Genomic DNA, 56,475 nt, shown 5'->3' on the forward strand with positions numbered 1-56,475 from the left:
TTGTTTGTTTCTTCTTTCCTTCGTCCTCTGCTCCCATTTTGTCCCCCCCCCCACGTCACTCTACTTCACTGTGCAGCGGGCTGCTTGTCCTGGGTCAGGCGCCGACCGCGAACCGCACGAAACGCACTATCTCGGTGTTGCCGGCCTTGAGCGCGTCACCGACGGACTTCTTGTCCTCCCACACGGCAGCCTGGTCGACCAGGACGACGTCCTTGAAGAAGCCACCGACGCGACCCTCGACGATCCGCGGGAGGGCACCCTCGGGCTTGCCCTCCTCCTTCGCGGTGGCCTCGGCGATCCGCCGCTCGTTCTCGACGACATCCGCCGGCACCTCGTCGCGGGTGACCCATTGGGGCGACATGGCGGCGATCTGCATCGCGACCTGGTGCGCGAGCGCCTCGTCGCCCTGGTACTCGACCAGGACGCCGACCTGCGGAGGCAGATCCGCGGCACGGCGGTGCAGGTACAGGTGGGTGGCGCCGTCGAAGTTGGCCGCATTGACCACGGAGAGGTTCTCTCCGATCTTGGCACCCAACTCCTGGACCGCGTCCAGGACCTTGGCGCCCGATGCGAGGGACGCATCGTTGGTGGAGGCGACGTCCGTGGCACCGGAGGTGAGGACAGCGGAGAGGATGTCGTCGGCGAGGGAGACGAACTCGGCGTTCTTGGCGACGAAATCGGTCTCGGAGGCGAACTGGATGAGTGCCCCGTCGCGGCCTGCGACGATGCCGTTGGTGGCCTCGCGGTCTGCCCGCTTGGCGGCCTTCGCCAGGCCGGAGATGCGCAGCAACTCGATGGCCTTCTCGAAGTCGCCCTCGGCCTCGGTGAGGGCCCTCTTCGCGTCCATCATCCCCGCGCCGGTGGCGTCGCGGAGCTTCTTCACGTCAGCGGCAGCAATTGCCATGAGTGGTGTTTCCCGTCTTGTTGGTGTGGATCAGTTGGCGGCGGTGGTGTCGTCAGAGGCGGGAGCCTCGGCGTCGACGGCAGGGGCCTCGGACTCGACGACGGGGGCAGCCTCAGCCTCAACGGCCGGGGCCTCCTCGACTGCGGGGGCGGCGACCTCGGCCTCGGCGACGGGGGCCTCGGCCTCGACCGGGGCCTCCGCCTCGACGACGGGGGCCTCCGCCGGGGTGGCCTCGGCGCCGAGGAGCTCCAGCTCCCAGTCAGGCATCGGCTCTGCGGCGACCTGCTCGCCACTGCGGCCGGCGGAGCGCTCGATGAGGCCCTCGGCGACGGCGTCGGCGATGATGCGGGTCAGCAGCGCGACGGAACGGATGGCGTCGTCGTTGCCCGGCACCGCGAAGTCCACCTCATCGGGATCGCAGTTGGTGTCCAGGATGCCCACCACAGGGATGTGCAGCTTGCGGGCCTCGTCGACGGCGAGGTGCTCCTTCTTGGTGTCCACGATCCAGACCGCCTGCGGGGTCTTGGCCATGTCGCGGATGCCGCCGAGGGTCTTGTCCAGCTTGATCTTCTCGCGCTCGAGCTGCAGGAGCTCCTTCTTCGTGAGCCCGGAGCCGGGGACGTCGGCGAAGTCCATGCCCTCCAGCTCCTTCAGGCGCTGGATGCGCTTGGTGACCGTGTGGAAGTTGGTGAGCATGCCGCCCAGCCAGCGCTGGTTCACGTACGGCATGCCGACGCGGGTGGCCTGCTCGGCGATGGCCTCCTGGGCCTGCTTCTTGGTGCCGACGAAGAGCACCTGGCCGCCGCGGGCCACGGTGGACTTGACGAAGTGGTACGCCTTGTCGATGTAGCTCAGCGAGAGCTGGAGGTCGATGATGTAGATGCCGTTGCGCTCGGTGAAGATGAATCGCTTCATCTTGGGGTTCCAACGACGGGTCTGGTGCCCGAAGTGAACGCCCGACTCGAGCAGCTGGCGGGTGGAGACGACGGCCATGGCCGGTCCTTTCGCGGCAGGGCTCCGCCCCGCCTGACTTCGGTGGGCCGAGGCCCACGGTGGTTACGATGACCCCAGCGGGGCCAATGCCTGATGCGCCCGGCGCCGCACCCGCTCCGGAGATCGGGACCACGCGGCCACCGGCGGTCCCCCGCGCGGCGCATGCGATGTCAACCCAGAGGTTGCAGGGTCATCTTAGACGGGTGCGTCCAACCGCGACAAACGCACCTGTCCACAGCCGGCAGCGCCGGCGGGAGATCGGGGCGACCGCTGACGAACAAGAAGACATGCGCCCACTTCTGGTCTCCTTCGCCCTGTTCGCCGTGCTGCTCACCTGCGTCTCCCCCGCGGCCGCTGCTGCCGGCCTGCTCCTGGAGCCTCCGGTTCAGGGACGCCTCGTCCGCGGCTTCGACGCGCCCGCATCGCCCTACGCTGCCGGTCATCGCGGGGTGGACCTGGCAGGCACGGCTGGGACGGCTGTGAGGGCCGCGGCGGCTGGGCGCGTGCACTTCTCGGGCTTCGTGGCCGGCCGCGGCACGGTCTCCATCGACCATGGGAACGGCTGGCGGACCACGTACCAACCGGTCTCCCCAGGGGTGGGCGAGGGCGAGGTGGTCGCCGCCGGGGACCGCATCGGCACGCTCGCCTCCGGGCATTGCGACGGGGAATCGTGCCTGCACTGGGGACTGACCGACGGCGAACGCTACCTCGACCCTCTGCTCTACCTCGAGACTGCGGTGGTCAGGCTGCTGCCCGCCGGTTCGGAGCCCAGGCCGATGCCGGAGCTCCCCGCGGCCCGTGCCAGCACCGTCGGGACCCTGCCCGTGGACGGGCCCGTGTCGTCTCCGTTCGGGATGCGCCGCCATCCCGTCACGGGCGTGGTCAAGCTGCACGACGGCGTGGACCTGGCCGCCTCCTGCGGCACCCCTGTCAACGCCCCCAGCGGCGGCGTGGTGGTGGACGCGTCCTTCCACGTGGCCTACGGCTACCGGGTCAGGATCGATCACGGAGGAGGGCTGACCATGTCGTACACCCACCTGCCGGGGCTGGAGGTGCGTGAGGGCCAGCAGGTGGCCGCCGGGGCGCGCATCGGGCGCGTCGGCAACACCGGACTCTCCACCGGGTGTCACCTGCACTGGATGGCGTGGCTGAACGGCAGCCTGACCGATCCGCTTACATTGCGCTCCGGCTCCGGTGGGTGACCGGCTCACCGGCCCGCCATGAGTCAGGCGCGCGGATGCGCCTGACGGAAGGCGTCGCGGAGGCGCTCGGAGGTGACATGTGTGTAGATCTGGGTGGTGGCCACCGACGCGTGGCCCAGCATCTCCTGCACGCTGCGCAGGTCAGCTCCGCCCTCGATGAGGTGGGTGGCCATCGCGTGGCGGAGCCCGTGGGGTCCCACGTCCATCCCTGGGCCGGCGGCCGAGGTGAGGTCATGGACCACCCTGCGGGCCACCCGCGGATCCAGCGCCCCGCCCCTTGCGCCCAGGAACACGGTCTCCGGGCTGCCCACCCGTGCCAGCTGCGGACGCAGGTCGAGCCAGGAGTCGATCGCGCGGAGGGCGGGCAGCCCCACCGGCACTGTGCGCTGCTTGCCGCCCTTGCCCAGCACGCTCAGGGATTGACGCTCCCGGTCGACGTCGCGCAGCAACAGGCCGCACGCCTCCGAGACGCGCAGGCCGCTGGAGTAGAGGACCTCCACCAGCGCGAGATCCCTTCTCGCGAGCGGAGAATCCTCCCCGCCTACGCGCGCCTCCGCCCCGAGGATGCCCGCCTCCACGGCACCCACAGGCAGCACGGTCGGCAGCAGCTGCCTCCGCTTCGGCGCTCGGAGCCGCGCGGCGGGATTCATCGCCACGGGCACCTCGCGCTGCGCCCAGGCGAAGAAACCCCGCGCGCACGCCACCCGGCGCTGCACTGTGGCGGTCGCGGCCCCATCGTCGGTCATCCGGGCGAGCCACCCACGGAGCCGCCCGAGGGTGACGCGGCCCACCTCGACGTCGACGAAGCGGGCCAGATCGGCCAGATCGGTGCGGTAGGCGCGCACCGTGTGGGGCGACAGGCCACGCTCGGCGCGAAGGTGCGCCGAGTACTCGTCCAGCAGGGCGGACCACCCCGGGGGAAGCTCCATACCTGTCAGTGTCGCGCACCGCGCACGCGGGGGCGCAGCACGACACCCGTGCGGCATACTGGGCACCCGAAAGAGCGTGGACGAGCACTGCTGGAGGACACATGGCGCAGGACGATCTCACCCAGGGCGGCTCCGTCCGCCCGATGACCAGGTGGGGAACCCCCGTCATGCACGCCAGAACCGAGCCGGTGACCGAGTTCGGCGAGGAGCTGCACACGCTCATCCGTGACATGTTCGCCACCATGCGCGCCTCGGAGGGCGTGGGCCTGGCCGCCACCCAGGTGGGAGTGGGGCTCGCCGTGTTCATCTACGAATGCCCAGACGGCGACGACCGGCTCCAGACCGGCGTCGTGTGCAACCCGGTGGTCACCATGCCCGAGGGAAGCGACCGCCAGCTGGACGCAGCGGACGAGGGCTGCCTCTCGTTCCCAGGCGGCTACGCCATGCTGGCGCGGCCGGACAAGGCCCGTTGCGTCGGTCAGGACCCGTGGGGCAACGAGATCGTCGTGGAGGGCACGGGTCTGCTCGCCCGCTGTCTCCAGCACGAGACCGATCACCTCAACGGAACGGTCTTCGGCGATCGCCTCTCCGCGCGCTCCCGCAGGCAGCTGGACCGCAAGGTGGCCGAGTTGGCCTGGCGCTATCCGGATGACTGGCCGATCTCCCCGAAGGCCGCCCACGCCACTCCTGTCGGAGAGACTGAGCCCCCGCGGACCTGAGCTCTTCCCCTTCACCGGGACTGGACGCCCGGGCGCAGTCCGTAGGCCAGGATCGCGGCGGCCGCGGCCACGTTCAACGAGTCCACGCCCTGGGCCATGGGAATGGTCACGTGGTGATCCGCGGCGGCCTGCCACGCGTCGCTCAGGCCGCGGCCCTCGGTGCCGAGCAGGAGGGCCACCCTCTCGGGCGTCTCGAACTCGGCCAGGTCCACAGCAGCGGTCGACAGCGTCGAGGCGACGAGCGAGAAGCCGGCCTCGCGGAGGCCGATGAGGTCCGCATCGGAGTCCATCCGGCGCCACGGCAGCGCGAGCGACGCTCCCATCGAGGCCTTGATCGCCCGCCGGTAGAGCGGGTCGGCACTGCCTGGGGAGACGATGACCGCGTCCCAGCCGAGCCCGGCCGCCACCCTGATGATTGCGCCGATGTTGGCGTGATCGACGATCTCCTCGCACACGATGACGCGCCGGGACCCGGCGATCTGCTCCCATGACGCCTCCGCCGGGCGGTCGAAGGAGCCGAGCGCTCCCCTGTGGACGTGGAAGCCGCTGATCCTCTCGATGAGCGCCTCCGTCGACACGTAGACCGGCACCTCTGGCCAGCGCTCCAACAGCGGCTCCACGCCCGGCAACCATCTCGGCTGCACCAGGAGTGACCGGGGGCGGCACCCGGCAGCGAAGGCCCGCTCGATGATCTTGACGCCCTCGGCGATGAATCGCCTCTCATCGGAGCGCCTCAACTGGGCGTCACGGAGGCCCGCGAAGTCCAAGAGCCGTTCGTCGGCGGGGTCGGTCACGTCGATCAGCACGGCCCGACGATACCGCCCGACCCCGGGGAGGCCGATCGGGATAGCCTTGTGCGCCATGGACCCGTTCGTGCTGCTCGACGACGCCCGTCGGGGCAGCGCGACCCTCCTCACCGGACTCCGTCGGGTGGACCCGGTCACGCTGGAGAGCCTCGACGAGACGCTGCGCCACGGCTGGGCGGAAGGGCTGCACGCCTTCGCCTGGCTCCCCTACGACCTGGGCGAGGCACACGCCGGGCTCCAGGACACCGCGCCGGGCGCTGTCTACTGGTTCCAGGATCGGGCGGCCGCGGACCCCGTCGACGTGCTGCCCGACGATGGCCACGCATGGCTGGCCGATGTTGCCCACGACGTGGACCGCGCACACTTCGGCCTGGCGGTGGCTGACCTCCAGGAGGCCATCGCCGCCGGCACCAGCTATCAGATCAACTACACGCATCGGGTCACCGGACGCCTCGTCGGCGACCCGATGGCCCTCTACGCCAGGCTGCGCCGGCGGCAGCCGGCCGCGTACGGGGCACTGGCGCGCCTTCCCGCGCCGGCGGCGCCCTGGACGCTCAGCCTCTCCCCCGAGTTGTTCATCCGCGTGGCCGATGGTTCGGCGGTGGCCAGGCCGATGAAGGGCACGGCGCCGGCCTGGACGGACCCCGTCGCCCTGCGCGAGGACCCCAAGAACCGGGCAGAGAACCTGATGATCGTCGACCTCCTCCGCAACGACCTCAGCCGCGTCGCGGTGCCCGGAACAGTGGCGGTGTCAAGGTTGTTCGAGGTGGAGCGGGTCGGTGACCTGTGGCAGATGACCAGCACGGTCAGCGGCCACCTGGTCCCCGGCACGACGCCGGCGGACCTCCTCGCCGCCACCTTCCCCTGCGGGTCGATCACCGGGGCGCCCAAGCTGGCCAGCATGCGCCTCATCCGCGGCGCGGAACTGGACGGTCGCGGGCTCTACACCGGCAGCCTCGGCCTGATCGATCCTGCCGCCGACGAACTGGGCTGGGCCATGAACCTCAGCATCGCCATCCGCACCCTGGAGGTCGACGGCGAGGGCAGGGTGCGGCTCGGCATCGGCTCCGGGGTGGTCGCGGACAGCACCCCTGACGGCGAGTGGGCCGAGTGCCTCGCGAAGGCCGCCTTCGCCACCGGCCTGAGACCCACCGTGACATTGAAGGAGACCCTGCGCGTGGTCGATGGCGTCGCGCCGCTCGGCACCAGGCATCAGGCACGGCTGACCGCCTCGGCCCGCGAGCTGGGCTTCGGCCCCGTCGAGGCGGTGGTGGAGGCGGCCGTCCGCGACACTCCAACCGGTGCCTGGCGGGTGGCCATCGACGTGGCCCCCACGGGCGCGGCGTCGGTGACCCGGACCCCCCTGGAGCCCCCACTGGCCCAGGCGCGAATCGTGCTGGCCGACGCGCCGTGGGTCCCCGGGCCGCTGGCCAGGCACAAGACCTCGGCGCGCGGACTCTACGACGACGCCGTGCGTGCGGCCTCCGCGGCTGGGGCCTTCGACACCATCGGTTTCGACGCCCATGGCCGCATCTTGGAAGGGGGACGCACATCGGTGTTCGCTCTCCTCGACGGCCGTTGGGTCACCCCGCCGCTCGACCTGGGAATTCTCGACGGCGTCCAACGCTCGGCGGTCCTCTCCGACCCCGCGCTGCTCGGAGCAGGGTCTGTGGCGGAGTACCCCGTGACGGTGGCGGAACTCCGCCGGGCCGACGCCATCACCGTCACCAACGCCGTGCGCGGGGTCCTGGCGGCCCGTCTGGAGGAGAGTCAGTGAAACTGAAGGTCGACCCCATCCTCGTGATCATCCTCGGCACCTTGGCCCTCGGCCTGCTGCTGCCGGTGAGCGGGCGTCCCGCCGAGATCCTGGACCTGGTCACCCGGGTGGGCGTCTTCGTGCTCTTCTTCGGCTACGGCGCGCGGCTGTCCGCTGCCGAGACCCGATCGGGGTTGAAGAACTGGAGGCTGCACCTGGCCATCCTCAGCACCACGTTCGTCGTCTTTCCGCTGTTGGCGGTCCCCGTGCTGGCCATCCCCGACGCCGTGTTGTCGGCCCCCATCCGGGTTGGGCTGATCTTCCTATGCCTGGTGCCCTCGACTGTGCAGTCGTCGATCACCTTCACCTCGCTGGCCGGCGGCAACGTGGCCGCCGCCATGGTCTCGGCGACGGCCTCGAACGTCCTGGGGGTGGTGATCACCCCGCTGCTGGCCATCGTGTTCATCCCCACAGCCAGCGGCGGATCGATCGGCTTCGAGCAGGTGTGGGGCGTGGTGGTGCAACTCTTGCTGCCCTTCGTGCTGGGGCAGCTGTCGCGGGTGGTGACGGCCGGATTCATGGCCCGGCACAAGGCGCGCCTCAAGTTCCTGGACCAGGCGGTGATCATGCTGATCGTCTACGGCGCCTTCTCCGAACTGCGCGTCTCCGGCGTCTGGCAGCAGCTGGCGCTCACCGAACTCCTGCTGCTGGTTCCCCTTGCGCTGGCACTCCTAGCCCTGATGTTCTCCTACACGTGGGCGCTGGGCGGGTGGCTCGGCTTCCCGCGCGAGGACCGGATCGCGCTCATGTTCTGCGGCACCAAGAAGTCGCTGGCCACGGGCGTGCCCATGGCCAGCGTGCTGTTCCCCGGCGCCACCGTCGGTGTGCTGGTGATCCCGCTCATGCTGTACCACCAGGCGCAACTGCTGGCCAGCTCGGTGCTGGCCACGAGGCTACGCGAGGCTCAGGACTGAGGCCCCCACGGGCTGGACTGCTCCTCGCCGGCCTGCTGGGGTGAGGAGGACGGCTGGGGTGAGGAGGACGAGTTACCGTCCCCGATGGACAGCGGTTCCTCACCGGAGGGCGCCAACGATCTGGGCGTGGTGCTGATGTGCGCCCGCCTCGACGCGGCGCGCCCCGCATCAAGGGCCTGCGCATCGGCGATCGCCTGCTCGACGGTGGCGTTGGAACGCTGACGATCACGCACGGCCTGTTCCTCGATCTCCGCCTGCACGTCCACCATCTCGGGTGCCTCGAACTTCTGCGCGGCCTGAGACACGTAGTCGCGGACCCCGCCAGTCTCGGCCACCTGGCCCAGGCCCTTGAGGGCATCGTTGAGCTCGCTGGGGATGACCCACACCTTGTTCGAATCGCCCTTGGCGAGCTTCGGCAGCATCTGCATGTACTGGTAGGCCAGCAGCGCCTGATCGGGTTCTGCGGCGTGAATGGCGTTGAACACCTTGGTGATGGCCTGCGCCTCACCCTCGGCGTGCAGCATCTGCGCCTGCCTGTCGGCCTGGGCACGCAGCACAGCGGCCTCACGGTCGCCCTGTGCGCGCAGGATCGCCGCCTCCCTGTCGCCACCCGCAGACAGGATCTGAGACTGACGCTGCCCTTCGGCGATGAGGATGGAGGCCCTCTTGTCGCGCTCGGCGCGGGCGCCCTTCTCCATCGCGTCACGGATGGTGGGCGGCGGCTCGATGGCGCGCAGCTCCACCCGGTTGACCTTGATGCCCCACTTGCCGGTGGCCTCGTCGAGCACGGCACGGAGCCGCTGGTTGATCTCCTCGCGTGAGGTCAGCGCGGCCTCGAGGTCCATGCCGCCGATGATGTTGCGCAGCGTGGTCATGGTGAGCTGTTCGATCGCGGCGCGGTAGTTCTGCGCCTCGTAGGCGGCGCGCACCGGATCGACGATCTGGAAGTAGATGACCGAGTCGATGGAGACCATCAGGTTGTCCTCGGTGATGACGCCCTGCGGCGGGAACGGCACCACCTCCTCGCGCATGTCCAGCACGTAGCGGACCTGGTCGAAGAACGGGACGACGAGGTGAGGGCCCGGCTCAAGCGCCTTGCGGAACTTGCCCAGCCGTTCGACCAGCGCAACCTTCTGCTGCCGGATGATCTTGAGCGTGGCCGCCAGCGTCATGACGATGAGGATGACGAGTGCGATGAGTACCCAGAGAGTGATGTCGGGCATGGTTTTTCTCCTAGGAGGTTAGCTACCGAGCTGACGATGGGTGGGATAGACGATGAGCGTGATGCCGTCGAGGCCGAACACCTCGACGTCCTCGTCGGCGCCGATCACGACGTTCGGGTCGAAGGAGCGCGCCTCCCAGATCTGACCCTCGACCTTCACCTCGCCCCGGCTGCCGGTGATCTCCCCCTGCGAGCGTCCAGATGCCCCCACCAGCTTGTCCAGCGAGGAACGGTAGCCGGGGGCCCGCCGGACGCGTTCGAGGAGGGTGGGGCGCAGCACGAACAGGGTGAGGACGGCTGTGGTGAGCGCGACGAGGACCTGCAGCCAGACGAGACCGGGAAAGATCAGTGCGGTGACGCCGCCCATCACCGCCCCCGAGGCGAGCATGAGGAGGGTGAGGTCCATGGTGAGGAGCTCGGCCGCGGCGAGGAGGGCGGCCAGAATGCCCCAGCCTGCCCACAGGTTGGTCCGGATCCATTCCAGCCACTCGTTCACATGCGGCTCCTCGCGCTCCAGCGTCCGCCGTCGTGGGTGACGCGCAGCGGCATGTCGAAGGTGCGGCTGAGGTTTTCGTCGGTGAGCGTGGAGCTGATCGGCCCGTCGGCCACGATGCGCCCGTCGCGCATCAGGAGGCAGTGCGTGACACCCTGCGGGATCTCCTCCACGTGGTGGGTGACCAGCACCGTCGCCGGGGAGTCGGGGTCCACGCAGAGGGCGGACAAGGTGTCCACCAGCGCCTCCCGCCCGGCGAGATCCAGGCCGCCAGCGGGCTCGTCCAGCAGCAGCAGCTCGGGGTCCGTCATCAGCGCCCGCGCGATCTGCACCCGCTTGCGCTCGCCCTCGCTGAGGGTGCCGAACGTGCGCTCACGAAGGTGGGCGACGCGCATCGACGACAGCAGGTGGTCCGCCTGGGCCACGTCGTACTCGTCGTACTCCTCGCGCCACCGGCCGACGATGGCGTAGGCGGCCGAGAGCACCACGTCGCTGACCCGCTCGTCGGCGGGGATCCGGTCCGCGAGCGCGGAGGACGTGAGCCCGATGCGGGGCCGAAGCTCGAACACGTCGACGGTGCCCACCACCTCCCCGAGGATGCCGACGATGCCATCGCTGGGGTACATCTGGGCCGACAGGAGCTGGAGCAGCGTGGTCTTCCCGGCGCCGTTGGGGCCGATGACCACCCAGCGCTGCGCCTCGCCGATCACGAGGCTCACATCGTCGAGGAGGGTGGCCCCGCCACGCTTGATCGTCACGCCCGCTAGTTCTGCCACCGCTGCCATGCCACCCAACCTACCGGACGCCACCAGCGGGTGACTGCAGGCCGGGCGGACGATGAAACGCGCTGGGTGGTGGGGGTGCGGGCCGGGCCGGGTTGGTCGGGCATGTGCGAAGGGGCAGGCGCTTGCACCACCCCCGGAGTCACGGACGGGACCGGCCCGCACCACCCACCACGTGCTGTCGGGCCTCCCCGCGACCGCTCAGGCTCCGGTGGAGTGCAGCCCGCCGTCGACGTGGATCATCTCGCCTGTGGTGGCGGGGAACCAGTCGCTCAGCAGCGCCACGACGGCCTTCGCAGAGGGGACGGCGTCCGAGGTGTCCCAGGGCAGGGGGGAGCGCGTCGACCAGGTGTCGTTGAAGGACGATGCTCCCGGGATGGCCTTCTTCGCCACGGTGTCCAGGGGGCCTGCGGCCACCAGGTTGCAGCGGATGCCGTCCGGGCCGAGGTACCGGGCCAGGTAACGCGAGGTGGACTCCAGCGCCGCCTTGGCCACGCCCATCCAGTCGTAGGTGGGCCAGCTGATCCGGGCGTCGAAGGTGAGGCCCACCACGCTGGCGCCGCGGTTGAGCAGCGGCTTGCAGGCCATGGTCAGCGACTGCAGCGAGTATGCGGAGATGTGCAGGGCGGCTCCGACCGTCTCCCAGTCCGTGGTGAGAAACGCGCCCCCCAGGGCCTTCTCCGGGTGGGCGTAGGCGATCGAGTGCACGATGCCGTCCAGGCCGCCGTCGAAGTGCTCGGCCAACACGCCCGGAAGCGCAGCGAGGTGCTCGGGGTCCGTGACGTCCAGCTCAATCAGCGGCGGCACCGGGTCCAGCTTGGAGATGGCCCGCTGGGCCGGGCCGATGGCGCGACCGGCCGCCGAGACCACGATCGTGGCGCCCTCGCGCTGCGCGATCTCTGCGACCGCGTACGCGATCGAGGTCCGCATGGTCACGCCGGTGACCAGGATGTTCTTGCCTTCAAGGAGACCCATCGTCAGGTCCTTTCTCAGTGACCCATGCCGAGGCCGCCGTCAACGGGGATGACGGCGCCGGAGATGTAGCCGGCGTGCTCGCCGGCCAGGAAAAGAGCGGCCTGGGCTACGTCGTCGACGCTGCCGAGGCGCCCCGCGGGGATCCGCTTGGTGTAATCCGCGATGGTGCCCTCGGGCAGGACGGCGGTCATGTCGGTCTCGATGAACCCCGGCGCGATCACGTTGGTGGTCACGTTGCGGGACCCGATCTCCCGGGTCAGGCTGCGGGCCATCCCGACGAGAGCCGCCTTCGACGAGGAGTAATTGATCTGCCCTGGCGAACCGAGGAGGCCCACCACGGACGAGATGAGGATGATCCGGCCGAAGCGGGACCGCATCATGGGGCGGCTGGCGCGGCGCACCACACGGAAGGTGCCGGTGAGGTTGGTGTCGATGACCGACTGCCAATCCTCGTCCGACATGCGCATGAGCAAGGTGTCCTTGGTCACCCCTGCGTTGGCCACCAGGATCTCCACCGGGCCGAGTTCGGCCTCGACGGTGGTGAACGCCTGGTCCACCTGTCCCTGATCCGTGATGTCGCACGGGACGCCGAGGACGCCTTCCGGTACGCCGCCTGAGCGGTAGGTGGCGGCGACGCGGTAGCCGGCGTCGCGGAACGCCTCCGCCATCGCGCGCCCGATGCCCTTGGATCCACCGGTGACGAGGACCACTCTAGATTCTGAAACCACGGGAGCAACCTACCGCACGCCCCCCGTTTCGAGGGGGTCTCCCGCGGCCCGGACTATGCTGGCGGGCATGGCCAAGGGAGACGACTCGACGCTGATCACCAGCGCCGGTCGCGGACGCACCCTTGAAGTGGAGGAACGCCAGCGGCGTTATCTCATCACCATGGCGGTGCGCACCGCCTGCTTCCTGTTGTTTCTGGTGGTGCCGGGCTGGTGGAAGGTGGTGGCGCTGGGCGCGGCCGCCCTTCTACCTGCCTTCGCGGTGTTGTTCGCCAACAGCGCGGATCATCGCCCCCCTCCGGTGGTGGCGGCAGACGACGACAGGGGTGAGGTCCGGGGCGCCATCACGGGCGGGGACGTGGTGCCGGGCACCGTCGAGGAGGATCATTGAGCAGGCAGGTCAAGCGGTGGATCGCCATGGGCGTCTTCGCCGCGGTGCTGGCCACCGTGTTCGTCATGCTCGGACAGTGGCAGCTGCGGCGGCTCGACGAGCGACGCGAGAACAACGCCGTCGTCGAGGCCCATCGTGCGCTGCCTGTGGTGTCCTACGACGAGGTGATGACCGGCGTCATCGACGACGCGGATCAGTGGTACCGGGTCTCGGCCACCGGCACCTACACGGGCGAGCAGTTCCAGGTGCGCTACCGCTCCCTCGACGGCGCCTACGGCAGCGAGGCTGTCGCGGTGCTGGACACCGCCCAGGGCGATTCCCTGCTGATCAACCGCGGCTTTCTGGTGCGGCAGCCCGGGTATCCGGACGGGGCGCTGCCTGCCCCGCCCGAGGGTGAGGTCACCGTCACCGGCTTCGTGCGCCGCAACGACCGGGGCGACGAGGGTGCGATGACCCCGCACGAGAACCAGATCCGGCTGATCAGCTCTGAGGCACTCGGCACGGCGCTCGGGAGGGACCTGGTCAACGGCTACGTGGCGCTGCTTGAGTCCACTCCGCCCGAGACGGACGTCCTGCGGTCTCTGGGTGAACCGGACCTGGATGAGGGACCGCATCTGAGCTACGCGCTGCAGTGGTTCGCGTTCACGCTGATCGGGGTGGTCGGGATGGTGGTGTTGGTGCGGGCGGACCTCCGCGACCGCAGGGAGGCACGCGGACAGACGCCGCAGCAGACAGCGACGCAACCTCTCGAGTCGCAGCGCACACCTCCATCGACTGCGGCCCCTCGGGGGCACGAGACGCCCCCTCAGTGAGCGGTCTCGACTGGCTGCGCTGCCCACATTGCGCGCTCCCGTTGGCTCGCACCGACCAGACCCTCCGCTGCCCGGCCGGGCATTCCTTCGACATTGCACGCCAGGGCTACGTCAACCTGCTGGGCCGCGCCGCGCCGCGCAACGCCGACACCCCGTCCATGCTCGAGGCGCGAGCACGGTTCCTCGGCGCCGGCCACTACGCCCCGCTGGCGGAGGCGGTGGCAGCCCAAGTCTCGGGCGCAGCCCGCATCGCAGAGGTAGGCGCCGGGACCGGCTACTACCTCAGCCGGGCGCTGGACGCGAACCCTTCCGCTGAGGGCCTGGCCACCGACGTCTCCGCGGCGGCAGCCCGACGCGCCGCCAAGGCGCACCCCCGGGCGTCGTCGATCGTGGCCGACACCTGGGCGGGGCTCCCCCTCCGCGACGGCGCGGTCGACGCCCTCCTCTGCGTGTTCGCCCCTCGCAACCCGGCCGAGTTCACCCGTGTCCTCGCCCCCGGCGGCCGGCTCGTCGTGGCTGTGCCGACTCCCGCCCACCTCGGCGAGGTGCGCGCAGAGTACGGCCTGCTCGGGGTGGCCGACGACAAGGCCGACGCCGTCCTGGCCTCGCTGCCCGGCTGGAGCCTGGAGGCTCTCGACACCCTCGTCCAGCCACTCCACCTGGCGCCCGAGGAGGTGGCGGACCTCATCGCGATGGGCCCTAATGCGTTCCACGGCCGACACGGCGTCACCGTCGCGGCGTCGACCACCCTCGCAGTGAGCATCCTGACTCTGACGCACCCTTCGTGAACTGAGTTGGCCCTAGGGTGGGCCCATGACCGCGACACGCTGGGGTTTCGGGCTCGGCACTCTCGGCCGCGACATGCTTGCGGCGCTGGTGTCGCTGTACCTCATGTTCTACCTCACCGACGTGCTGGACGTCTCTGGCGCGCAACTCGCCGCCGTCACCGCCATCCTGGTGGCGATGCGTGTCTTCGACGCCGTCAATGATCCCATCATGGGGGTGGTGGTGGACAACACACGCAGCCGGTGGGGGAAGTTCAAGCCGTGGATCCTCGTGGGTGCGGTGCTGTGGGGGGCGGCAAGTCTGCTGATGTTCGCGGACCTGGGCGTCGACGGGTGGGGCTACGTGGTGCTGTTCACCGCGGTCTACCTCGTCTACGAGGTGGCCTACACCATCAACGACATCTCCTACTGGTCGATGCTGCCGTCTCTGACGCAGGATCAGAAGGAGCGAGAGAAGATCGGGGTGGTGGCCCGCATCTGCGCCAACATCGGCCTCTTCGCGATCGTGGTGGCGCTGGTTCCGATCACGGCGTGGCTGACGGGCGTCTTCGGCGATGCCCGGACGGCGTGGTTCGTGCTTGCGGCCGGGCTGGTGGTTCTCATGTTGCTGTTCCAGTCCGTGACCCTGGTATTCACGCGAGAACGTGTGGCGGGCCACCGGGAGACCACGCCGCTGCGCGAGCTGTTCTCCGTGATCGCCCGCAACGACCAGCTCCTGTGGGTGACGTTGGCGATGGTGGCGTTCATGGCCGGCTACCTCACCACCGCGTCGTTCGGGCTGTACTACTTCAAGTACTACTTCCTCGATGAGGGCGCCTACGCGATCTTCGCCGCCATCCTGGGCATCTCCCAGATTGCGGCCCTTGCCCTGTTCCCCCTGGCGTCCAAGGTGCTGACTCGGTCGCAGATCCACCTGCTCGCCACGGCGCTGTGCGCCGCGGGCTACCTCGTGTTCCTGGTGTCCGGCAGATCCCTCCTGGTGGTGGGTGTCGCGGGGGTGCTGCTGTTTGCGGGGCAAGGAGCCATCCAGCTGCTGATGGTGATGTTCATCGCGGACTCGGTCGAGTACGGCGAGTGGAAGCTGGGCCGTCGCAACGAGTCCGTCACCTTCTCGCTGCAGCCGTTCATCTACAAGCTCAGCAACGCCATCGCCAGCGGCGTGGTGGGCGTGACGCTGATCTGGTCCGGCATCGACGTGGCGACAACCCCAGATGACGTCACCGAGGAAGGGCTCGGCATCCTGCGCATGTCCATGCTGGGCCTCCCCCTGGCGCTCATCCTCGTCAGCTACCTTGTCCTCCGCGCACGGTACAAGCTGAACGAGGAATTTTACGCCACCGTCGTCAAGGACCTGGCCGAGAGGAACGCACGTGTCGAACAAGCTGTTGACTAAGAGCCACACCGTCCGCCAGCTGTACAAGCATCCCGTCGGACGCGACGTCATCGACAAGCTGCTGCTCCAGACCGCGCTGCCCCGCCGTCTCGTCTACACCGTGGAGTGGATGCAGCTGAAGTGGATCGAGCGGCTGCTGCAGCCCCTCACCGGCCCCGGGATGTTGGACGTGATCCTGGACCTGGTCAACTCGGAACGCGACCGTCCCCTGGATGGCCGCGCCCCGCACCCCACTCCCTGGTGGCGCGAGGCCGTGTTCTACCAGGTCTATCCGCGCTCCTTCGCTGACGCCTCGGGCGACGGCGTGGGCGACATCCAGGGCGTGATCGGGAAGCTGGACTACCTCCAGGAACTGGGGGTGGACTGCGTCTGGCTCTCCCCTATCTTCAAGTCCCCCAACGAGGACATGGGCTACGACGTCAGCGACTACCGCGACATCAACGACGAGATGGGCACCCTGGACGACGTCGACGAGCTGATCGCGGCCTGCCATGACCGCGGGATGCGGCTCATCCTCGACCTCGTCGTCAACCACACCTCGGCGGAGCACGAGTGGTTCCAGGAGGCGGTGGCGGACCCCACGGGCCGCTACGGCGGCTACTACTTCATGGTGGAGGGAGACCCGGACACCCCGCCGAACAACTGGACGTCCTTCTTCTCCGGCCCCGGCTGGACCTGGGTGCCCGAGGCCGAGCGGTGGGTGCTGCACCTCTTCGCCGACGGGCAGGTGGACCTCAACTGGGACAACGAGGACGTCCGCGACGAGGTGGCCGACATCGTCCGGTACTGGATGCAGCGCGGCATCGACGGCTTCCGGCTGGACGTCATCAATTACATCTCGAAGAAGCCCGGTCTGCCGAACGGGCACCCGTTCATCGGCAAGCTGCTCGAGTTCGTCGGAGTGGAACACTACTTCTACGGCCCGCGGCTGCACGAGTTCCTGCGCGGCCTGCGTCGCGACGGGTTCACGCGCCGCGAGCAGCCCGTCTCGAGCCCCCGTCGACGCCGCCCGGACGGCACCCTCGACGAGCCGCTCCCCCCGGACATGATCGGGGTGATGGTGGGAGAGACCCCCGGCATCGGAATGGAGCTGGGGCGACTGTTGAGCGGATACGGTCGCGGGGAACTGGATCTGATCTTCAACTTCGACGTGCTCGACAACCCGGGCCACGTGCGGTGGGACTCCTACAGGTACCAGCTCTACTACCTCAAACGGTTCTACCGCGCCTACGACTCGCACCTGGCACCCAGCGACTGGATCGCGGTGTTCCTGGACAACCACGACAATCCCAGGATGCTCAGCAAGTTCGGCATGGGCCTGGAGAAGGACCCGGCGGTGCGCAGCGCGATCGGCAAGATGCTGGCCACCATCCAGCTCACCATGCGCGGCGCCCCGTTCCTGTTCCAGGGGCAGGAGTTGGCGGCCATCAACCAGTCGTTCGCAGGCGTCGAGGAGCTCCGCGACGTGGAGTCGATCAACCGCCACCAGGCGCTCATCGACGGCGGGATGGCGCCCGAGACGGCATGGGCACAGATCCTGGCAGGGTCGCGGGACCACTCCCGGGTGCCGATCCGGTGGAGTCCCGACGGCGGCTTCACCGAGGGCACCGCGTGGCTGATGGGCACCGACACCGAGCCGGGGTTCTCCGCCGAGGAGCAGGTTGCGGACCCCGACTCGGTGTTCTCGTGGCACAAGGCGCTCATCCGGCTGCGGCGGAACCACCGCGCCCTGACCATCGGGGCGTTGAAGTGGGTGCACCCGCACCACAAGTTCTACTTCGCCTACTACCGCAAGCTGGCCGGTGAGGTGTTCCTGATCGAATGCAACACCTCGGCCAAGCAGCGACCGCGGCCGCATGTGGGCGGGACGATCGTGCCGGTGATGGGGGGCCCCCGCCGCCCCGTGATGGAGCCGTGGGAGGCGACCGTCAGCCGCGTGTTCTGAGCGGCGCTCCTCCGGGGCGTACCGCTAGACCTCGCTAGGCCAGGTCGATCAGCTCGGCGTACTCGTCGCTCCAGAGGTCTTCGACGCCGTCGGGCATCACCAGCACCCGGTCCGGCTCCAGTGCCTCGACCGCTCCCGGATCGTGGGTGACCAGGATCACGGCACCCGCGTAGGTGCGGATCGCGTTGAGCACCTCGCCGCGGGAGGCCGGGTCCAGGTTGTTCGTGGGCTCGTCGAGCAGCAGGACGTTGGCGGCCGACACCACCAGCATCGCGAGCGCCAGGCGCGTCTTCTCGCCGCCGGAGAGCACGCCCGCGGGCTTCTGCACGTCGTCCCCGGTGAACAGGAACGAGCCGAGGACCTTGCGCACCTCGGTGTCGTTGAGGTTGGGCGAGGCGGACTTCATGTTGTCCAACACGCTGCGCTTCACGTCCAGGGTCTCGTGCTCCTGCGCGTAGTAGCCGAGCTTCGCGCCGTGCCCCAGTTCGACCCGCCCGGCGGACGGGTCCTCCATCTTGGCCAGAAGGCGCAGCATGGTGGTCTTGCCTGCGCCGTTGAGGCCCAGGATCACCACCTTGGATCCCTTGTCGATGGCCAGATCGACGGCGGTGAACACCTCCAGGGATCCGTAGGACTTGCTGAGGTCATGGCCGCGGAGCGGGGTCCTGCCGCACGGGGCGGGCTCCGGGAAGCGGATCTTGGCGACGGCGTCGACCCGACGCTCGCCCTCGACGCCCGCCATGAGCTTCTCGGCGCGCTTGGCCATGTTCTGCGCGGCGACGGCCTTGGTGGCCTTGGCGCGCATCTTGTCCGCCTGAAGCATCAGCTGGGAGGCCTTGCGCTCGGCGTTGGCGAGCTCACGCTTGCGTCGCTTCTCGTCGGTCTCGCGCTGGAGGAGGTACCGCTTCCAGTTCATGGAGTAGATGTCCAGCTCGGCACGGTTGGCGTCGAGGTGGTACACCTTGTTGACCACGGCGTTCAGCAGTTCGGTGTCGTGGGAGATCACGATCAGACCGCCGGGGAAGGCCTGCAGGTAGCTGCGCAGCCAGACCACGGAATCCGCGTCGAGGTGGTTGGTGGGCTCGTCCAGAAGCAGCGTCTCGGCGTCCGAGAAGAGGATCCGCGCCAACTCGATGCGGCGGCGTTGGCCACCGGAGAGGGTCTTCAGCGGCTGACCCAACACCCGGTCCGCCAGGCCCAGGTTGGCCGCGATGCGCGCGGCATCGGCCTCGGCGGCGTAGCCGCCTGCCGCCACCAGATCTGCCTCGGCGCGCGAATAGGCGGCCATGGCCTCCTCGCGCACGGAATCGCTGTGGCTCCCCATGCCCTCTTCAGCCCGGCGCATCCGCTGGATCACCTGGTCCAGCCCGCGGGCGCCCAGAATACGGTCGCGGGCGATCTGTTCCGGGTCCCCGGACCGCGGGTCCTGCGGCAGGTAACCCAGCTGACCGGCGCGCGTCACGGTGCCCGCGGCCGGCAGCGACTCGCCGGCCAGGATGCGGGTGAGGGTGGTCTTCCCGGCGCCGTTGCGGCCCACCAGGCCGATCCGGTCTCCCCCGATCACCTGGAAGGACACCGGCGACAGCAGCAGCCTGGCGCCCGCGCGCACCTCGATGTCCTTGACCTGTAGCACCTTGACAGTCTCCCTGCCAGGCGCGCGCAGGGCAAACCGAGGATGGTCAGCGGCGCCTACGGCTGGCCAGGAGCGCATCGGCGATGAACAACGCCACCGCCGCCCACACCAGGGTGAACCCGGCCCAGCGCGCGGCCGGCATCGGTTCATCGAAGACGAGCCAGCCCACCAGGAACTGCCCGATGGGGGCCAGGTACTGCAGGATCGCGATGGTGATCATGGAGATGCGCCGGGCCGCGGCGGCGAACAGCAGCAGCGGGATCGCCGTGACGATGCCGGTGGTGGCGAGCAGCGCTCCGTAGCCACCGGTCGCGGTCGATCCCCCGGTCGCCGCGAGGTAGGTCAGGTAGGCCGCTGCCACCGGGGCGACGGCGGCGGTCTCGATCGCCAGGCCCGGCAGGGCACCCACAGAGCGTCCTGCGAGCTTCTTCACCAGCGAATAGAGCCCGAACGAGCCCGCGAGAGTCAGGGCGATCCAGGGAACCTGCCCGTACCCCACCACCATCACTGCGACGGAGGCCACCCCGAACGCCATGGCCACCCACTGAAGGCGTCGCAGCCGTTCCCCCAACACGAGGATGCCGAGCCCCGCCACCGCGAGTGGGTTGATGAAGTAGCCGAGAGCCGTCTCCAGGGTCCGCTCAGTCATGACCGCGAAGACATAGGTGGTCCAGTTGACGACGATGAGGCCGCCCGCCAGGGCGAGCGCCGCGACCGTGCGCCTGTCCGCCAGCGCGGCGCGCAGCAGCCCCCACTGCCGCAGCAGCGCGATGAGGAGCAGGCAGAACCCCAGCGACCACAGCGCCCGGTGCGCCACCACCTCGAGCGCGCCGGAGCGGCCGAAGAACTGGAAGTACAGCGGAAACAGGCCCCACAGGATGTAGGCCGCCAGCCCGTAGCCCAGTCCGGCCCTGTTGTCGCGCACCGGCCGAGCCTATCGCGGGCTGCCCGGCCGGACCCCGGCAGTCGACGCCTGGCGGCTAGAGCATCCCGATGAACCCGATGATCTCCCGCTCCCAGTGCTCGGCGTGCGAGTCGTTGACGCCGTGTGGGCCGCCGTGGATGACCACGAGCTCGGAGTCCGGCACGAACTCGGCCATCCGACGGCTCGACTTGTCGATGGGAACGTTGATGTCTCCGTCGCCGTGGATGACGAGCGTTGGCACGTCGATGGCGCGGCAGTCGTCCCGCAGGTCGGTTGCCCAGATCAGGATCGTCTGCGCCGCGGCATGGGGGCTGGACTGGTGGGCTATCTTCAGTGCCGCCTGACGGGTGTCCTCATCGACCTGGAGGCCGCCGTCGGCGGTGCTGTAGAACCAGGTGATGAACTGGTCGAGGAAACCGTCGCGGTCCGTTGCGCACTGGTCGGACATCCCCTGGAAGCCGTCCATGGGCATAGCGCCGCCCGGGTTGTCGTCGGAGATGCACAGCGCGGGTGTGATGGAGCCGGAGAAGATCGCGGCGGCGATGCGCTCGGAGCCGTGCCTGCTGAAGTAGCGCGCCACCTCGCCGCCACCCATGGAGAAGCCGAGGAGCACGGCGCCCTGCAGATCCAGGTCCTGGATGAGCGCCTCGAGGTCGTCGGCGAGGACGTCGTAGTCGACGTCGCCGGCGGGCTTGTCGGACTGTCCGAACCCCCGCCTGTCGTAGGTGATCACGCGGTGACCGGCCTCGACGAAGGCCGGGAGGTTGCGTGCGAACGCCTCCCCCGAGAGGGGCCAGCCGTGGACGAGGACCAGGGGTCGGCCCCGGCCGCCCGTGTCGGTGTAGTGGAGCGTCACGTCATCTGCGGTCGTGAACGTGGGCATCGTCGCCTCCTGGTCTCAGTGATCCTTGATCTGAGGCTAGCCCGCGGGAGGGTCGCCGTCAGAGGTTATAGCCGATTGCGCGCAGCTGCTCGCGGCCGTCCTCCGTGATCGCCTCGAGCGACCATGGCGGCAGCCACACCCAGTTGATGGTCACCGACGACACGAGGCCGTCGAGCACGTACTTGGTGTCGTACTCGATCTTGTCGGTGAGGGGGCAGGTGGGCGAGGTGAGCGTCATGTCGATCGTCGCGTTGCCGTACTCGTCGACCTGGACGCCGTAGACGAGGCCCAGGTCGACGACGTTGACCATCAGCTCGGGATCGACGACGTCCTTCATCGCCTCGAGGACCTCGTCCTCGGTGGCCGCGGCCGACGCGGGGGCGGCGGGCTGGGACAGGTCCACGTCGGGGAGCTGGTCCTTGACCAGATCGCTGGGCCGCTGTTCTGGGGTGTACATGGTTCTCCTTGAGGTCGAGGGGGTTTCGACACGATGATCCGGGCTCGAGCCGGATCGTCGGCTCAACCAGCGGGGTGGGCGGTGGCTTGCAGGGTGGCGTCCCGGACCGCGGACCAGCCGAGGAGCGCGCACTTGACGCGTGCGGGGAACTTGGAGACTCCGGCGAACGCGATGGCGTCTTCGAAGATGTCTTCGTCGGGCTCGATGCGGCCTTGACTCTGCATCATCTCCAGGAACTTGTCGTGCAGGTCCAGGGCGTGACTGGCGGGCTTGCCGATCAGCAGGTCCGTCATCACCGAGGTGGAGGCCTGCGAGATCGAGCAGCCTTCGGCGTGGTAGGAGATGTCGGTGATCGTGTCGCCGTCGACGTGCACACGCAGGGTGAGCTCGTCGCCGCACGACGGGTTCACGTGGTGCACCTCCACCTCGTACGGCTCGCGCAGCCCTGAGTGATGCTTCTCGCGGTAGTGGTCGAGGATGATCGTCTGGTACAGCTCGTCGATGTTCACGTCAGCCTCCGAATCGTGGCGCGAAGTAGTTGCGGGTGAACACCAGGGCGTCGGCCAGCGCGTCGATCTCGGCGGGTGTGGTGTAGAGGTACGACGACGCCCGCGTTGAACTCTGGTGGCCGAGCCGCTTGTGAAGGGGGCGCGCGCAGTGATGGCCGCCGCGGATCGCGACCCCGCGGGAGTCCAGGACCTGCATCACGTCGTGGGGGTGCACCCCGGCGATGTTGAACGACACGGCGCTGCCGCGGTCCACCGCCTCGCCCGGACCGAGCAGCACGAGGCCGTCGATGCTGGTCAGCTTCGCCAGGGCGTACTCGGTGAGCTGCTGCTCATGCGCGGCCACCCGGTCCATGCCGACGCCCATGAGGTAGTCGACGGCGGCGCCGAGCCCCACGGCCTGGGCGATCGGCGGGGTGCCGGCCTCGAAGCGGTGCGGCGGCGGGGCGTAGGTGGAGTGGCTCATCTCGACGACCTCGATCATCTCCCCGCCACCCATGTAGGGGGGCAGGTCGGCGAGGAGGTCGTAGCGGCCCCAGAGGACACCGATGCCGGTGGGTCCGCACAACTTGTGTCCTGTGAACGCCACCAGATCCGCCCCCAGCACCGCGACGTCGGTGGCCTGGTGCGGGACGCCCTGAGAGGCGTCCACCACCATGACGGCGCCGACGGCGTGGGCCTGGGCCGCGATCTGCGCGATCGGGTTGCGGGTGCCGAGCACGTTGGACACCCACGTCAGAGACACCACCTTCGTGCGCTCGTTGATGAGCCCGTCCCGTTCGGCGGCCTCAAGGTCGAGGCGGCCCTCGTCGGTGACGTCGAACCACCGCAGAGTGGCACCGGAACGCTGGCAGGCGAGCTGCCACGGCACGATGTTGGAGTGGTGCTCCATCACGGAGACGACCACCTCGTCGCCCGGCTTCAGCCGGGATCCCAATGTGTGCGCGGCCAGGTTGAGGGCCTCCGAGGCGTTCTTCGTGAAGACGATTTCCTCGGTCCGCCCCGCCCCGATGAACCCCGCCACCTTGGACCGGGCACCCTCGAACGCCTCCGTCGCCTCAGCGCCGAGAAGGTGCATGGCGCGGGCCACGTTCGCGTTGTGCTGCAGGTAGTGCTCGGCGATCGCGTCCACCACCTGCCGCGGCTTCTGGGAGGTGTTGGCCGAGTCGAGGTAGACCAGCGGCCACTCCCCCACCCCGCGCTGCAGGATCGGGAAGTCCGCGCGGATCTCCTCGACGTCCAATGCGTCAGTCATCAGCGATCAGCTCTCCAGCGGGGGACGTGGGTTTCGACGCAGCAGCGGGCGCTACGCGCCGCGGCTGGCTCAACCTGCGCGGGGGCGTCATCATGCGTTCGCGGACGCCTTCACGTAGGCCTCATAGCCGGTGGCCTCGAGGTCATCGGCCAGCTCCTTGCCGCCCTCGGCGACGATGCGGCCGTCGACGAACACGTGCACGAACGTGGGCTCGATGTAGCGCAGGATGCGGGTGTAGTGCGTGATGAGGATCACCGCGCGGTCACCCTGCTCGGAGTAGCGGTTGACGCCCTCGGCGACGATCTTCAGCGCGTCGATGTCGAGGCCGGAGTCGGTCTCGTCGAGGATCGCGGCCTTCGGGTTGAGCAGCTCCAGCTGGGTGATCTCGTGGCGCTTCTTCTCGCCGCCGGAGAAGCCCTCGTTCACGGAGCGCGCCGAGAACGTCTTGTCGAGCTGCATCCGGCCGAGCGCGGCCTCGACCTCCTTGACCCAGGTGCGGACCTTCGGCGCGGCGCCGTCGAGCGCGGTCTTGGCCGTGCGGAGGAAGTTGGCGACGGAGACGCCGGGCACCTCGACGGGGTACTGCATGGCGAGGAACAGACCCGCTCGGGCGCGCTCATCAACCTTCAGCTCGGTGAGCTCCACGCCGTCGAGGGTGACGGAACCCTGCGTGATGACGTACTTGGGGTGGCCCGCGATGGCGTAGGCCAGCGTGGACTTGCCGGAGCCGTTGGGGCCCATGATGGCGTGGATCTCGCCCGGCTTCACGGTGAGGTTGACGCCCTTGAGGATGGGCTTGTTGCCCTCCTCGGTGATGACGTCGACGTGCAGGTCGGAGATGACAAGAGTGGACATGGGTGCTGGTTCTCCTGAGTGAATCGAGTTGGGGGTCCGCGGGGGGCTCGCCCCCGTGCGTCAGTAGGTGGTGGCGGGGGCGTCGACGTCGATCTGGACGTCGCCTCCCTCGATGCGGCACGCGAACACCCGAACGGGTGCGGTGGCGGGCAGGTTGAGCGGGCGGCCGGTGGCGAGGTCGAACGTGGAGCCGTGCAGATAGCACTCGATGGTGCCGCCGACGACGTCGCCCTCGCTGAGCGCGACCTTGCCGTGGCTGCACTGATCCTCGATGGCGTAGACCTCGGTGCCGTGGAGGACGAGGGCCACGGTCAGCTCGTCGTCGACGTCCACCGCGAGCGGCTTGGCCTGATCGAGCTGAACGACCTGGGCGACGGTGACGAAGCTCACTCGTGCTCCTTCGTCGCAGTGCTCCCGTGGACCAGCTCCAGCTCCCGCTCCACCTGGGCCAGCAGGCGCTGCTCGATGGCGGGAACACCGATCCGGCGGATGATGTCGTTGAAGAAGCCGTGCACGATGAGGCGCCGCGCCTCGTCCTCAGTGATGCCGCGGCTCATCAGGTAGAACAGCTGATTGTCGTCGAAGCGACCCGTGGTCGACGAGTGGCCGGCGCCGGCGATCTCGCCGGTCTCGATCTCGAGGTTGGGCACCGAGTCCGCCTGGCAGCCGTCGGTCAGCACCAGGTTCTTGTTGGACTCGTAGGTCTCGATCTGCTTGGCGACCTTGCGGATCAGGACATCGCCGATCCACACCGAGTGCGCGCCCTTGCCCTGCAGCGCGCCGCGGTAGTCCACGTTGCTCTTGGTGTGCGGCTCGTTGTGGTCGACGAACATGCGGTGCTCGACGTGCTGGCCGCCGTTGACGAAGTACAGGCCGAACTGCTCCACGGAGCCGCCTGGGCCGGCGAAGCTGGCGCGCTCCGCGATGCGGATGGCCTTGCCACCCAGGGAGGTGTGGATGGTGCGGACGTGCGCGTCGCGGCCCACCTGGACGGAGATCTGGGCGCCGTGCACCGTGTCCTCGGCCCAGTCGTTGACGTAGACGAGGTTGATCTCGGCGCCGTCTGCGACGCGGAAGTCGTACTTGGCGGCGTACTGGGCGGAGCCCTCGAAGTGCAGCACGAGGGTGGCGCGGGAATGCCGCCCGAAGTCCGCGATGAACGACTCGGCGGCGGGGCCGCCGCTGCCGGTGGCGGTGAACACGATGGGCTCGGCGATGACGGCCTCGGCGGGCACGTTCAGGTAGACCGCCTCGCCGGTGCGCTGCGCGGCGATAGCTGCGATCCGGTCGACGGGGGGCTCAATGGCGCGTGCCCGCGCCTCAGCCGCCGGGATTGCGCGCATCTCGACGCCGTCGGGAAGCTCGCCCGCCCAGTCGAGGCCGCCCAGCGCGTCGCCCTCGGCCAGGAGCGGACGGAGAGCCTTGAGTGGTGAGAAGCGCCAGATCTCCTCGCGGCCGGTGGGCATGGGGTGCTTGGCCACGTCGAAGCTGGGCTCCGGGTGGAGGTGCGACTCGATGGTCTCGATGGCCCCGGCGACGTTGGCGGCGCCGTCGAGGATGGGCATGGTTGCAGTAGTCAATGCAGCGTTCACTTTCTGAAAAGGTGGGGGTGCGGTCTGCGGGCGGGGGTCAGCCGACCGCGCCTTCCATCTGCAGTTCGATGAGCCGGTTGAGCTCCAGCGCGTACTCCATGGGCAGCTCGCGGGCGATGGGCTCGACGAAGCCGCGCACGATCATGGCCATCGCCTCGTCCTCGCCCATGCCGCGGCTCATCAGGTAGAACAGCTGATCCTCCGACACCTTGGACACGGTGGCTTCGTGGGCCATCGAGACGTCGTCCTCGCGGACGTCGACGTAGGGGTAGGTGTCCGAGCGCGAGATGTTGTCCACCAGCAGCGCGTCGCACTTCACCGACGACGCCGAGTGTGAAGCGCCCGGCTCCACCTTGACCAGCCCTCGGTAGGAGGAACGGCCGCCGCCTCGGGCCACGGACTTGGAGATGATCGAGCTCGACGTGTGCGGGGCGCAGTGGACCATCTTCGAGCCGGCGTCCTGGTGCTGCCCGGCGCCTGCGAAGGCGATCGACAGCGTCTCGCCGCGGGAGTGCTCACCCATCAGGTAGACCGCCGGGTACTTCATGGTCACCTTGGAGCCGATGTTGCCGTCGATCCACTCCATCGTGGCGCCCTCTTCGCAGATGGCGCGCTTGGTCACCAGGTTGTAGACGTTGGTGGACCAGTTCTGAATGGTGGTGTAGCGGCAGCGCGCGTTCTTCTTCACGATGATCTCCACCACGGCGGAGTGCAGCGAATCAGAGGAGTAGATCGGCGCGGTGCAGCCCTCGACGTAGTGCACGTAGGCGCCCTCGTCGACGATGATCAGGGTCCGCTCGAACTGGCCCATGTTCTCGGTGTTGATCCGGAAGTAGGCCTGGAGCGGAATGGTGACGTGGACGCCCTTGGGCACGTAGATGAACGAGCCGCCGGACCACACCGCCGTGTTGAGGGAGGCGAACTTGTTGTCGCCCACGGGGATCACGGTGCCGAAGTACTCCTGGAACATCTCCGGGTACTCCTTCAGCGCGGTGTCAGTGTCCAGGAAGATGACCCCCTGGCGCTCGAGCTCCTCGTTGATCTTGTGGTAGACCACCTCGGACTCGTACTGGGCCGCGACACCGGAAACCAGGCGGGCCTTCTCCGCCTCAGGGATGCCCAGTCGGTCGTAGGTGTTCTTGATGTCGTCCGGAAGGTCCTCCCAGGTCTGGGCCTGCTTCTCGGTGGAGCGGACGAAGTACTTGATGTTGTCGAAGTCGATGCCGCTGAGGTCTGCGCCCCACGTGGGCATGGGCTTCTTCTCGAAGAGCTTGAGACCCTTGAGGCGGAGGTCACGCATCCACTCGGGCTCGTTCTTCAGCCCCGAGATGTTGGTCACGACGCCCTCGTTGAGGCCGCGCTTGGCCGTGGAGCCGGCGGAGTCGCTGTCGTGCCACCCCCACTGGTAGTTGGACAGTGCCTCGATGTGTTCGTCCTGCGTGGAACCCAATCCGGGGGCCAACGGTGCGGTCTGAGTCATATGAGTTGCCGTCACTTTCTTCTCGGGATTTGAGGGGTGGGCAGGCGGTGGGGCACGTTGGTGGTGCACACCCCGTCGCCGTGGGCAATGGTGGCCAGCCGCTGGACGTGGGTGCCGAGCAGCTTGGCGAAGAGCTGGGTCTCGATCTCACAGAGGATCGGGAACTCGGCCGCCACGTGGGCGATCGGGCAGTGGTGCTGGAGCAGCTGTTCGCCGCTGTGGAGCGGCCGGATGGAGGGCGCGTAGCCGTCCGTGGCAAGCGCCTCGACGAGGATCTCCACCGTCGGTCGCTCCGGGTCCGCCTGGCGGGCGGCGTGGAACCGTTCCTCGATGCAGGCGACGCGATCCTCGGCGATCCCGCGGATGGCGCTGGGGCCCGCGGCGACTGCGAGTCTCCTGAGCGCGGCGATGGCGAGGTCGTCGTAGGCCTGCCGGAACTCGGCGCGGCCCGCGTCGGTAAGCACGAACACCTTCGATGGCCGGCCTCGGCCCCGTGCGCCGAACACGCGCTGCTCATGGGAGGTCAGGGCGCCGCTGGTGAGGAGCACTGCCAGATGACGCCGAACCGCGGCCGGGGTCAGGTGCAGGCGCTCCGCCAACTGCTTGGCCGTCTGCGGGCCGTCGTTGAGGATGAGGTCCACGACGCGGCGGCGGGTGGGAAGATCGACCGTCTCGATGGTTTCAACAGACATGACGCTCCTCCCGCTCGATTTAACCTACGTCAGTCTTTCCAATTCTCCTCCAAGTTTCAAGCAAGGCCACCCTAAGTCCACTGTGCGAGACCCCCCGGGGTGCTCACCGCACAACAATCGGCTGTCCGGGCGGCGCTAGGCTGTCCCGGTGCCCGTCCTCGATGCCCGCGACCTCACGGTGTCGTTCGGCCAGACCCAGGCCCTTGCCGGCCTCACCCTGCAGGCCGACGCGGGGCGGATCACTGCCCTCCTCGGCCCGAACGGGGCGGGAAAGACCACGTTCATCCGCTGCTGCACGGGGCTCGCGCACCCCGACGCCGGCGAGCTGACGCTCTTCGGCGAGTCGCCCGGCTCGCCCCGGGTCCTGCCCCGGATCGGCCTGATGCCCCAGGCCACCGGCGCCTGGTCCGGCATCACCCCCGAGCACCTCCTGCGGTACCTCTCGAAGCTGTATGCCACGCCACAGCCGGTGGATGAGCTCATCGGCCTGCTGGGCATCGACGGCTTCGCCCGCACGCCCTACCGGCGGCTGTCGGGCGGCCAACAGCAGGCCGTCAACCTGGCCGGCGCATTGATCGGACGCCCTGACCTGGTCTTCCTCGACGAGCCCTCGGCAGGCCTGGACCCGCGGGGGCGGCGAGCCACGTGGCAGCTGTTGGAGCGGCTGCGCGACGCCGGTGTCGCCGTGGTCCTCACCACCCACGACATGCACGAGGCCGAGGCGTTGGCGGACTACGTCTACATCGTCGACCGCGGGCGCGTGACCGCGGAGGGCACCGTGGCGGCCCTGACGGTCAACGGCAGCCTGGAGGACGCGTTCCTCCACCACACCACCGGAGACCGCCCATGACACTGGAATTCACCCCCTCAGCCGTCGCGGCACCGCTCGGGCGCCGGGTGTGGGCGCACGCTACGACCGAGGCCTCGCTGATCCTGCGCAACGGCGAGCAGGCGCTGCTGGCCGTGGTCATCCCGGTGGCCATCCTGGTGGGCGGACGGTTCTTCGGCGACAGGCTGGGGCTGGCCCTCCAGAACACCGCCCCCTCGGTGCTCGCGCTGGCGATGTGGAGTTCGTGCCTCACCACCCTGGCGATCGCCACCGGGTTCGAGCGCCGCTACAACGTCCTCGAGCGGATGGCCGCCACGCCACTCGGAAAGCCGGGCATCCTCGTCGGCAAGGGACTGGGCATCAGCCTGATCACCGCCGGCCAGGTGACGGTCCTGGCACTGATCGCCGCAGCCTTGGGGTGGCGGCCCGAGTTCACGCCCCTGTCGTTATTCGTGGCCCTCATCGTGACTGTCCTCGCGATGGGCGCCTTCGCGGGGTTGGCCCTGGCGATCGCCGGATCGTTGCGGCCCGAGGCCACCCTGGCGGTGGCCAACCTGCTCTACCTGGTCGGCATGCCGCTGGGCGTCCTGCTGCCGGTGTCGCGGTTTCCCGGGTGGGCCCAGCCAGTAGTTGCGGCGCTGCCGACGGGCGCCCTCGGCGAGACCCTCAGGGCGGCGGCACAGGGCCAGGCCCTAGGCTGGCCGGTACTGGTGGCCGCACTGTGGTGTGCGGCGGCCCTCGCGCTGGCGTGGAAGGTATTCAAGTGGACGTCCTGACCAAACTTGTCGACGGCGAGCGCGCGCTGCGCAGCTGGCTGTGGATCTCCCTCATCTGCAACATGGGCATCATCGTGACCGGCGCCGTCGTGCGGCTGACGGGCTCCGGGCTGGGTTGCCCCACCTGGCCGCGCTGCACCGACGAGTCCTACACCCCTCACGAGGCCTACGGGATCCACGGCGTGATCGAGTTCGGCAACCGGCTGCTCACGTTCGTCCTGATCGCTGCCGCGCTGGGCGCGTTCATCGCCGCCTGGCGCAACCGCGGGGCCCGCTCGAAGCTGTGGTGGATCACGCTCGGCGTGGGTCTCGGCATCCCGCTGCAGGCCATCGTCGGCGGGATCACCGTGCTCACCCAGCTGGATCCGGTGTGGGTGGCGCCGCACCTCCTGCTGTCGGTGGTTCTCATCGTGGTGTGCGTCTGGGCGCTGCGCGTGGGCTACGGGGTCTCCCCCACCCCCGTGGCGCCGGGTGCCCGCTGGTTGGTCGTCGCGACCTTCGCGGCCTCGATGGTCTCCATCGTTCTCGGCACCGTGGTCACCGGGGCCGGCCCGCACGCCGGTGACGCCTCCTCGCCGCGCAACGGAGCCGACATCGAGTCGGTGGCCCGCATCCATGCTCTGGCCGCGTGGCTGGTGGTGGCCCTCGTCGTGGCCTGCGTGTGGCTGTTCACCCGCACCCGTCAGGCGCGCCCTGCCCGGGCGGCCAGGCTGACGCTGATCACGGTGGCCCTTCAGGGCGTCATCGGCTACCTGCAGTATTTCCTCGGCCTGCCCGTCGGCATCGTGATCCTGCATATGGTGGGATTGACCGTGCTTACGGCGGCAGCGTCGTGGCTGCTGGTGTCGACGACGAGGAGTACCCATGCCCACCAATCCGGTCCTGACGAACGCGCTGCCGTTCGCGCTTCCTGACTTCGCCGCAGCCACCCCGGCGGACTACCGCTCGGCCTTCGAGATCGGCATGGCCGAGCAGTTGGCCGGGTTGGCGCTCATCCGCGACGGTGAGTCTGAGACCACCGTCGAGAACGTCCTCGGCGCCTGGGACGATGCCGAGGCCACGCTCCGCCGCGCCCTCAACGCGTTCTACGCCGTGCATTCCTCCGATGGTTCCCCTGAGCTGGACGCCATCGACGAGGAGATGTCGCCGCGGCTCGCCGCGCACGAGGACTCGATCTTTCTGGATCGGGCGCTGTTCGCCAGGCTGGAGGCGCTCGGCGCACGCATCGACGGCGGGCAGACCCCCGCGGACGAGCAGGACCGCTACGCGCTGGATGAGCTGCTCCGCAGCTTCCGCCGGGCAGGTGTTGAGCTCGACGACGAGGCGCAGGCCCGGGTCCGGGCGCTGAACCAGCAGTTGGCGGAGTTGTCGACGAGGTTCGAGCAGCTCAACCGGGAGGCGCGCAACGCCGGTGGCATCGTCGTGGCCGAGGAGGAGTTGGCGGGGTTGGCCGACGACGAGCGGGCCTCCCTCCGTCGGGACGACAGCTACCGGATCGAGCTGGTCAACACCACTCAGCAGCCGCTGGCGGTGAAGCTCGCCGATGCTGGCGTGCGCCGTCGTCTCTTCGAGGCCTCCACCACGCGGGCCCTTGACGGCGAGTTCGACACCCGTGCCGTGGTGGTCGCCATCGCCCGCGCCAGGGCCGAACGCGCCACCGTGCTGGGGTACCCGCACCACGCGGCGATCGTCGCCGAGGCTGGGTGCGCCAAGAGCACGGACGCCATCCTGCAGATGCTGGTGCCGCTCGCGCAGGCAGCGCTCGCCAAGGCCCGCGAGGAGGCGGCGGACCTGCGGGCGCGCTACGCCGAGCTCGCCCCAGGGGCTGAGTTCTCCGCGGCGGACTGGGGCTTCGTCGAGGCCGTGGTGCGCCGGGAGCGGTTCGCGTTCGACGAGGCCGAACTCGGCGAGTTTCTCCAGGTGGAGAAGGTGCTGGCGGCCGTGTACGCCGCGGCCACCGAGCTGTACGGCATCACGTTCGTCCCCGTCGACGGCGTGGTGGGGCACGCGCCGGACACCCAGGTCTTCGAGGTCCGCGACGCCGACGGCTCCACGCTCGGGCTGTTCCTCATGGACTTCTGGGCCCGCCCCACCAAGCAGGGCGGCGCCTGGATGAGCAACATCGTGGACCAGTCCACGCGCGACGCGACCCTTCCCGTGGTCACCAACAACTGCAACTACACCCGCAGCACCACCACCATCTCCTGGGACGACGTGATCACGATGTTCCACGAGTTCGGGCACGCCCTCCACGGTCTGCTCGCGCAGTCGAAGTACGCGTCCCGCTCGGGGGCCAACACCCAACGCGATTTCGTGGAGTTCCCCAGCCAGGTCAACGAGCACTGGGCCTGGACGCCGGGGCGGGTGCTGCCAGCCGAGTGGGTGGCCAGGCTCGAGGACGCCAGCAGGTTCGGCCAGGGCTACGCCACGGCTGAGACCGAGCTGGCATCGCTCCTGGACCTGGCCTGGCACATGACCCCCCTCGACGAGCTGCCGTCCTCGCCCGACGAGGTGGAGTCCTTCGAGCGCGCCGCGCTGGAGCGCTGGGGCCTCGTCGACGACCTGGTCCCGCCGCGCTACCGGTCGCAGTACTTCGCCCACATCTGGGGCGGCGGATACGCGGCCAGCTATTACGGCTATGCCTGGGCGAAGGTGATGGACGCCGACGCCGTGGCGTGGTTCGACGAGCAGACCGGCCCTCTGCGCGAGGCCGGGAACCACTTCCGCAGGACGCTGCTGGCCCCCGGCGGCTCGGTGGACCCGATGGAGACCTACCGTCGCTTCCGCGGCCGGGATCCGCAGCTCGCCCCGCTGCTGGACCGGTTGGGCCTGACCCTCTGATGGTTCGTCTTCGCTAGTTCGTCGGGGGTTCAGGTCCTGGCGGCGTTGCCGGTCTCCTACCGCTCCCTGAGCGGAAGAGGGTCGCCCGCGAAGCCGGCGTGGCCTGGATTCCCCGCTCCCTGAGGAGGGCCGCCCGCGGAGAGTGGCCTGTCTCCTTCGCTCCCTGAGGAGGCGCGCCGCCGAAGGCGCGGGTGCTGTCTCGAAGGGTTGTGACTACCACCTTCACGCGGGTCTTGTGGTCGGGTGTGGTGAGCCGTGAGCCGATGCCCATGCGGCCGATGTCCATGTTCTTGAGATCGCCGCGGACGGGGTTTGTGGTCGGGTTGTTGAGGCCGCCCGGGCGTCGTCTCGCGTCTCCCCGCACTCGCCCTGCTTGTGGCGTTGCCTGTTCCCGGGTGCGGGCCGGCAGGGCGGCGTTGGGGTCGGGCCTGCTTGAGCGGGATGCCGGTTGGGCGATCCTCGGGTTGGGCACCGCTACGCAGTGCCGCCCTGCCGTCCCCCACCCTGGCTCTCAGGGGAGGGTTCTCGACCTGAACATCAATCCCTGACTGAGGCCGCTGCGCTGCGCTCGTGAGCGGGTCGTCGGGCCCTGGTGAACCAGCGGGCTGACCTCTAGCCGGCGGAAGCCCAGACGGCGGAGCTGCGGCCGATGAGTTCGTCGAGATCCGGCGCACGGCGCTCAGGCACGACCGGCGAGACCGAGTCAGGCAGGCCGGGGTCGGGTGGGCAGGGTGGTCCCCCGGCAAGGGGTGCGAGTTGCTGCAGCCGGTGGCGTTGATGCTGCCTCGGCCTGCGCGCCGGATCGATGTGCCGGGGTGGGGTGAACCACGGCATACCTGTGGCGAGGTCGAGGTGAACCTGCCATTGGGACTCGGCCGACTGCAGCGGATCCGGCTCCACCAGCCGATGATGGAACGGGCAGAGCAACACGCCGTTGGCGAGGCATGTTGCGCCGCCTTGCCACCACGGAATGATGTGATGCGCCTCACAGCAGGCCGGTGTTGCGGCACAGCCGGGGAACACACAGCCCTGATCCCGCTGCACGAGTGCGGCCCGGAGGGCGGGGGTGAACAGTCGATGCGTGCGCCCCACGTCCAGTGGCCGCGACGCGGTGCCCAGCACCATCGGGATCAGGCGCGCGTCGCAGGCCAGGCGGCGGGCCTCCCCCGCCGACAAACCATCGACCCCGCCGGCGCCGAGGACGCTGACTTCACCCAGCCCGGTGGTGAGGGTGTCGTAGTTGAGGGTGATGTGGACCTGGGGCCGGTCCACCCCATGCGACGGGAGGGTGCCGCCACTGGCGGCGTGCTGGGTCAGCAGCACCAGGGCGTCGGCGCGGCGCGCGCCGCGGCTCGGGGTCTCGCCGGTGGTGCCGTAGGTGGAGGCCGCGGGCATCAGGGCATCGAGCTGGGCGGCGAGGAGGGCGGCGTCGGCGACGGGGAGTTGGCCGGTGATCCGCATCGACCCGTGGAAATCGGGAGACAGGTGCAGGAACCTGTCGCGCCGCGCCGCGGTCTCTTCCCGGGCCAGACGTGTCGCGTCGTCGGCATCTGAGTGGTCGGGGTCGATCACCTCGACCAGCCGCGATGCCAGGATGCGTAGCTCGGTGGGGCCGAGGGTGTCGGCGTGGGCCAGGATCAGTTCCTGGCATTCGACCAACTGGGCGCGGGTCAGGCGCGCCGGGAGCCTCCGCAGCCCGGCGACGATCGCCTCCGCCTGCGCCACAGAGACCACGCCCTCGTTGAGGGCGGCTCCGATCAGCGGGAACCGGTCTCCGAGATGGTCGGCGAGCCTGAGAGCTGCCGTGGCTTGGGCGGGGGTGGTGCGCACCGACTGCCGCACACCGTCGATCACCGCGTCCGCGGCCGAGAGCTTGGCTTCGTGGAGGAGGTGCAGTCGGAGTCCGGCCAGTTGGGCTTCGGCCTCACTGATGGAGTCCACCAGACCGGCCAGGCGTTGCATCGCGATCTGGTCTGCTCCGATGGATGCGGCGGCGTCCCAGAGGGCGGCGATGTATCGCTGCCCCAGGTCTGCCACCGTCTCGCTCATGTGAACAATTCTGTCACCGGCCACTGACAGAAACGGGCCCAGAACCCCGCCCCCGCAGAAGAAAGTTCAGGCAATTTCTGAGCACCCCTGACACGAGCCCCTGGGGCTCATCGCAGCCCTGCAGCCAGGTCAAGATTGCTTGTCAGCATCAGTTACGACCCTTCGAGACGGGCCACGCCGCTCCGCGGGCGGCCCTCCTCAGGGAGCTCGGTTCCCGAGGGGCCCCGTCGCGAAGCAACCGAGGAAGTCTCGGAATATGGAAACCCGCACACTAGAACAAGGGTGATGGACGGCGGGGCGGCACTGCGCAGCGGTGCCCAACCCTACGATCACCCAACCGGCATCCCGCCCAAGCAAGCCCGGCCCCAACGCCGCCCTGCCGGCCCGCACCCAGGACAAGACCACGCCACAGGAGGACCGAGTGCGGGGAGACGGGAGACGATGCCCGGGCGGCCTCAACACCCCAGCCACCGACCAGACCAGCAGTCGACAACGGGACTCTAGACAACGGCCGCCCGGGCATCGACTCACGGCTCACCGCACCCGACCATGAGATTCGCGTGAAGGTCGTAGTCACGACCCTTCGAGACGGCACCCGCGCCTTCGGCGGCGCGCCTCCTCAGGGAGCGAAGGGGACGACCTCGCCGCCAGATCCAGGACCCCAAGGAACCGACGAAAATGCCCCCTAGCCGCCAGGTGCGTCCGCGGCGAGGACCAGACCGTGGTCGCCGTCGACCATGACGCGCTGACCCGTGACCAGCGTCGAAGTGCCGTCGCCGACCCCGAGCACCGCGGGGAGGCCGTACTCGCGGGCGACGATGGCCGCGTGCGACGCGGGACCGCCGTGATCCACCACCACGGCGGCCGCCACCGCGAACAGGGGAGTCCAGGACGGGTTCGTCGCCGGGCACACCAGGACCTCGCTGGGGCGGAGGGTGGGGAACTCGCTCTGGCTTCGGATGACGCGGACCGCGCCCGTCGCACGGCCCCCGCCCCCGGGCGTGCCCGCAGCGAGGGCCGCACCGGACGGGCGATCTGGATACAGCGTCGACGACGCGATGAGGGGGGCGCCGGCGAGGGCCGCGACAGCGCGTTTCCTGCGTGCGACGGCGGCCCTCAGAATCCCGTCGACGGGGTGTCTCGCGGGGTCGGGCACCCGATCGACCTCGCTCCACACGAGGAACCAGGCGTCCTCCGGCACGTCGATCGCTCCCTGGAGCGCCAGTCGACGCCCCATCTCGAGCACTGCGCCGCGGACCGCCGGCATGGTGCGGACAAGCTCGAAGTGCGTGTCCTCGCGCAGCCCGAGCCCCTCGCGCGCATCGCTCAGCAGCGAACGGAGCGGGCGGCCGAGCCGGAGCCGGCGCACCCGGGGAAGATCGAGCACCGCGCTCCCTCCCCCACTGTCCTCCCTGGACTGACCGGCTGCCTGCCTGGCCAGCACCTGGATCAGGCCGAGGACCGTCGACGGCGAGTCTCCCACGACGGATCCATGGGGAGGAGGATGCTCCCCGTCTCGCGGTGTCCGAACTTAGCGACGAGATCGTCCAGGCCTCGCCGGAACTGGCCGTCACGGGGCAGCGCCCCGACGATGGGGACGAGCTCGGTCGCGGCGAGTGCGGAGAAGTCGTGGGCGAGCGCCTCGTCGGACCGCACGATCTCGGCGAGGGCCTCCAGCGCGGCGTTGGCGCGCATCGTGTCGGTGGTGGCCCCGAGCGCCGCGGTCATCGCGCCGTCCGCGGCGCCCAGGCGCGGGAGGATCAGGGCGAGCAGCGCCAGGGCCCGCCCACCTGCGGGGAGGTAGCGGCCCCTGAGCTCGGCGAGCTCGACGGCGAGCACCGAGGCCCTGCGCGGGATGCCGGTCAGTTCCGCCCAGGTTCGCCCGCTCGACCCTGAACGCCTGCAGTTCCTTCCCTCGGCGCACGATGTCCGGCCATCGAGGGTCGAGCCGCCAGTCCTTCGCCCGGTACCGGGCGGCCCGCACGAAGGCGCGGAGGAGCCGCGCTGGGGTCCTGCGCGAGGGCCGCGGGCTCGGCGGGACCAACTCTGTGAGGACGCCGTCGCTCGCCACCAGCGCGTCCGCCACACCCATCCTGACTCCGACGATCGCGTCGGTAAGGCGCTCCAGGTGCGGGAAGACCACCGCCTCGATCCAGGCGGTCAACTCCATCGGCAGGGGGCGACGGGGCAACAGTTCGAGCACCACCGGCCCGGTCAACCGCTGGACGCGGTTGAGCCGGATCGGTGCAGGTGGCAAGGCCGTCATGGGGCGGGACTGAGTGAGGAGGACCGCGTCGCCTGCCAGGACCCACTCGATGTCCTGCGGGGCGCCGAAGTACCCGGCCACCCGTCGACCCTGCTCCGCCAGGCGGCGCAGGATGGCGTCCGGCAACGCGGGGGCGTCCCTGTCTCCCCGCGCAGACGTCGTCCCACCCCCGGGGGCCGGGAGCACGACCGACTCCCGGTGGCCGATCCGTCGCTCGACGACCGCATCGTCCGGGCCCACCACCGCGTGGTCGGGGGTCACCGCACCCGACACCACCGACTCCCCCAACCCCGGGTTGGACTCGACGACGACTCGGTCCCGCGCGCCCGTCACCGGGTGTGCGGTGAACATCACCCCCGCCCACTCAGCGTGGACCATGGCCTGCACCACCACAGCCATCGCGACGGCATCGTCAGGGATGCCGAGCCTCGAGCGGTAGGCGATCGCCCGGTCGGTCCACAGCGACGCCCAGCAGCCGCGCACCGCCGCGACCACGGCGTCGGGCCCGATCACGTTCAGAAACGTGTCCTGCTGCCCCGCGAACGTGGCCCCCGGCAGGTCCTCCGCCGTGGCGCTGGACCGCACAGCCACTGGGCCCTCCCCCAGGCTCAGATACGCCTGCCGGACGGCCGCCGCCACCAGGTCGGGCACGGGGGCCGCGGCGATCGTCGCCCTTGTCGGCTGGAGCGAGCCGACGCCGAGCCGGTACGCGTCGGTGGTGACCACGAACCCAGGCGGAACGTCGAACCCGGCGCCGATCAACTCGCCGAGATTGGCGGCCTTACCACCCACCAGAGCGAGGTCGTCGCGTGTGAGGTCGGTCAGCGGACGGCAGAGGCGCACCCTGGTCCAACGCTACGCCCGGCCGGGCGCGGCCCGTCGGCTTCGGCAGTCGGAGACAGCCGGCGACGCTGGGGGCAGAATGACCACATGGACATCAAGGAGATCCTGCTCAACCACCTGCGCGCCTCCCGCGAGGCCCTCCTGTGGAAGACCGAGGGCCTGAGTGAACGCGAGCTCAGGCTCCCCCGGACGGTCACCGGGACCAACCTGTTGGGGCTGGTCAAGCACTGCGCCTTCGTGGAGCACGGGTACTTCATCGACTGCTTCGCCAGGACCTCCACGATCGTGATAGCGGCGTTGGACTACGACGCCGATCCCAATGCGGACTTCTATGCCACCCGCGACGAGCGGGCCGTGGACCTCATCCGGCTGTACCGCGAGGTGGGCAAGGTGGTGGACATGGCCATCGAGGAGATGCCCCTGGAGACCCCTGGCCACGTCGCCTGGTGGGGCAAGAAGGGCGAGACCACGCTGGCCAGGGTCCTCGTGCACGTTCTCAACGACGTCACCCGGCACGCGGGGCAGGCCGACATCATCCGGGAGGGGATCGACGGGGCCGCCGGACTGCTCAGCGGCAACACGAACCTGTGGGTGCCGGCCGAAGGGTGGGCCGCCCACCGCACGATGTTGACCCGGCTCGCGGACGAGGCGTGACCGAGGCGCTGCTCAGTGGGCCGCGGCGACCAGGTTCTCCACGTCGGCAGGCTTCCTGAGGAAGAGCCCCGCGACCACGGCGGCGGTCCAGATGGCGCCGGCCGCCATGAAGGCCCACCGCGCCCCCACCAGCAGGGCCTCGGCCTCTGAGGCGGCCGTCGGGGCGGCGGCCGCCGACTGGATGGCGAAGATCGTGACGAAGATGGCCGTGCCCGTGGCACCCGCGACCTGCTGCACCGTGCCCACGACGGCGGACCCATGGGAGTACAGGTGCCGCGGCAGCGAGCCCAGAGCCACGGTGAACAGCGGGGTGAACATCGACGCGAAGCCCACGCTCATCACCACGTGGCCGAGCATGATCGCCCACCACGGGGTGGCCAGGCTGATCGTGGAATAGAACACGAACACGCCCATCACGACGACGCTCGCCGGCACCACGAGAGCCCTCGGCCCGACGCGGTCGTAGAGCCGGCCGACCACGGGCGACAGGAGCCCCATGGCGATTCCGCCCGGCAGCAGCATCAACCCGACCTGCAGAGGCTCAAGCCCGAACGCCCGCTGGAGCAGGAGCGGCAGCATGATGATGCTCCCGAACAGCGCCATCATGGCGATCGCCATCATCACCACCGCCACCGTGAAGGTGGTGTAGGTGAAGGTCCGCAGGTCCAGCAGCGCCGCGCCGCGGGCCTGGAGCGCGGACTGTCGCGCGACGAAGGCGGCGAGGCCCGCGACGCCGACCCCGATGGCCAGCAGAGGCACCCAGAACTCCACCTCGTCGGATCCAACCAGGCTCAGCCCGTAGACCAGAGGGCCGAACCCCAGCAGGGTGAGCGGCACCGAGACGAGATCCAAGGGCGTGTCCTTCGTCTCCCCGACGTTGGTCAATCGGCGGGAGCCGAGCCACAGCATAAGGAGCGCGATCGGGAGCACGACCCAGAAGATCCCGCGCCACGAGGCGACCTGAAGGATCACGCCGGACAGGGTGGGGCCGACGGCGGGGGCCACCGAGATCACCATCGAGACGTTGCCCATCACCCGGCCGCGATGCTCCCGGGTGACGAGTTGCATGATGGTGGTCATCAGCAGCGGCATCATGATGGCGGTGCCGGTGGCCTGGATCACGCGCCCCAGCACCAGGAACGCGAAGCTCGGCGCCACCGCGCACGCCAGCGTCCCGAGACTGAACAGGGTCAGGGCCAGGACGAACACGCGGCGCGTCGGCAGCCGGTCCAGCAGCCAGCCGGTCACCGGGATGACGACGGCCATGGTCAACATGAACGCGGTGGTGAGCCACTGGGCGGAGCGCTCGGTGATGCCGAGATCGGACATGATCGAACTCAGGGCGACGTTCATGGTGGTCTCGTTCAGGATCACGACGAACGCGGCGACCAGGAGGATGGGGATGACCCTGCGGTCGGTGGGCCGAGGCATATCGGTGGACATGGGAGAGTCCCTTCGTGGCGGTCGGAGTGGGTCCCGCCACACTGCAACGGTTCGCTAGCGGCGGTACCGCAGCGGATTGGGACGGCCCGGCGCCTCGGAACCGATCGCCAGGCCCGGGGCAATGAGCCCGCGCCCGCGCAGATCGAGGAGAGCGCTGACCACCCGATCACGCAGCGTAGCCGGTGCGATGGTGTTGAGGTAGACCTTCGTGGCCCCCTCGAACCCGGCCAGCGTCGAGATGCGCCACTTCAGCATCACCCGCCACGGCATCGGGAGGGTGACGTCGATCGGGCGGTAGTGCCATTCCTCGTTGCAGGGGATGGCCGACCCTGTGGCGGCGTGCATGGCGTGGATCATGTCCGACATCCCCCGCACCTCGTCGTCGCGCTGCTCCCACGGGTCGGAGGCCTCGCTGGTGGAGTGGATCTCGATGGTGGGATACCGATGCCCGAATCCCGCGAAGGCGACGGCATAGCCGCTCTCGGCGATGACGAGGTTGCGGCGAGCCGCGTAGTTGGGGCCGGCCTCGTTGAAGAGGTTCGCGTTGCCCCTCAGCCGGGCAAGGGTGGCCTCGTGGTGCGCGCCCCTCTCGTCGATGGTCACGAGTTGTTTGTGCAGGTGGTCGAACGAGGCGCCCGCGGGCTTCAACCAGTTCTGGAACACGGCCACGTAGCGCGCGTACCGGTTGATCTCGTAGGCCATCCGGGCCGACTCGATCGTGTAGGCGACGAATCGGGCGTGCTCGTCGGGGGTGAGGGTCCCGGACGAGGCGAGCTGGGAGTCGTCGGTGGCACCGTCGACGAAGTGGCGACGGGCCACGATGAGGTCGTGGCCGCCGCCGAAGAACCCGGAGGCGCGGCCGATCCTCTCCTCCTCGGGGAGGGCCGCGATCTCGGCGTCGGTCATCCCGGAGGCGCGCAGCTTGGCGCCGATGACGCTGAGGACGTGAGCCTTGCCCTCGGCTGAGGCAAGGTACGCGTCGCGGCGCAGGCGCACCCGGTCCGGCAGCTCGAACCCGTAGTTCTGATGCCAGTAGTCGAAGCTCAGGATCTCGAACAGGTTGGGGACGCGCCGGAACTCAGCGACGGTGGCGAAGAGGTCCTCCGCGGGGTTCCGGTAGATCGTCTTCCAGCCACGCTCCCCCAGGATCACGCGGGACTTCTCCGGCGGAGTCTCCAGGTAACGCTCCTCGCAGAACGGGCAGTGCCGGCCGTGCAGCCCGGGATCCACCGGCCGCGGTTCGTGGACGGGAAGGCCGAGCGGGCGGTTGGCCCGCCCCGCGACCGTCCACACCTCGGTGCCGGTGAGGGGATTGATCTGCTTGACGGTGCCATCGCGCAGCACAGTGACGTAATCCGGCTCCCGGGCGAAGGGCTGCATCCCCCGACGATAGTGCGCAGTGGCGGGCTGCGGAGGCTTGCTCGGCAGCTCCTACTGTTCGTCGAGCGAGGAGAACGCGGCGAGGCGCCGCTGGGGCGCCGTCAATCGCAGCGAATTCTGGCGCAGGACACTAGAACAGGAGCGGGTCGATGGCCACCGCGAGGAACAGCAGGGCCAGATAGGTGTTGCTCCAGTGGAACAGCCGCATTGCCTTGAGCTGGGGCCCCTCGGCGCCCGCCCTGGCTCTACGCCACAGCGCCACGGCCTCGGCGAGGAACACCGCGCCCAGCACGCCCGCGACAATCGGGTACAGCGGCCCGGTGGGGGTGACGGGCCACAGCAGCAGCGACACCACGACGGTGGCCAGCGTGTACCAGAAGATCTGAGCGGCGACCCGCGGCGGGGTCGACACCACCGGCAGCATCGGCACCCCGGCTGCCGCATAGTCCTCGCGGTAACGGAAGGCCAGCGCCCACGTGTGCGGTGGCGTCCAGAGGAAGACGACGGCGAACAGGATCAGCGGCGGCCAGGCGACGCTGCCCGTCACAGCTGTCCAGCCGATGAGCGGCGGGAAGCAGCCCGCGATGCCGCCCCACACGATGTTCTGCCAGGTGCGGCGCTTGAGCCACATGGTGTAGACGAACACGTAGAACGCGTTCGCGGTGAGCGCCAGGACGGCGGAGAGCCAGTTGGCGCCGAATCCGAGCACGAGCGTGGCAAGGACTCCGAGCACGACACCGAAGACCAGCGCGTTGCGCGTGGAGACCTGGTGTCGCGGGACGGGTCGGCGGCGGGTGCGCCGCATCACCTCGTCGATGTCCGCGTCGATCACGCAATTGAAGGTGTTGGCCGACGCCGCGGCGAACAGCCCGCCGATCATGACCACCACGATCAGCTCCCACGGCGGCAGCCCGCCGGCCGCCAGGAACATCGCCGGAGCGGTGGTGACGAGCAGCAGTTCGATGATGCGCGGCTTGGTCAGGGCAACATACGCCTTGACCACATCCCAGAAGCGGGCCCCCGAGGACGCAGCGACAGAGCCGACCGCCACATGCACCTCATTCCCTCACCTTCGCTCCCGGCAGTCTATCTCGCCCGATGGGGGGCACCCAAAGCGCGGCGCGGGATCCGTTCCCCCGCTGCCCTCGCAGGGATAGGGTTGGCGACGATGAACAGCTACGAGAACCCACTGCGCGATCCGCAGGACCGACGGCTCCCCCGGATCGCCGGGCCCTGCGTCCTCGTCATCTTCGGGGTGACCGGGGACCTGTCCCGCAAGAAGCTGATGCCGGCCGTCTACGATCTTGCCAATCGCGGCATGCTTCCCCCCGGCTTCGGCCTGGTGGGATTCGCGCGCCGGGACTGGGCGGACCAGGACTTTGCGCAGGTCGTCCACGATGCGGTGAAGGAGAACGCGCGCACACCCTTCCGGGAGGAGGTGTGGGAGCAGCTCCTGGAAGGCATCCGGTTCGTCTCCGGCACGTTCGACGACGACGAGTCGTTCGAGCGGCTGCGCGGCACCATCCGGGAGCTGGACACTGCCCGCGGCACCGGCGGAAACCACGCGTTCTACCTGTCCATCCCCCCGTCGAGCTTCGAGCAGGTGATGACGCAGCTGCGGCGCCACGGCATGACCGAGCGCTCCGAAGGCAACTGGAACCGGGTGGTCATCGAGAAGCCGTTCGGCCACAACCTGGCCTCGGCGCGCGAGCTCGACGACGTGGTCTCAGCGCTGTTTCAACCCCATGAGGTGTTCCGCATCGATCACTACCTGGGGAAGGAGACGGTGCAGAACATGCTGGCGCTGCGCTTCGCCAACCAGATGTTCGAGCCGATCTGGAACAACCACTACGTCAGCCACGTCGAGATCACGATGGCCGAGGACATCGGCATCGGTGGCCGCGCCGGCTACTTCGACGGGATCGGCATCGCCCGCGACGTCATCCAGAACCACCTCCTCCAGCTCTTGGCGCTGACGGCGATGGAGGAGCCCACCTCGTTCGAGGCCAGCCAGCTGCGTGCCGAGAAGCAGAAGGTCCTCGCCGCGGCCCGCGTCCCCTCGCGATACGACCTGCACACCGCGCGCGGCCAGTACGCCGCCGGATGGCAGGGCGGCAAGCCCGTGATCGGGTACCTGCAGGAGGAGGGCGTGCCGGAGGGCTCGAAGACGGAGACCTACGCCGCGATGCGCGTGGACATCGACAACCGCCGCTGGGCCGGGGTGCCCTTCTACCTCCGCTCCGCCAAGCGCATGCCCCGCCGCGTCACGGAGGTGGCGCTGAGCTTCAAGCGGGCACCCCACCTGCCCTTCACCGCCACTGATACCGAGGAGCTCGGAACCAACGCCCTCGTGATGCGGATCCAGCCCGACGAGGGGGTCACGCTCCGGTTCGGGGCTAAGGTCCCCGGCACCCAGATGGAGATCCGGGAGGTGTCGATGGACTTCGGCTACGGGGGGTCGTTCACCGAATCGTCCCCGGAGGCCTACGAGCGGCTCATCCTCGACGTCCTGCTCGGCGACCCGCCGCTGTTCCCGCAGCAGGAGGAGGTGGAGCTCAGCTGGAGCATCCTCGACCCGGTGATCGAGTACTGGGCCTCCGTCGAGGGTCAACCTGAGCAGTACGCGTCCGGCACCTGGGGCCCCGCCTCCGCACACGAGATGCTGGCCCGTGACGGTTTCAACTGGCGTAGGCCCTGAGGAGGATTGTCATGATCATCGAACTGACCGACACGTCGTCCCGAGAAGTGGCGTCCGCCCTCATCAGCGCCAAGCGCACCGCTGGGGCCAGCGGTCTCGTGCTGACCCTCCTCATCGTCACCACTGACGGGCACTTCGACGAGGTGCTGGAGGCCGCGAAGGCCTCAGCCACCGCCCACCCGTCGAGGGTCATCCTGGTGACCTACGTGGAGGCCGATCAGGCCCGGCTCGACGCGACCATCGAGGTGGGCGAGGGCCTTCCCGGGGATCTCGTCGTGTTGAGGCTCCACGGGGAGCTGCGCCACCACGGGGACTCGATCTGCCTTCCGCTGCTGCTGCCGGACTCCCCGACCATCGTGTGGTGGCCGCACGAGGCGCCGGACCATCTCGCCGACGACCCCATCGGTGGCCTCGCCGATCGGCGCATCACAGACGCGGCCGGCTGTCACGACCCTCAGGATGCGCTGCTGCGCCGTGCCCGCAACCACGCCCCAGGCGACACTGACCTCACCTGGACCCGGCTGACCCGGTGGCGCGCCCTGCTCGCGGCGGCCATGGACCAGACGCGCTCCGAGGTCACCGGCGCCATGGTCTCCGCCGCCCCGGACAACGCCCCCGCGACACTCCTGTCCGCGTGGCTGAGCGACAGGCTCGACGTCCACGTCGAACGCCGTGACGGCGACCAGCCCGGCGTCAACGAGGTGCGGCTCACCACCCTCGAGGGCGACATCACGGTGCGTCGCGTGGCGGAGGGCACCGCCCTCTACCAGGTGCCGCATCAACCGCAGCGCACCGTCGCACTCAGGCGCCGGCCGCTGACGGACCTCCTGACCGAGGAACTGCAACGCATGGACGCCGACGACATCTTCGAGGCGGCCACGAGCCGTCTCGTGGCCGACGCCGAGGGGCGCTGAGGTGTACACCCGAGTGGTCCGGATGCCGGGCGCGGACGAGGTGAGCCACCTGGTGGCGCAGCGGTTGCTGGACCGCCTCGTCGAGCTTCAGGACACCCAGCCGATCGTGCACGTCTGCCTGACCGGGGGCAATGCCGCCAACGCCATGTATGAACGCTTCGCCGAGCTGGCCGTGGGCTCAGACCTCGACGCCGCGAAACTGCAGCTGTGGTGGGGCGACGAACGGTTCGTCCCCGCGACGGATCCGGAGCGCAACTCGCTGCAGGCGGTGTCGCGGCTGGCCCGAACCGTGTCCATCAAGTCGGCCGACACCCACATGATGGCCGCTCAGGACGGGCGGAAGGACTCGCACGAGTGCGCCGCGGAGTACGAGGCCGAACTGGGTACCACCCATTTCGACATCATGCTGCTGGGCGTCGGGGAGGACGGACACGTCGCCTCGATCTTCCCGGGGCACCCCAGCTTCGATCCCACTACGCGCAGCGTGATCGGCGTCACGGATGCACCCAAGCCCCCGACGGAGCGGATCTCGCTCACCATCCCGGCGCTCAACAGGTCCACGGAGATGTGGATCATGGCCACCGGTGCGGCCAAGGCCGGCGCCGTCGCCGGGGCCCTGCAGGGGGATCGGAGGCTTCCCGCCTCTCACGTGCGCGGGGAGAAGGTCACCCTGTGGTATCTGGATGACGCCGCCGCGAGCGGCCTTCCTGCGCAGTACAGCTGCCCGTTCTGAGCAGGCAGCTGCACCGCAGGGGACTCAGTAGATGACCTCGCCGGAGGCGCGGCGCGCGCGCAGGGCGGACACGGCCTCTTCCAGGATCTGGGCAGCTTCCGCGTCGGTGCGGCGCTCCTTCACGTAGGCCAGGTGCGTCTTGTAGGGGGTGATCTTCGGCGGCGGCGGCGGATTGTCTGCGTCCATGTTCGCCGGGAGCCCGCAGCGGGGGCAGTCCCACGACTCGGGGATCGGCGCATCGACGGCGAAGGCCGGCCGGGTCACATGCCCACTGGCGCAGAAGTACGAGACGTGGAGCCGCGGCGCGGTATCGCCACGCTCTGCCTCACCCATCGGTCCGGCGCCGACACGGCTGCCGCGAATGGCGTTGCCACTTGCCACTTGTGTTCTCCTTGAGACGTGATGAAGGGGTCGTGCCAGGTCAGGCGCCGATGCGGTACAGCACCAGCAGCCCGATGATCGTCAGAAGCCAGACCAGCGACAACACGACCGTGATCCGGTCCAGCCGGCGCTCCGCCGTCGACGCTCCACCCATGGAGGTCGACATGCCGCCGCCGAACAGATCAGACATTCCGCCGCCACGACTTTTGTGGAGGAGGACGGTGGCCGCGAGGAGGACGCTGAGGACAATCGCGATGATTGAGAGCGTCGTCACCGGCCAAGACACGAGGGGGACAATCACGCCGTACAGACTATCCGACGACGACCGGTTATCCACATTCGCCCCCGCCTGTCCGGCCCTGGACGGCGCGGTGGCCACAACGCAGAGCGGCGCGGGACCTCCCGTCCCGCGCCGCCCACCCTCCTGCGTTTCTCAGAGATTGTAGAACCGCACGATGGCCGCGAACTCATCGGGCTTCAGGGCGGCGCCCCCGACGAGGGCACCGTCGACGTCCGGCTTGCTCATGATCTGGGCCACGTTGTCCGCCTTGACGGAACCGCCGTACTGGATGCGCACGGACTCGGCCGTGGGCTCGTCGTAGAGCGCGGCGACCTCCTTGCGGATGGCGCCACACACCTCCTGCGCGTCGTCCGGGGTGGCCACCTCGCCGGTGCCGATGGCCCACACGGGCTCATAGGCGATGACGAGGCCGGCGACCTGCTCGGCCGTCAGACCGGCCAGGGTGCCGCGCACCTGATCGAGGGTGTACTCGACGTGGCGCCCCTCCTTGCGGATGTCCAGACCCTCGCCCACGCAGATGATCGGCGTGATGCCCGCGGCCAGGGCCTTGGCGGCCTTGGCGTTGATGATCTCGTCGGTGTCGCCGAAGTACTGGCGACGCTCGGAGTGGCCGACGACCACGTAGCTGACGCCGAGCTTCGTGAGCATCGAGGTGGAGATCTCGCCGGTGTAGGCGCCGTTGTCGAACTGCGAGACGTTCTGCGCGCCCAGTTGGAACGGCAGACGGTCGCCGTCGATCAGGGTGCGCACGGTGCGCAGGTCCGTGAACGGTGGGATGAGGACGGCCTCGGACTTCGACGCGTCGTAGTCCTTGTCCAGGAGTGCGTAGTGGATCTTCTCCACCAGTCCAGTGGCCTCGATGTGGTCGACGTTCATCTTCCAGTTACCGGCCATGATCGGCTTGCGGGTCATCAGTTGTCCTCCTCCAGAACGGAAATGCCGGGCAGTTCTTTGCCCTCCAGGAACTCGAGGGAGGCGCCGCCGCCCGTCGAGATGTGGCCGAACTCGTCGTCGGCGTGGCCGAGGACCCGCACGGCCGCGGCGGAGTCTCCGCCACCGACCACCGAGAGACCCTCGACCTTGGTCAGCGCCTTGGCCACAGCGGCCGTGCCGTGCGACAGTGCCTCGATCTCGAACACGCCCATGGGGCCGTTCCAGAACACCGTCTTGGCGCCGGTGATGGCGTCCGCGAACAGCTTTTCGGACTCGGGGCCGATGTCAAGGCCCTGCTTCCCGGCGGGGATGGAATGAGCCGAGACGACGTCCACGTCGCCCTTGACCTCCCGGGCGTCGAAGTCCATCCCGTCGGCGATGCGCACGTCGACCGGCAGCAGGATCGTCTTGCCCTTGGCCTTGGCCTCCTCCAGGTAGCCGCGGCAGGTCTCCAGGTTGGTCTCGTCGAGCAGGGAGTCACCGATCTCGTGGCCCTGGGCCTTGAGGAACGTGAACACCATGCCGCCGCCGATGACGAGAGTGTCGGCCACCTTGAGCAGGTTGTCGATCACCGACAGCTTGTCCGCGACCTTCGCGCCACCCAGCACCACGACGAAGGGGCGCTCGGGGGTCTCGGTGAGCCGACGCAGCACGTCGACCTCCTTGGCCACGAGGTAGCCGGCCGCGTTGGGGAGCAGTTTCGCCACATCGTAGACGGAGGCCTGCTTGCGGTGCACCACGCCGAAGCCGTCGGAGATGAACAGGTCACCGAAGGCCGCGTACTTGGCGGCGAGCTCCTGGCGGGCTGCCTCGTCCTTGGACTCCTCGGCCGGCTCGTAGCGCACGTTCTCGAGCAGGGCCACCTCGCCGTCGGCGAGCGCGTCGACGGTGGCCTTGGCGGACTCGCCGACGACGTCGTCGGCGAGCTTCACCTCGGCGCCGAGCAACTCACCGAGCCGCTTTGCGACCGGAGCCAACGAGTACTTGGGGTTGACCTGCCCCTTGGGGCGGCCGAGGTGGGCCATGACTACGACGCGGGCGCCGGCGTCGCGCAGGGCGTTGAGGGTGGGGAGCGCGGCGCGGATGCGGCCGTCGTCCCCGATGTTCTTGTCAGCGTCCAGGGGGACGTTGAAATCGCAGCGGATGAGTACCCGCGTGCCGTGGAGATCGCCCAGATCTGCAACAGACTTCACAGTGAGCCTTTCTTTGGTCGGTGTTGTTCGGTGGGGCGACGACGGCCCTGCGACCCCCGCGGGGATCACAGGGCCGTCGTTCAGACCACTGGGAGTCGGATCAGAGCTTCGAGCCGACCAGGACGGACAGGTCGACGAGGCGGTTGGAGTAGCCCCACTCGTTGTCGTACCAGCCGAGCACCTTGACCTGGTTGCCGATCACCTTGGTGAGCTTGGAGTCGAACACGCAGGACGCGGGATCCGTCTCGATGTCCTTGCTGACGATCTCGTCGTCGGTGTAGACGAGGAACTTGCCGTCTGCGGCCGCCTTGACGATCGCGTTGATCTCCTCGACGGTGGTCTCGCGGGCGGCCTCGAAGGTGAGGTCCGTGGCGGAGCCGGTGGGGGTGGGCACGCGCATGGCGTAGCCGTCCAGCTTGCCCTTGAGCTCGGGGAGCACCAGGGACACGGCCTTGGCGGCACCGGTGGTGGTGGGCACCATGTTGAGGGCGGCGGCGCGCGAACGACGCAGGTCGCTGTGCGGGCCGTCCTGCAGGTTCTGGTCCTGGGTGTAGGCGTGGATGGTGGTCATCAGGCCCTTGACGATGCCGATGCCGTCGTTGAGCGCCTTGGCCATCGGGGCGAGGCAGTTGGTGGTGCACGAAGCGTTCGAGATGATCGTGTGCGCCGCGGCGTCGTACTTGTCGTCGTTGACGCCCATCACGATGGTGATGTCTTCGTTCTTGGCCGGGGCCGAGATGATGACCTTCTTGGCGCCGGCGGTGATGTGGGCCTTGGCCTTGGTGGCGTCGGTGAAGAAGCCGGTGGACTCGATGACGATGTCGACGCCGAGGTCCGCCCAGGGGAGCTGGGCCGGGTCGCGCTCGGCGAAGGCCTTGATCTCCTTGCCGTCGACGGTCAGGGCGTCGTCGTCGTAGCTGATCTCGCCGGGGAAGCGACCGAGGATCGAGTCGTACTTGAGCAGGTGGGCCAGCGTCTTGTTGTCGGTCAGGTCGTTGACTGCGACGACATCAAGATCGGCACCCGACGCGACGAGCGCGCGGAAGAAGTTACGGCCGATACGGCCAAAGCCGTTGATTGCAACCTTAACGGTCATGAGGAAATCGATCCCTTTCAGCTACCTTGCGCGAAAAAGCGCATGTGGACGCCTTCATCCTAACCAGTTGTGGCCTCCAGGGAAGGTGGGGGGTCAGTTTCGCCTGACCTCTACTTCGCGGTCATTCGTCGTCGCGGAGATCGGCGGGCAGGCTGGCCTCCGTGGTGGGGATGCCCATGTCTTCTGCCTGCTTGTCCGCGGTGGCCAGAAGCCGACGGATGCGGCCGGCGACGGCGTCCTTGGTGAGGGGCGGTTCGTGGAGGCCGCCCAGCTCCTCCAGGCTCGCCTGGCGGTGCGCGAGGCGCAGTTCGCCGGCGGTCCTCAGGTGCTCCGGGGCATCGTCGCCGAGGATCTCCAGGGCGCGCTCCACCCGTGCGCTCGCCGCGACAGCCGCGCGGGCCGACCGACGGAGGTTCGCGTCGTCGAAGTTGGCCAGGCGGTTCACGCTCGCTCGGACCTCGCGCCGCTTGCGCCGCTCCTCCCAGGCGAGCCGGGTCTCTCCCGCACCCATGCGGGTGAGCAGTTCTGCGATGGCGTCGCCGTCGCGGATGACGACCCGGTCGATCCCGCGCACCTCGCGCGCCTTCACCGCGACACCGACCCGTCGGGCGGCGCCGACGAGCGCGAGCGCGGCCTCCGAGCCGGGGCAGGTGATCTCCAGCGCCATCGACCGGCCGGGTTCGGTGAGCGAGCCTCGGGCCAGGAAGGCACCGCGCCACATGGCCACGGCATCAGCCACAGACCCGCCCACGACCGAGGGCGGCAGGCCGCGGACGGGGCGGCGGTGCTGGTCGACCAGGCCGCTGAGCCTGGCCAGCTGTTCGCCGTCGCGCACCACGCGCAGCGTGTAGCGGGGGCCGCGCCTGACGCCGGAGCCGTTGATCACGAGCAGATCGCTCTCGACGTTGTAGAGCTCGGTGATGAAGGTGCGCAGACGGCGGGCCGCGGCGCCGGTGTCCAGCTCGGCCTCCACGACGATCCGGCCCCCCACCAGGTGCAGCCCTCCCGCGAACCGCAGCAGGGCGGCAACCTCCGCGCGGCGCACTGACGGGTGAGGCGCGACGACCGTCGCGAGCTCGGACTTCACCTTCTGTGTCAGCGCCATGCTCGCAGTGTGCCACACCCTTCCGAGCACCCGTCAGCCGCCGATGACCTCACTGAACACGGCCGCCAGCCGGTTGGGGTCGTGCGTGGCAGAGCCGTCGCGGGCCATGATGTCCGCCGTGACGAGGCGTCCCCCGAGCGAGTGGACGTAGGCCGCGAGGTGCTCGTCGGTGTCGGCGAAGCGGCCGTCGGCGATCACCACGTCGAGCCTGAGGCCAGGGGCATGCTCCGCCAGAAGCTCGATGTGGCGCGACGGTGAGAACCCGTCGGTCTCTTCGGCGGGAGCGATGTTGAGGACCAGAACCCGCTGCGCGGAAGTCTCGAGCACGGCGCGCGCGAGGTCCGGCACGAGGAGGTGCGGGATCACGCTGGTGAACCATGAGCCGGGCCCGAGCACCACACTGTCCGCCTCGCGGATCGCGGCGATCACCTCCGGGCGCGCGGGGGGACGGTGGGGAATCAGCCTCACCGACTGGACCGTGGCGCGCGTCTTCGCGACGGTGGCCTGCCCGGACAGGGTGCACACCTCGTCGGGGGCCATCGGGTCCAGCCCCACCACGTCGGCCTCGATCTCCAGCGGCACGGAGCTCATCGGCAGCACCCGGCCGCGGGTCCGCAGGAGGTCCCCGACCATGTCCAGGGCGGCGACCGGATCGTCGAGTTGCTGCCAGAGGCCGGCGATGAGGAGGTTGCCGATGGCGTGACCGCCGAGCGGACCCTCTCCATGGAAGCGGGCCTGCAGCACACTGGCCCAGGTCCGGCCCACGTGATCGTCCGAGCAGAGCGCCGCCAGCGCCATCCGGAGGTCACCGGGCGGGAGGCAACCCAGCTCCTGACGCAGACGACCCGACGAGCCGCCGTCGTCGGCGACCGTCACCACCGCCGTCAACCGGTCGGTGACCCGGCGCAGGGCGGTCAGCGACGCGGCCAGCCCATGCCCACCCCCCAGCGCGACCACTCGGGGAAGCCGCTGAAGGGTCATTCCTTGCCCAGGTCCCGGTGGAGAACCGTGGTGGGGAAGCCCTTCTCGCGGAGCCTGACCGCGAACTCCTCGCTCATGGAGGTGGAGCGGTGCTTGCCGCCCGTGCAGCCGATGGCGACGGTGACCTGGCGCTTCCCCTCCGCGAGGTATCCGGGGGCAACCGTCTCCACCAGGTTGAGCATGGCCCCCAGGAAGTGCTGGGCCGCGTCGTGCTTGAGCACGTACTGCGCCACGTCCTTACTGAGGCCGGACTTCGGGCGCAGCTCCGGGATCCAGAAGGGGTTGGGCAGGAAGCGCACGTCGAAGACCATGTCGGCGTCGATCGGCACCCCGTTCTTGAAACCGAAGGAGATCAGCGCGATCTTCAGTTTGTCCGTCGCCTCGTCACCGAAGTGGTTCGACACCCGTTGGGTGAGCTGCCGCGCCGACAGGTACGTGGTGTCCACGACGATGTCGGCCTCCGCGCGGAGGTCGGCGAGCAGCCGCCGCTCCCGGTCGATGCCCTCGATGAGCCGGTCCCCACCCTGCAGCGGGAGGGGACGACGGTTGGACTCCTGCCTGCGCACGATCACGTCGTCGGCGGCCTCGAGGAACACGCTGGTCACCGAGGCCCCTTCGGACTTCAGCCGCTTGATGGCGTCGGGCAACTGCTCGAACTGCTCGCGCGAGCGCACGTCCGCCACCACGGCGATCCGCACCACCCCGTAGCCACGCAGGGTCTGGGCGAGCGTCGGCAGCATCACGGGCGGGAGGTTGTCCACGACATACCAGCCCAGGTCCTCCATGGTGTGAGCTGCGGTGCGACGGCCCGCGCCGGACAGGCCGGTGATGATGGCGATCTCCTGCGTGGCATCGGTCATGGCGTCAGCCTAGTAGCCGGAGCGCCACTGAGCGCCCCCACGCTGGGCGAACCCGGACCCTATGCTCGGTCCATGTCGCTGACCTTTGCCGCATCGTCGACCGCAGGGCCGCACTCGCTCTCCCTGGCCGCCGGCCCCGGGATTGGGCCGGCTGGGAGGGTGGAGAGTCCGCACTTCTTCTCCGGGGCTGTCGTCGACGCCGAACAGTGCGCTCGGGGGATCCTCGCCGTCGCCGACGTGGCGGCCGCCAGCTATTACCGACGGATCGAGTGGAGTTCGTTGGACCCTGTGGTCACGAGCGACGGGGAGCGGCTGCGCTTCGAGTCGTTCTCCAGCTGCGGCGGCGTCTACGCCCGTTTCGACCTGCTGCCAGAGGCCCTGTCCGGAGCGCCCGGCGAGCTGGGGACAACGAACATCGACGTCAACCAGCCCCTCCGACACGCGCTCGCCACGGTGCGCTCGGGCGAGCCGCTTCGGCTCGAGGTGGGCACGGACTCGCTGAAGGCGTCCACGATCACCGGGGAGGTCATCGAGCGCAAGGTGAAGCTGCCGGAGCGATGGATCCGCGGGTTCGGGGAGGCCTCGGTCGCGGCCTCCTCCATGCGGCTGCGCGCGGAGCTGGGGCCGACCGAGGCACTCCGGTTCCTGCGCTCACTCCCCCGCGACGGCCGCCGCCTCTGGATCGTCCCCTCGGGTCGGTCGCTGCGGGTCTCCGCCGTCGCCTCGCCTGGCGCGATCCACCTCGACGGCGTCGCCCGCCTGACCGAACTGCAGCCGCTGCTGCGCTGGGCGACCGCACTGCGGGTCCACGCGCCTGAGTCCCCCGACGCGTCCCCGACAGCGAGCGCATGGGAGCTGGTCCTTCGGTCGGCCCGGCTGACCCTGACCATCTCTCCGGAGGTCCCACGCGGGTTCAGCGGGGAAGGGGCGGTCCTGGCGGACCTGGCCGCCGGCGACCCGGAGGACGCCGACGCCGTGCTGGAGCAACTCGCATGGACCCCCGGTGCAGCCTCCGACACAGTGGCGTTCGCGCTCGGCTGGGACGAGTCGCGGGTGGTCCGGGCGCTCACACTGTTGGGCACGTCGGGGCGCGTCGGCTTCGATACGGCCGAGAGCACCTACTTCCACCGCGAGCTGCCGTACGACTCGGCAGCGGCTGCGCGGCGGAACCCTCGGCTCGTCGGCGCCCAGCGGCTCGTCGCGGCGGGCGCCGTGACGTGGGAGGGTGATCGTGCTGTCGTCGACTCCGACGGCACGCTCTACCGGCTGCGCCGTCACGGCGATGGATGGGCCTGCACCTGCCCGTGGTGGACCCGCTACGAGGGCCATCGCGGCCCCTGCAAGCACGCGCTGGCCGTGGAACTCACCAGATGATCGAGGTGCGGCGGCTTGAGGCGGCCCTGCGCAGCGACGATTCCGCAGCTGTCGCCTCGGCGTTCATGGGCGTCTCCGAGGCGGAGCGCAAGCAGGTCCGCCCGTTCCTTCGCGCTCTGCAGAAGGAACGCTCCGAGTACTGGCGCACCGGACGTCGACCGGCGCGACCGGTGGGGGATTTCGCCCTGGACACCGCGCGGCTCGCCACCACGCCGTCGGCGGAGGGTGCGGCGAGCGTGCTGCGGTGGGGCGACCACCCGGTCCGCACTCAGGTCATCCTGGAGCGGCAGGTGAGCTGGCTGCCGAAGCTTCTCATTCTGCTGACCACCGTCAGCGTGAGCGCCGAGACAGGGCGCGCGGAGGTGCCGTGGCAGGTGGTCGACGCGCTGCTGGACCGCTGCGGCCTCAGCCACCTGGACACGCCGGACTACGCCCTGAACTATCTGCGGAGGCAGGATCCGCGGCTCGACGCCGCCGCGCAGCTCGCCGTGGATCCGGCGCTGCCACACCTGCTGCTACGCGCCCTTGAGTCGGATCGCCTGCACGACGCAGTCGTGGCCGACTGGGTGAATCCCCACGCCAAGGGCCGGGAGCGGCGCTGGGCCGAGATCGCCGCGGCCTGGGCCGCCTGGGGCGCGCTGGACCGCGCCGAGCTGCACCGTCGGGTGGTCGCCGCCCTGATCCGCGGCGGGATGCAGCCGCACCTGCGCGTTCTGGTGTGGATCCTCGAGGAGCTGGCTCCTGACCCCGCTGAGCTGCGCCCCCTGCTGCGCGACTATCTGGCACTCCTGGACAGTCGGCAGGGATTCGTCGCCGCTCGCGCCCTGCGGTCGGTCCGAGCCATGGACGCGGAGGAGCACCTCGTCGCCGCGACACTCACCGACGCGTGTGCCCGACTGCTGTCCCGCGCGGACACCTCGCTGCCCCAGGCGGCGCTCTCCTGGCTGCGGCTCCTCGCGGCACGGGAGCCGGCAGCCGTCTCGGAGGTCGTTCGAGCGGCCACGGTCGGACTGGGCCACCCCAAGCGGGCCGTCCAGGAAAAGGCTCTCGCGCTCATCGAGCACCTGGGCCCCGTCGACGACGCCTCATCCGCGGAGGTGGCGTGGGCCTTGGAGGGCGTGGACGCGACGGTGCGCGGCGCCACGGTGCGCGCGTCCGACCTGCTCCCGGAGCGGCCGCCGCTCCCCGCCTGCCCGCCTCTTGAGCCTGTGACCTCCGGCGATGAGCTGGTGGACCTTGCTCGGCGCATCGCGAGCGTGGAGGGGCGCTTCGGCGACGACGAGCGCCTCCTCAATGGCGTCGCCGCGTTCGGCGCCCGGCTCACCCGGGAGCAGAGGGCGGAGCTCTCGCAGCACCGTCCCGGCTGGGGGCTGACCGATCTCCTCATCGACGGCCTCACCAGACCGGCACCCGGCCTCCTCGGGAGGCTCCTGGGTTCCGTGCCTGGCACGCGACGCAGCGGAATCACGCGCGGCCAGGGCGAGCGGGCCGACGACGTCCTGGCCGCCGTCCGCGCCGGCACGTCCGCGCCGTTGGTGTCGTTCCCCCGGGACGCCTCCGGCCTGGTCGACCCTGACGCCGTGATCGCGGGCCTTGAGCGTGGGCTGTCCGAGCGGCGCCGGGTCCCCGCCACCGACCTGGAGGTCGCCTGGTTACGGCTCCCCCTGAATCACTCCGCCGACCTGGCCCCCCGGATCGCGGCTGTGGGCGGACCCGACGCGGCGTGGTTGTCGGCCCAGCTGGGGTTCCAGCTGGAGCCTCCGGTCCTGGATCTACAGAACGTTCAACGGGAACGCGGCGGCGGTGAGGAAGTCCGCCTGCGGGGTTCCTGGCCCGGGGCGAGGGGGCGCGGCGGAAAGGTGCTGGCCAGTTGGGGGGACCTGCCCGCACTGGACAGGTACGACCTGTCGACGCAGCTGCCCGAGGTGGCGCTCTTCCCCACCCAGCGGGAGTTGCTCGCCGCCTATCTCCTCCGCACCGTCGCCTTCTGGATGGGCGACCAGACGCCACCGCTGGCCCTATTGCCCCACCAGCAGGGGCCGACCGGTCCCGCGACGGCAACGCTGCTCGCCCTGGGCGCGTCGAGCGATCAGATCCCGGCCCGGGCTGGAGCCATCGACGCCACCCTGGGCCTGCTGGCGACGGGGCAGCTCACAGGCGACGCGGCGGGCGCCGCCTGGGCGAGACTCGTCCCCCATCACCAGGTCAAGCTGCCTCGCTGGCACGCACACCTGCGCGACGTGGCGGGCTCCAGCGTCGCCGGAAACCAGTACGTCTGGGACGTGCTCCGGCAGGTGCTCGCGCTCGGGCTCCCCACAGGCCTCGCGAAACGTGCCGGGGCGGCGGATCTGGTGGGCCTGGCCGCGGAGGCTGCGCTGGCCATCGGTGCAGGAGGCGAGGTTCCCGGGCTGGACGAGGTGGCCGAACGCCCGGGTCGAAGCCGGATCGCCACAGAGGCGCGGCGCCTGCGCGACGTCCTCCGTGGCGGCACAGGCGCCGGCTAGGCCGCGTCGTCGGGGAGGCCCCTGGCGTGGAGGGCTTCGCCTGTGCGCTCCGCGTAGGCCACGGCCCCCACCACCACCGGGGTCAGCAGCAGGGCCGGATTGCGGTCCCGGCCGCGGGCGCGGGCGGCGTCGCGCGCGTCGTCGATGGAGCCGATGAGGTACGGCACTGAGCGGATCATCAGGGCGACGGCAAGAGCCACCTGCTGCGGGTCGATCCGCAGCCACCGCACCGGGGCG

At 69.6% G+C, this 56,475-nt stretch carries 54 protein-coding genes and 1 pseudogene (1 of these 55 only partly in view); 19 read left to right on the plus strand and 36 right to left on the minus strand.

Annotated elements, in window-relative coordinates; genetic code table 11:
* Nucleotides 1-94: 94 nt before the first annotated feature.
* On the minus strand, nt 95-904 hold the full coding sequence (gene tsf / locus ACZK39_RS01080; protein ID WP_182783021.1) for a translation elongation factor Ts: 810 nt from the start codon (nt 902-904) through the stop codon (nt 95-97).
* Between the two features lie 30 nt (nt 905-934).
* Nucleotides 935-1,897, minus strand: a complete 963-nt coding sequence (gene rpsB, locus ACZK39_RS01085; RefSeq protein ID WP_463612248.1) for a 30S ribosomal protein S2 — start codon at nt 1,895-1,897, stop codon at nt 935-937.
* 287 nt (nt 1,898-2,184) lie between these two features.
* Here rpsB and ACZK39_RS01090 point away from each other — a divergent pair, with 287 nt between their 5' ends.
* The gene (locus ACZK39_RS01090; RefSeq protein ID WP_182799588.1) at nt 2,185-3,099 is read left to right on the plus strand and encodes a M23 family metallopeptidase; all 915 of its coding nucleotides are present in this window, start codon (nt 2,185-2,187) and stop codon (nt 3,097-3,099) included.
* Nucleotides 3,100-3,122: 23 nt separating this feature from the next.
* On the opposite strand, the gene ACZK39_RS01095 is transcribed toward ACZK39_RS01090, so the two are convergent.
* On the minus strand, nt 3,123-4,028 hold the full coding sequence (locus ACZK39_RS01095) for a tyrosine recombinase XerC (RefSeq protein ID WP_220489240.1): 906 nt from the start codon (nt 4,026-4,028) through the stop codon (nt 3,123-3,125).
* 101 nt (nt 4,029-4,129) lie between these two features.
* Here ACZK39_RS01095 and def point away from each other — a divergent pair, with 101 nt between their 5' ends.
* Complete coding sequence (def, locus tag ACZK39_RS01100) at nt 4,130-4,747, plus strand: peptide deformylase (protein WP_182799586.1); 618 nt, start codon at nt 4,130-4,132, stop codon at nt 4,745-4,747.
* 11 nt (nt 4,748-4,758) lie between these two features.
* Here def and ACZK39_RS01105 read toward each other — a convergent pair whose 3' ends face one another.
* Nucleotides 4,759-5,610, minus strand: a complete 852-nt coding sequence (locus tag ACZK39_RS01105) for a TrmH family RNA methyltransferase (RefSeq protein ID WP_182783026.1) — start codon at nt 5,608-5,610, stop codon at nt 4,759-4,761.
* Here ACZK39_RS01105 and ACZK39_RS01110 point away from each other — a divergent pair.
* Both ACZK39_RS01110 and ACZK39_RS01115 read left to right on the plus strand, forming a co-directional pair.
* Complete coding sequence (locus ACZK39_RS01110) at nt 5,609-7,330, plus strand: chorismate-binding protein (protein WP_463612249.1); 1,722 nt, start codon at nt 5,609-5,611, stop codon at nt 7,328-7,330. The genes ACZK39_RS01105 and ACZK39_RS01110 overlap by 2 nt on opposite strands.
* Nucleotides 7,327-8,283 (plus strand): bile acid:sodium symporter family protein, encoded by a 957-nt coding sequence (locus ACZK39_RS01115; RefSeq protein WP_182783028.1) that lies wholly within the window; start codon nt 7,327-7,329, stop codon nt 8,281-8,283. Before ACZK39_RS01110 ends, ACZK39_RS01115 begins: the two co-directional genes overlap by 4 nt.
* Here ACZK39_RS01115 and ACZK39_RS01120 read toward each other — a convergent pair.
* From ACZK39_RS01120 to ACZK39_RS01140, 5 genes are all read right to left on the minus strand, one after another.
* Nucleotides 8,274-9,455: an SPFH domain-containing protein gene (locus ACZK39_RS01120; RefSeq protein ID WP_370585754.1), complete on the minus strand. Its 1,182-nt coding sequence runs from the start codon at nt 9,453-9,455 to the stop codon at nt 8,274-8,276. The genes ACZK39_RS01115 and ACZK39_RS01120 overlap by 10 nt on opposite strands.
* 69 nt (nt 9,456-9,524) lie before the next feature.
* The gene (locus tag ACZK39_RS01125) at nt 9,525-10,001 is read right to left on the minus strand and encodes an NfeD family protein (RefSeq protein WP_463612250.1); all 477 of its coding nucleotides are present in this window, start codon (nt 9,999-10,001) and stop codon (nt 9,525-9,527) included.
* On the minus strand, nt 9,998-10,783 hold the full coding sequence (locus ACZK39_RS01130) for an ABC transporter ATP-binding protein (protein WP_463612251.1): 786 nt from the start codon (nt 10,781-10,783) through the stop codon (nt 9,998-10,000). Before ACZK39_RS01130 ends, ACZK39_RS01125 begins: the two co-directional genes overlap by 4 nt.
* A gap of 198 nt (nt 10,784-10,981) precedes the next feature.
* The gene (gene fabI, locus ACZK39_RS01135; RefSeq protein ID WP_182783031.1) at nt 10,982-11,755 is read right to left on the minus strand and encodes an enoyl-ACP reductase FabI; all 774 of its coding nucleotides are present in this window, start codon (nt 11,753-11,755) and stop codon (nt 10,982-10,984) included.
* 14 nt (nt 11,756-11,769) lie between these two features.
* On the minus strand, nt 11,770-12,483 hold the full coding sequence (locus tag ACZK39_RS01140; RefSeq protein ID WP_370585749.1) for a beta-ketoacyl-ACP reductase: 714 nt from the start codon (nt 12,481-12,483) through the stop codon (nt 11,770-11,772).
* Between the two features lie 67 nt (nt 12,484-12,550).
* On the opposite strand from ACZK39_RS01140, the gene ACZK39_RS01145 reads away from it, so the two are divergent.
* The 5 genes from ACZK39_RS01145 to ACZK39_RS01165 are packed head-to-tail and all read left to right on the plus strand — an operon-like array spanning nt 12,551 to nt 17,806.
* Complete coding sequence (locus ACZK39_RS01145; protein ID WP_463612252.1) at nt 12,551-12,871, plus strand: DUF3099 domain-containing protein; 321 nt, start codon at nt 12,551-12,553, stop codon at nt 12,869-12,871.
* The gene (locus tag ACZK39_RS01150; RefSeq protein WP_463612253.1) at nt 12,868-13,683 is read left to right on the plus strand and encodes an SURF1 family cytochrome oxidase biogenesis protein; all 816 of its coding nucleotides are present in this window, start codon (nt 12,868-12,870) and stop codon (nt 13,681-13,683) included. The genes ACZK39_RS01145 and ACZK39_RS01150 overlap by 4 nt, the downstream gene beginning before the upstream one ends.
* Entirely contained in the window at nt 13,680-14,471 is a 792-nt protein-coding gene (locus ACZK39_RS01155; RefSeq protein ID WP_463612254.1) for a putative RNA methyltransferase, read from the plus strand. The genes ACZK39_RS01150 and ACZK39_RS01155 overlap by 4 nt, the downstream gene beginning before the upstream one ends.
* 25 nt (nt 14,472-14,496) lie before the next feature.
* Nucleotides 14,497-15,861, plus strand: coding sequence for a glycoside-pentoside-hexuronide (GPH):cation symporter (locus tag ACZK39_RS01160; RefSeq protein WP_463612255.1), 1,365 nt, complete (start codon nt 14,497-14,499; stop codon nt 15,859-15,861).
* The gene (locus ACZK39_RS01165) at nt 15,839-17,806 is read left to right on the plus strand and encodes an alpha-glucosidase (protein WP_463612256.1); all 1,968 of its coding nucleotides are present in this window, start codon (nt 15,839-15,841) and stop codon (nt 17,804-17,806) included. Before ACZK39_RS01160 ends, ACZK39_RS01165 begins: the two co-directional genes overlap by 23 nt.
* A gap of 34 nt (nt 17,807-17,840) precedes the next feature.
* Here the strand turns inward: ACZK39_RS01165 and ACZK39_RS01170 are convergent, their stop codons facing one another.
* The 11 genes from ACZK39_RS01170 to ACZK39_RS01220 all read right to left on the minus strand — a co-directional run bounded on the left by ACZK39_RS01170 (nt 17,841) and on the right by ACZK39_RS01220 (nt 28,084).
* Entirely contained in the window at nt 17,841-19,439 is a 1,599-nt protein-coding gene (locus tag ACZK39_RS01170) for an ABC-F family ATP-binding cassette domain-containing protein (protein WP_463612257.1), read from the minus strand.
* Between the two features lie 46 nt (nt 19,440-19,485).
* Entirely contained in the window at nt 19,486-20,364 is an 879-nt protein-coding gene (gene rarD, locus ACZK39_RS01175; protein ID WP_463612258.1) for an EamA family transporter RarD, read from the minus strand.
* 55 nt (nt 20,365-20,419) lie between these two features.
* The gene (locus tag ACZK39_RS01180) at nt 20,420-21,247 is read right to left on the minus strand and encodes an alpha/beta fold hydrolase (protein WP_463612259.1); all 828 of its coding nucleotides are present in this window, start codon (nt 21,245-21,247) and stop codon (nt 20,420-20,422) included.
* A 58-nt stretch (nt 21,248-21,305) separates the two neighbouring features.
* Nucleotides 21,306-21,704 (minus strand): metal-sulfur cluster assembly factor, encoded by a 399-nt coding sequence (locus ACZK39_RS01185; RefSeq protein WP_182783040.1) that lies wholly within the window; start codon nt 21,702-21,704, stop codon nt 21,306-21,308.
* 62 nt (nt 21,705-21,766) lie between these two features.
* Nucleotides 21,767-22,213 (minus strand): Fe-S cluster assembly sulfur transfer protein SufU, encoded by a 447-nt coding sequence (gene sufU, locus ACZK39_RS01190; protein ID WP_182783041.1) that lies wholly within the window; start codon nt 22,211-22,213, stop codon nt 21,767-21,769.
* Nucleotide 22,214: 1 nt separating this feature from the next.
* The gene (locus ACZK39_RS01195) at nt 22,215-23,465 is read right to left on the minus strand and encodes a cysteine desulfurase (protein WP_463612260.1); all 1,251 of its coding nucleotides are present in this window, start codon (nt 23,463-23,465) and stop codon (nt 22,215-22,217) included.
* Between the two features lie 90 nt (nt 23,466-23,555).
* The gene (gene sufC / locus ACZK39_RS01200) at nt 23,556-24,320 is read right to left on the minus strand and encodes a Fe-S cluster assembly ATPase SufC (RefSeq protein ID WP_182783043.1); all 765 of its coding nucleotides are present in this window, start codon (nt 24,318-24,320) and stop codon (nt 23,556-23,558) included.
* 60 nt (nt 24,321-24,380) lie between these two features.
* Complete coding sequence (locus ACZK39_RS01205; RefSeq protein WP_182783044.1) at nt 24,381-24,710, minus strand: non-heme iron oxygenase ferredoxin subunit; 330 nt, start codon at nt 24,708-24,710, stop codon at nt 24,381-24,383.
* Entirely contained in the window at nt 24,707-25,885 is a 1,179-nt protein-coding gene (gene sufD, locus ACZK39_RS01210; RefSeq protein ID WP_463612261.1) for a Fe-S cluster assembly protein SufD, read from the minus strand. Before sufD ends, ACZK39_RS01205 begins: the two co-directional genes overlap by 4 nt.
* A gap of 64 nt (nt 25,886-25,949) precedes the next feature.
* On the minus strand, nt 25,950-27,392 hold the full coding sequence (gene sufB, locus ACZK39_RS01215) for a Fe-S cluster assembly protein SufB (RefSeq protein WP_463612262.1): 1,443 nt from the start codon (nt 27,390-27,392) through the stop codon (nt 25,950-25,952).
* Between the two features lie 11 nt (nt 27,393-27,403).
* On the minus strand, nt 27,404-28,084 hold the full coding sequence (locus ACZK39_RS01220; protein ID WP_463612263.1) for a helix-turn-helix transcriptional regulator: 681 nt from the start codon (nt 28,082-28,084) through the stop codon (nt 27,404-27,406).
* A 148-nt stretch (nt 28,085-28,232) separates the two neighbouring features.
* Here ACZK39_RS01220 and ACZK39_RS01225 point away from each other — a divergent pair, with 148 nt between their 5' ends.
* The 4 genes from ACZK39_RS01225 to ACZK39_RS01240 are packed head-to-tail and all read left to right on the plus strand — an operon-like array spanning nt 28,233 to nt 32,530.
* A complete protein-coding gene (locus ACZK39_RS01225; protein ID WP_463612264.1) occupies nt 28,233-28,934 on the plus strand; it encodes an ABC transporter ATP-binding protein in 702 nt (233 codons plus the stop codon).
* The gene (locus ACZK39_RS01230; RefSeq protein ID WP_463612265.1) at nt 28,931-29,689 is read left to right on the plus strand and encodes an ABC transporter permease; all 759 of its coding nucleotides are present in this window, start codon (nt 28,931-28,933) and stop codon (nt 29,687-29,689) included. The genes ACZK39_RS01225 and ACZK39_RS01230 overlap by 4 nt, the downstream gene beginning before the upstream one ends.
* Entirely contained in the window at nt 29,677-30,603 is a 927-nt protein-coding gene (locus tag ACZK39_RS01235) for a COX15/CtaA family protein (protein WP_463612266.1), read from the plus strand. The genes ACZK39_RS01230 and ACZK39_RS01235 overlap by 13 nt, the downstream gene beginning before the upstream one ends.
* Nucleotides 30,554-32,530 (plus strand): M3 family metallopeptidase, encoded by a 1,977-nt coding sequence (locus ACZK39_RS01240; RefSeq protein WP_463612267.1) that lies wholly within the window; start codon nt 30,554-30,556, stop codon nt 32,528-32,530. The genes ACZK39_RS01235 and ACZK39_RS01240 overlap by 50 nt, the downstream gene beginning before the upstream one ends.
* 612 nt (nt 32,531-33,142) lie before the next feature.
* On the opposite strand, the gene ACZK39_RS01245 is transcribed toward ACZK39_RS01240, so the two are convergent.
* The 4 genes and pseudogenes from ACZK39_RS01245 to ACZK39_RS16745 all read right to left on the minus strand — a co-directional run.
* Complete coding sequence (locus ACZK39_RS01245; protein ID WP_463612268.1) at nt 33,143-34,579, minus strand: HNH endonuclease signature motif containing protein; 1,437 nt, start codon at nt 34,577-34,579, stop codon at nt 33,143-33,145.
* 685 nt (nt 34,580-35,264) lie between these two features.
* Nucleotides 35,265-36,062 (minus strand): PEP-utilizing enzyme, encoded by a 798-nt coding sequence (locus ACZK39_RS01250; RefSeq protein WP_463612269.1) that lies wholly within the window; start codon nt 36,060-36,062, stop codon nt 35,265-35,267.
* Entirely contained in the window at nt 36,029-36,307 is a 279-nt protein-coding gene (locus ACZK39_RS16740) for a hypothetical protein (protein ID WP_527252175.1), read from the minus strand. The genes ACZK39_RS01250 and ACZK39_RS16740 overlap by 34 nt, the downstream gene beginning before the upstream one ends.
* Nucleotides 36,308-36,845: 538 nt before the next feature.
* Nucleotides 36,846-37,688 (minus strand): annotated as a pseudogene (locus ACZK39_RS16745) (PEP/pyruvate-binding domain-containing protein); the annotation flags it as partial.
* A gap of 87 nt (nt 37,689-37,775) precedes the next feature.
* Between ACZK39_RS16745 and ACZK39_RS01260 the strand changes: the two are divergent.
* The gene (locus ACZK39_RS01260) at nt 37,776-38,342 is read left to right on the plus strand and encodes a DinB family protein (protein WP_463612271.1); all 567 of its coding nucleotides are present in this window, start codon (nt 37,776-37,778) and stop codon (nt 38,340-38,342) included.
* Nucleotides 38,343-38,354: 12 nt separating this feature from the next.
* Here ACZK39_RS01260 and ACZK39_RS01265 read toward each other — a convergent pair whose 3' ends face one another.
* The 3 genes from ACZK39_RS01265 to ACZK39_RS01275 all read right to left on the minus strand — a co-directional run bounded on the left by ACZK39_RS01265 (nt 38,355) and on the right by ACZK39_RS01275 (nt 42,222).
* Complete coding sequence (locus tag ACZK39_RS01265; RefSeq protein ID WP_463612272.1) at nt 38,355-39,785, minus strand: MDR family MFS transporter; 1,431 nt, start codon at nt 39,783-39,785, stop codon at nt 38,355-38,357.
* Between the two features lie 54 nt (nt 39,786-39,839).
* Nucleotides 39,840-41,165: a DUF4921 family protein gene (locus ACZK39_RS01270; protein WP_459054232.1), complete on the minus strand. Its 1,326-nt coding sequence runs from the start codon at nt 41,163-41,165 to the stop codon at nt 39,840-39,842.
* A gap of 130 nt (nt 41,166-41,295) precedes the next feature.
* Complete coding sequence (locus ACZK39_RS01275) at nt 41,296-42,222, minus strand: heme o synthase (RefSeq protein WP_182783056.1); 927 nt, start codon at nt 42,220-42,222, stop codon at nt 41,296-41,298.
* A gap of 111 nt (nt 42,223-42,333) precedes the next feature.
* Here ACZK39_RS01275 and zwf point away from each other — a divergent pair, with 111 nt between their 5' ends.
* The 3 genes from zwf to pgl are packed head-to-tail and all read left to right on the plus strand — an operon-like array spanning nt 42,334 to nt 45,510.
* Nucleotides 42,334-43,863 (plus strand): glucose-6-phosphate dehydrogenase, encoded by a 1,530-nt coding sequence (gene zwf / locus ACZK39_RS01280; protein ID WP_463612273.1) that lies wholly within the window; start codon nt 42,334-42,336, stop codon nt 43,861-43,863.
* 11 nt (nt 43,864-43,874) lie between these two features.
* The gene (locus ACZK39_RS01285) at nt 43,875-44,777 is read left to right on the plus strand and encodes a glucose-6-phosphate dehydrogenase assembly protein OpcA (protein WP_463612274.1); all 903 of its coding nucleotides are present in this window, start codon (nt 43,875-43,877) and stop codon (nt 44,775-44,777) included.
* Between the two features lies 1 nt (nt 44,778).
* Nucleotides 44,779-45,510, plus strand: coding sequence for a 6-phosphogluconolactonase (gene pgl / locus ACZK39_RS01290; protein WP_463612275.1), 732 nt, complete (start codon nt 44,779-44,781; stop codon nt 45,508-45,510).
* A 24-nt stretch (nt 45,511-45,534) separates the two neighbouring features.
* On the opposite strand, the gene ACZK39_RS01295 is transcribed toward pgl, so the two are convergent.
* The 8 genes from ACZK39_RS01295 to rapZ form a co-directional block, all read right to left on the minus strand.
* Nucleotides 45,535-45,891 carry an RNA polymerase-binding protein RbpA gene (locus ACZK39_RS01295; protein ID WP_182783060.1) on the minus strand — a complete coding sequence of 119 codons (357 nt, stop codon included), beginning with the start codon at nt 45,889-45,891 and terminating at the stop codon, nt 45,535-45,537.
* Between the two features lie 40 nt (nt 45,892-45,931).
* Nucleotides 45,932-46,192: a preprotein translocase subunit SecG gene (secG, locus tag ACZK39_RS01300; protein WP_370585751.1), complete on the minus strand. Its 261-nt coding sequence runs from the start codon at nt 46,190-46,192 to the stop codon at nt 45,932-45,934.
* Between the two features lie 132 nt (nt 46,193-46,324).
* Nucleotides 46,325-47,104: a triose-phosphate isomerase gene (tpiA, locus tag ACZK39_RS01305; protein WP_463612276.1), complete on the minus strand. Its 780-nt coding sequence runs from the start codon at nt 47,102-47,104 to the stop codon at nt 46,325-46,327.
* Nucleotides 47,104-48,318: a phosphoglycerate kinase gene (locus ACZK39_RS01310; RefSeq protein ID WP_182783062.1), complete on the minus strand. Its 1,215-nt coding sequence runs from the start codon at nt 48,316-48,318 to the stop codon at nt 47,104-47,106. Before ACZK39_RS01310 ends, tpiA begins: the two co-directional genes overlap by 1 nt.
* A 100-nt stretch (nt 48,319-48,418) precedes the next feature.
* The gene (gene gap / locus ACZK39_RS01315) at nt 48,419-49,414 is read right to left on the minus strand and encodes a type I glyceraldehyde-3-phosphate dehydrogenase (protein WP_182783063.1); all 996 of its coding nucleotides are present in this window, start codon (nt 49,412-49,414) and stop codon (nt 48,419-48,421) included.
* Nucleotides 49,415-49,535: 121 nt separating this feature from the next.
* Nucleotides 49,536-50,519 (minus strand): DNA-binding protein WhiA, encoded by a 984-nt coding sequence (whiA, locus tag ACZK39_RS01320; RefSeq protein WP_182783064.1) that lies wholly within the window; start codon nt 50,517-50,519, stop codon nt 49,536-49,538.
* Nucleotides 50,520-50,552: 33 nt separating this feature from the next.
* A complete protein-coding gene (locus ACZK39_RS01325; protein ID WP_463612277.1) occupies nt 50,553-51,500 on the minus strand; it encodes a gluconeogenesis factor YvcK family protein in 948 nt (315 codons plus the stop codon).
* Entirely contained in the window at nt 51,497-52,360 is an 864-nt protein-coding gene (rapZ, locus tag ACZK39_RS01330; RefSeq protein WP_182783066.1) for an RNase adapter RapZ, read from the minus strand. The genes ACZK39_RS01325 and rapZ overlap by 4 nt, the downstream gene beginning before the upstream one ends.
* A 72-nt stretch (nt 52,361-52,432) precedes the next feature.
* Between rapZ and ACZK39_RS01335 the strand changes: the two genes are divergently transcribed.
* Together ACZK39_RS01335 and ACZK39_RS01340 are read left to right on the plus strand one after the other, a co-directional pair.
* A complete protein-coding gene (locus tag ACZK39_RS01335) occupies nt 52,433-53,734 on the plus strand; it encodes an SWIM zinc finger family protein (RefSeq protein WP_463612278.1) in 1,302 nt (433 codons plus the stop codon).
* Nucleotides 53,731-56,238, plus strand: a complete 2,508-nt coding sequence (locus ACZK39_RS01340) for a thioesterase domain-containing protein (RefSeq protein ID WP_463612279.1) — start codon at nt 53,731-53,733, stop codon at nt 56,236-56,238. The genes ACZK39_RS01335 and ACZK39_RS01340 overlap by 4 nt, the downstream gene beginning before the upstream one ends.
* Here the strand turns inward: ACZK39_RS01340 and ACZK39_RS01345 are convergent.
* On the minus strand, nt 56,235-56,475 hold the 3' end of the coding sequence (locus tag ACZK39_RS01345; protein WP_463612280.1) for a CbiQ family ECF transporter T component. 383 nt of this gene lie beyond the right edge of the window; the window shows 241 of its 624 coding nt (coding positions 384-624); its start codon lies off the right edge, out of view; the stop codon is at nt 56,235-56,237. The two genes, ACZK39_RS01340 and ACZK39_RS01345, sit on opposite strands and share 4 nt — an antisense overlap.

The organism is Tessaracoccus luoxuelianae, assembly GCF_055326245.1.

Coding starts and splice junctions, on each gene's coding strand:
- tsf (WP_182783021.1), bottom strand. CDS start 904: ATGGCAATTGCTGCCGCTGACGTGAAGAAGCTCCGCGACGCCACCGGC.
- rpsB (WP_463612248.1), bottom strand. CDS start 1,897: ATGGCCGTCGTCTCCACCCGCCAGCTGCTCGAGTCGGGCGTTCACTTC.
- ACZK39_RS01090 (WP_182799588.1), top strand. CDS start 2,185: ATGCGCCCACTTCTGGTCTCCTTCGCCCTGTTCGCCGTGCTGCTCACC.
- ACZK39_RS01095 (WP_220489240.1), bottom strand. CDS start 4,028: ATGGAGCTTCCCCCGGGGTGGTCCGCCCTGCTGGACGAGTACTCGGCG.
- def (WP_182799586.1), top strand. CDS start 4,130: ATGGCGCAGGACGATCTCACCCAGGGCGGCTCCGTCCGCCCGATGACC.
- ACZK39_RS01110 (WP_463612249.1), top strand. CDS start 5,609: ATGGACCCGTTCGTGCTGCTCGACGACGCCCGTCGGGGCAGCGCGACC.
- ACZK39_RS01105 (WP_182783026.1), bottom strand. CDS start 5,610: ATGGCGCACAAGGCTATCCCGATCGGCCTCCCCGGGGTCGGGCGGTAT.
- ACZK39_RS01120 (WP_370585754.1), bottom strand. CDS start 9,455: ATGACGCTGGCGGCCACGCTCAAGATCATCCGGCAGCAGAAGGTTGCG.
- ACZK39_RS01130 (WP_463612251.1), bottom strand. CDS start 10,783: ATGGCAGCGGTGGCAGAACTAGCGGGCGTGACGATCAAGCGTGGCGGG.
- fabI (WP_182783031.1), bottom strand. CDS start 11,755: ATGGGTCTCCTTGAAGGCAAGAACATCCTGGTCACCGGCGTGACCATG.
- ACZK39_RS01145 (WP_463612252.1), top strand. CDS start 12,551: ATGGCCAAGGGAGACGACTCGACGCTGATCACCAGCGCCGGTCGCGGA.
- ACZK39_RS01160 (WP_463612255.1), top strand. CDS start 14,497: ATGACCGCGACACGCTGGGGTTTCGGGCTCGGCACTCTCGGCCGCGAC.
- ACZK39_RS01180 (WP_463612259.1), bottom strand. CDS start 21,247: ATGCCCACGTTCACGACCGCAGATGACGTGACGCTCCACTACACCGAC.
- ACZK39_RS01185 (WP_182783040.1), bottom strand. CDS start 21,704: ATGTACACCCCAGAACAGCGGCCCAGCGATCTGGTCAAGGACCAGCTC.
- ACZK39_RS01195 (WP_463612260.1), bottom strand. CDS start 23,465: ATGACTGACGCATTGGACGTCGAGGAGATCCGCGCGGACTTCCCGATC.
- sufC (WP_182783043.1), bottom strand. CDS start 24,320: ATGTCCACTCTTGTCATCTCCGACCTGCACGTCGACGTCATCACCGAG.
- sufD (WP_463612261.1), bottom strand. CDS start 25,885: ATGCCCATCCTCGACGGCGCCGCCAACGTCGCCGGGGCCATCGAGACC.
- sufB (WP_463612262.1), bottom strand. CDS start 27,392: ATGACTCAGACCGCACCGTTGGCCCCCGGATTGGGTTCCACGCAGGAC.
- ACZK39_RS01220 (WP_463612263.1), bottom strand. CDS start 28,084: ATGTCTGTTGAAACCATCGAGACGGTCGATCTTCCCACCCGCCGCCGC.
- ACZK39_RS01230 (WP_463612265.1), top strand. CDS start 28,931: ATGACACTGGAATTCACCCCCTCAGCCGTCGCGGCACCGCTCGGGCGC.
- ACZK39_RS01240 (WP_463612267.1), top strand. CDS start 30,554: ATGCCCACCAATCCGGTCCTGACGAACGCGCTGCCGTTCGCGCTTCCT.
- ACZK39_RS01245 (WP_463612268.1), bottom strand. CDS start 34,579: ATGAGCGAGACGGTGGCAGACCTGGGGCAGCGATACATCGCCGCCCTC.
- ACZK39_RS16740 (WP_527252175.1), bottom strand. CDS start 36,307: ATGACCGCGGCGCTCGGGGCCACCACCGACACGATGCGCGCCAACGCC.
- ACZK39_RS01260 (WP_463612271.1), top strand. CDS start 37,776: ATGGACATCAAGGAGATCCTGCTCAACCACCTGCGCGCCTCCCGCGAG.
- ACZK39_RS01265 (WP_463612272.1), bottom strand. CDS start 39,785: ATGTCCACCGATATGCCTCGGCCCACCGACCGCAGGGTCATCCCCATC.
- ACZK39_RS01270 (WP_459054232.1), bottom strand. CDS start 41,165: ATGCAGCCCTTCGCCCGGGAGCCGGATTACGTCACTGTGCTGCGCGAT.
- zwf (WP_463612273.1), top strand. CDS start 42,334: ATGAACAGCTACGAGAACCCACTGCGCGATCCGCAGGACCGACGGCTC.
- ACZK39_RS01285 (WP_463612274.1), top strand. CDS start 43,875: ATGATCATCGAACTGACCGACACGTCGTCCCGAGAAGTGGCGTCCGCC.
- tpiA (WP_463612276.1), bottom strand. CDS start 47,104: ATGACCCGCAAGCCGATCATGGCCGGTAACTGGAAGATGAACGTCGAC.
- gap (WP_182783063.1), bottom strand. CDS start 49,414: ATGACCGTTAAGGTTGCAATCAACGGCTTTGGCCGTATCGGCCGTAAC.
- whiA (WP_182783064.1), bottom strand. CDS start 50,519: ATGGCGCTGACACAGAAGGTGAAGTCCGAGCTCGCGACGGTCGTCGCG.
- ACZK39_RS01325 (WP_463612277.1), bottom strand. CDS start 51,500: ATGACCCTTCAGCGGCTTCCCCGAGTGGTCGCGCTGGGGGGTGGGCAT.
- rapZ (WP_182783066.1), bottom strand. CDS start 52,360: ATGACCGATGCCACGCAGGAGATCGCCATCATCACCGGCCTGTCCGGC.
- ACZK39_RS01335 (WP_463612278.1), top strand. CDS start 52,433: ATGTCGCTGACCTTTGCCGCATCGTCGACCGCAGGGCCGCACTCGCTC.
- ACZK39_RS01340 (WP_463612279.1), top strand. CDS start 53,731: ATGATCGAGGTGCGGCGGCTTGAGGCGGCCCTGCGCAGCGACGATTCC.